Origin of the sequence: Streptomyces albofaciens JCM 4342 (genome assembly GCF_008634025.1) — a bacterium.
GTDB lineage: Bacteria > Actinomycetota > Actinomycetes > Streptomycetales > Streptomycetaceae > Streptomyces > Streptomyces albofaciens.
Genome location: NZ_PDCM01000001.1, coordinates 4,599,534 through 4,657,204, shown reverse-complemented (window position 1 = coordinate 4,657,204; position 57,671 = coordinate 4,599,534). Strand labels below are relative to the sequence as shown.

Here is a 57,671-nt window from a genome sequence, read left to right as displayed (position 1 = left end):
CGGCAGCACCACCAGTGCCATGGTCGGCGGTCTGACGCCGGCCACCGCGTACACCTTCTCCGTGAAGGCGCGCGACGCCGCCGAGAACGCCTCGCCCGCGTCCAATGCCCTGACCGTGACGACGGACGACGTGGCCGGGCCCGGAAAGTACCTGAAAGTGGGCTACTTCGCGCAGTGGGGCATCTACGGCCGCCAGTATTTCGTCAAGAACTTGGACACCTCGGGCGCCGCCGCAAAACTCGATGTCATCAACTACGCCTTCGCCAACATCGACCCCGCCAACCTGACCTGCCTGGCCGGGGTGACCAAGGGCACCTCGGGCAATCCGCAGGACCCGGACGAGGGCACGGGCGCGGGCGACGCGGACGCCGACTACGGGCGCGCCTTCCCCGCCGCGCAGTCGGTGGACGGGGTGGCGGACGACGGCTGGGGCAAGCTGCGCGGCAACTTCAACCAGCTCAAGAAGCTCAAGGCCAAGCACCCGCACCTGAAGGTGGTGATGTCGCTCGGCGGCTGGACGTACTCGAAGTTCTTCTCCGACGCGGCGGCCACCGACGCCTCGCGCAAGAAGTTCGTCGCCTCCTGCATCGATGTGTGGATCAAGGGCAATCTGCCCGTCTACAACGGCGCGGGCGGTCCCGGAACGGGCGCGGGCGTCTTCGACGGGATCGACCTGGACTGGGAGTGGCCGGGTGCCGAGGGGCATCCGGGCAACCACTACAGCCCGAACGACAAGGCCAACCTCGCGCTGCTGATCAAGGAGTTCCGCCGGCAGCTCGACGCGCTGGGCGGCGAGCACAAGCTGCTGACCGCCTTCACCCCGGCCGACCCCGCCAAGATCCAGCAGGGCTGGGACCTGTCCACGATCTTCGAGTCGCTGGACTACGCCAATGTCCAGGGCTACGACTTCCACGGCTCGGGCAGCGACAACTCCTGGGAGCCCAAGCGCACCGGCCACCAGGCCAACCTGTACCGCGACGCCCAGGACCCGTACGACTTCGACTTCAGCGTCGAGCGCGCCGTCAAGACGTATCTGGACGCGAAGGTCAGCCCGCGCAAGCTGACCATCGGCTTCCCGTTCTACGGGCGCGGCTGGAAGTCCGTCGCGGACGGCGGGGTGCACGGCGAGTGGCAGTCGGCGGACGGCGCGGCCCCGGGCCAGTTCCCGGAGGAGGCGGGCATCCGGGGTTACCAGAACCTGTTGGCCAATGTCCCCGACATGACCGTGTACCACGACGAACAGTCCGTCTCGACGTACGGATACACCGGGGCGGGCGGTCAGTGGTGGTCGTTCGACGACACGTGGTCAATCGGAAAGAAGACGGACTGGGTCAAATTCAAGGGGCTTCTGGGCGCCATGGTCTGGGAGATGTCCGGTGACACACCGACGGGCACCTTGATGAAGGCAATCGACAGCGGGCTCCCGTAACCGGAAGGCGTTTCCCGGAGCGCTCCGGGAAACGCTTTACGGGTACAGCCGAAAGCCAGGCTCGCCCTACGGGTTGTGGGCCTGGCTTTCGGTCGGCCTGAACCACCGGTCAGGTGAGTACGACGGCCTGGCCGCGCACGCTCACGCGCAGATCCGACGCGTCGGTGGTGACGGTGAGCAGGCTCGGTCGGCCCATGTCGTAGCCCTGGAGCACCGTGATGGGGGTGCGGACCGCTGCCCGTCCGATCGTGCGCAGGTAGCCGCCGAAAGCGGCGGCCGCCGCGCCGGTCGCCGGGTCCTCGACGACTCCGCCGAGGGGGAAGGGGTCGCGGGCGTGGAAGAGGGTGTCGGTCTGGCGGTGGAAAAGGTGCACGGTGGTCCAGTTCTGGTCGCGGGACAGCGCTTCCAGCGCCTCGAAGTCGTAGTCGAGGTCGGCCAGGCGTTCCCGGGAAGCGGCCGCCAGCATCAGATGGTGGTTGCCGGCGAAAGCCACATGAGCGGGGAAGGCGGGGTCGAGGTCGTCCCTGGACCAGCCCAGCGCTTCGAGCGCGGACGCGAGGTGTTGCGGTGCGACCGGCTCCGAGGACGCGGGAACGCTGGTGAGCGTTGCGCGAAAGCCGCGGCCATCCGGTTCCTTCGTTGCCGCCGGTTCCGTCGTTTCCGCCGATTCCGTCGTTCTCGCCTTTGCCGTCGTTTCCGCCGTTCCCGTCGTTTCCGCCGCCCCGGCCACCTCTGCCGCTTCTATCTCTTCTATCGCTTCCGTCAGCACGTCGACCCGTCCGACGTTGGTCTCGAAGGCCAGCGTGCCGGGTGCGCCACGTTCGGCGAGGGCGACGGCGGTGGCGACGGTGGCGTGACCGCAGAAGTCGACCTCCGCGCGAGGGCTGAAGTAGCGGACGCGGTGAGTGCGGTCGGGAATCGCCGTGGCGGTCACAAAAGCCGTCTCGGAGAACCCCACCTCTTCCGCGATACGCAGCATGTCCGTCTCGTCAAGTCCCTGGGCGTCGAGGACCACCCCCGCGGGGTTGCCCCCGTCGGGCCGGTCGGTGAAGGCGCTGTAGCGCAGAATCTCCATGCCTTCAGAATCCCAACCGCCCGCTATCACGTCCAATGATTGCTCATAAGAGGTCCCATCGGTAGCTTCGATAGGCATCGATAGGCACGTTGAGCTCGACAGGAACCTCCACGAGTGGAGGGGAACGGGACAAACGGGAGGGTCTTTCTTGGACACACGCCTGCTGCGGACGTTCACCACCCTGGCCCGTACCGGAAGCTTCACCGCCGCCGCTGCGGAACTCCACCTGGCCCAGTCGACCGTCACCGTGCACATCCGCGCCCTGGAGAAGGACTTGCGAGTGCGGCTCTTCGACCGCCTGCCCTCCGGAGCCGTTCTCACCGATACGGGAGCCCGTCTCCTGGAGCGGGCACAGCACGTACTGGACGCCGAAGACCGCCTCCACCACGAAGCGCACTCCGCGGCCCCGATCGAGGGCAGCGTCACCATCGGCGCCAGCGAGTCCTTGTGCGCCTACCGCCTGCCGCTCGCCGTGGCCGCGCTGAGCCGGAGCTTGCCCACCGTGGACATCCATATGCGCGCCGTGGGAACCGCGCCGGAAGCCGTGGAACAGCTCAGGTCGGGACGTATCGATGTGTCGTTGCTCCTCGAATCGCGCACCGGCATACCGCATGTGGAAACGGAGGTCATCGGGCACGAGCCGCTGGCACTCCTTGCGGCGCCCGGCCATCCATGGATCGACGCCGAGGCGCCACCGCGCCACCCGCGCCACCCGGGCGAGCCGGGCGAGCCGGGCGAGCCGGGTGAGCTCAACGGACCTGACGAACTAGGCCAACTCGATGAACTTGGCGAACTTGGCGAACTGAACGAGCAGGCCTTCTTCCTTCTCGAAGAGGGTTGTTCCTATAGCGACGATTTCGCCCGACAATTGCTCGCCACGCCCGGTCAACCTCCGCGCATCACGCGCTTCGGCAGTGTCGAGGCCGTGCGTGCCTGTGTGGAGGCGGGCCTCGGTCTCGCGCTGCTGCCGGTGGTCAGCGTGGCCGCCGGCCTGGACTCCGGCCGGCTCCGCACGCTGCGGAATTTCCCCGACGTTCCCATTCTCATGCTGCGGCACCGCAGCCGCTGGACCAGCCCGGCAACGCGGACGGTCATGGCCCGGCTGAGGCGGCTGGCCGCCGAGGGGTGGACGGACGGGTGATGCAGAAGGCGGGCCGCCGCCGCCCCGGGCGCGGTACGCCTACGGAATACGGTCGCGGTCGCGGTCGGTCAACTCGGCGCCGGAGGTGCGGTCCGTCGAGAGGCCCGCCCTCAGCGCGGCTACGGCAGGCGCGGGGTCGTCCGCGTAGAAGCGGAACGTGCGGGCTTCGGCGGGCTTGCCCAGGGCTCGTATGTACCGGACCGGCTCGGTGAGTTCGACGGTGACCGTCGTCTGGCCGGCTACCGCCATGTCGGCGACGCCGTGCTCGTCCACGGCGGCCAGCTTGCCGCTCGGGAACTGCCGGTCCAGGCGTACGGAGGCTATCCGGTCGGCCGGGATGCGGATGTCCAACAGGGCGCCGTAGCGCAGGCGTAGGGAGCCGTCGGGTGCGATCACGTGCGGGCGCACCACGCAGGAGGCGTGCAGGGCGATCACGAAGTAGCAGCCCCAGATGTCGAGGACGAGCGTGACGGTGTGCACCACCGGCCAGGGGATCAGGTAGGCGAGGCCCACGGTCTCGACGATGCAGACGAAGAGGAAGCCGTACGTGACGGCCACCTGGCCCGGGGCGTACGGGACGGGCAGGTCGCCGTCGCGTACGCCGTGCGGGCCGCGGCGGGCCGCCCAGCGCACGAAGCTGGTGGAGAGGAAGAGTTCGTGGGCCGTCAGCTTGCGGACGGCCGCCGGCACGGTGTCGGCGAGCGCGGCGACGAAGGCGGAACGGTGGTCGAGACCGCCCCGGCGGTGCCGGTGGTGATCGAGGGCGAGCAGTACGGTCGCCGCGATTGTGAGTACGAGCACGGCCGACTCCACCGCCGCGCGGACGGCCGGGGGCATCCGTACCCCGCCGGCCACGCACAGGACCAGCACCAGCTCAAGGGGCAGGAGCGCCGCGAAGCCCCAGCGTACGGCCTTGCGCAGCGTCTTCATCTTCATCCGGCACGCTCCCGCAGCAGCTCGATGGCGCGGTGCACGGCCGCGGCCTGGGCGGGGGCGAATTCCGCGAAGAAGGCGTTCGCGAATCCCCCGTGCTCGCCGGCGTCGCCCGGCTCCCGGAGGGTCATCGCCCGTACCGCCTCGTCCGGGACGCTCTCCGCGATGGCCCGGGCGGTCCGGTCCACCCGGGGGTCGTCCTCGGCGGCCTCGGCCAGCTCGTCCAGCTGGGCGTAGACGGCGTAGGCGCGCCGCATGGCCTCCGGGTCGGCGGTGAGGCTGTGCACCATGGCGTCCAGCCAGCCGCGGTCGCCACCGGGTGAACCGGTTTCCAGCAGGGCGAGGAGCTGCCGCTCCTTGGCCGCCATCGCCGGCTCCGGGCCGGGCAGCCCCGCCGAGGCGCGGGCCATGTCGTCGAAGACGGCCGCGAGTTCGGGTGAGACGGGGGCCTCCGCGGGCAGCCGCCCGGACGGCCCGGCCTGCTGGAGCAGCTGTTGCAGGCGGGCGCGGCGCTGCCGGATGGCCTCCTCCTGGCGGGCCAGATCGGCGTCCAGCTCGGCGAGGATCTCGACCAGGTCCTTGCCCGCGTCGTCCGCCAGCGCGTCCTTCACCTCGTCCAGGCTCAGGCCGAGCTCGGTGAGCCGCCGGATGCGGGCCAGCTCCACGGCGTCGCGCAGCGAGTACTCGCGGTATCCGTTGGGCTGCCGCGGCGGCTCGGGCAGCAGCCCGATGCGGTGATAGTGCCGCACGGCGCGGGTGGTGATGCCGGCAGTCCCGGCGAGCTCTCCGATTCGCATGACAGCAGTAGAAACGTTGTCGCTGCGACAAGGTCAAGTGACACGGGTCGGGGGGGCGGGGTGGGCTCGTACGGCGTGCACGGGCTCGTACGGGTACACGGACTCGGACGGCGAAGAGGGCCCGTACGGCGAAGAGGCCCGTACGGCGAAAAGGGCTCGTGCGGGTACATGGACTCGCACGGGTACATGAACTCGCACGGCGTGCGCCACCGCTGGCGGCGGAAAGATCGCGCGGGTGGGAAGGTCGCCCGGCGAGAAGAACGTGCGGGCGGGGAGGCCGCCCGGCGAGAAGATCGCGCGGGCGAGAAGACCGCCCGGCGGAAAGATCGCCCGGCAGCAAAGCGACACCCCGCCGGTCTCAGCCGTCGAGCAGCCGCCATGCCGTGAGGGCGAGTGTGGCCCGTGTCAGTCCGGTCGGGTCGGTGAGGTCGATGCGCAAAGTGCCCGAGATCTGTGCGAGTCGGCGGGAGACGCTGCTGTGGTGGAGGTGGAGGAGGTCGGCGGCCCGGCGCACGGAGCCGGTGGCGCAGTAGGCGTCGAGGGTCGCGAGGTCCTCGGGCCGGGCGGCGAGGCGGGCGATCGCGGCCACGTCGGCGTTGTCGCGTACGGCGTCCTGGTGCACCTCGGCGAGGAGGGCCACGGCGCCGAGGTCGGCGTGGTGGGCCACGGGGCGGCGTGGGGTGGTGAAGCGCAGGGCGGTACGGGCTTGCTGCCAGGAGCGGTGCGGGCTGTCGGCGGCGCCGATGCCCGCGTGGACGCCTGTGGGAAAGCGGTTCCGGTCCACGGTGGTGGCCAGGAGGACGCCCATTTCGGCGAGGGGCGCCGCCTTGACGGGGCGGGCCGGGCAGATCAGCGCGCCGATCCGGTCGAGCGGGAGCTGTGTGCGTACGGCGACGACGTGGAGCGGCCGGCCGGCGGCGAATCCCAGCAGCCGCAGGGCCCTGGCCCGGGCGGCCTCGTCGCTGTCGGAGCTGATGGCCAGTTCGACGAGGGCGGGGTCGGCCATGGTGGTGCGGGCCGGGCCGTACCGTTCGACGGCGGCCGCGGCGGCCAGCGCGAGCCGCTCCAGGAGCACGTCGTCGAGCAGGCCGGGCGGGCCGGGGCGCTCCAGCCACACCGTGCCGATCTCCTCGTCATCGAGGGTGATCGGCACGGTGGTGGAGGCGGGGCGCGGCGGGTCGGCCACCGGCCCGCCGTCGGGCGCGACGCGGATCGCGCGCGCCGTGCCGTGCAGGCATATCGCGGCCACGCACTCGGCCAGGCCTGCCGAGGCCCTGGCCAGCGCGGGAAGATCCACCCGTCGGCGCATCAGCGTGTCGTAGAACGTGATGACGCGGATCGCGCCGTCGACGTAGGGGTCCAGTCCTGACAGCCGTACGGCCAGTGCCTCCATGGCAGCAGCATAGGCAGCGCAGAAAGGGCGGGAGTGCGCCGACTGGTGCGGGTCCGGGGTGGGATGCGCAACGGTTGGCGGACGAGCCCGGGACCGGCAGCCGTCAGGATGAACGGCATGGATCCCGAACTCGAAGCGTTTCTTCCGCTGTTTCCGCCGGCCGACCTGAGCGACCCGGTCGCCGTGCGCGAGGAATTGGCCGCCCTGGCGGCTAAGCTGCCGCCGCCGGACACCACAGGGCTGGTCGTCGAGGACCGTACGGTGCCCGCCGACCCGGATGTACCGATACGGATCTACCGCCCGAACGCAGCGCGGGGTGCCCTCGTGTGGATGCACGGCGGTGGGTTCGTCATGGGCGGCCTGGACACCGAACACCCGTGGGCCGCCCGGCTGGCAAGCCTCTCCGGCGCGGTGGTGGTCTCGGTGGGCTACCGGCTGGCGCCCGAGAACCCGTTCCCGGCCGCCCTGGACGACGCCTACGCCGCACTGGCCTGGACGGCCGGGCACGCCGCCGAGCTGGGTGTCAGCCCGGACCGGATCGCGGTCGGCGGACACAGTGCCGGCGCCGGGCTCGCGGCCGCGCTGGCGCTGCGGGCCCGCGACCGGCAAGGGCCCGCGATCTGCTACCAGTTGCTCAACCAGCCCCAACTCGACGACCGGCAGGAGACCTGGTCGCAGCGCAACTTCACCGACACGCCCTGGATGAACCGCAGCAAGATCACAGCCAGCTGGCGGCACTACCTGGGCTCCGCACCGGCCACACCGTACGCCGCTCCCGCCCGCGCCACCGACCTGGCCGGCCTGCCGTCCGCCTACATCGCCACCGCGGAGCTGTGCCCCAACCGCGACGAGGACATCGCCTACGGGCTGCGCCTGCTCCAGGCCGGGGTCTCGGTCGAACTGCACCAGTGGCCCGGCACCTTCCACGGCTCGCAGGCCATTCTGTCCGCCGAGGTCTCACAGCGACAGCTGGCCGAACTCGGGACGGTTCTGCGCCGCGCCCTGACCGAATGCTGAATTCCTGCTCAAGGCCGATGTGCTGTTGTGCTGATTGCTCAAGTCCGAACCCGATTACTGGGGGTTGTTGACTGAACAGCCGGGTGAGGGCGCGGAGCAGGCCGGTTACGAGGAACGCGGAATGACCGTTCCCGGCTGCTCCGCGGCCGCCCCTCGCCGTCCTTTCCGGAGAATCCCGTAAACGCCTGGCCCACATCGTGCGGGCGGGATGCGGACACTGAGCGAAACGTCCAGGCTGAGCAGCCGCACATCGATGCGGACGGCTTCGGTGTTCTGCCGGTGGTAGCCGTACGCAGCTGCCGGGATGTGCCGCGGGCGGCGCCACCAACGACAGCCAGCGCGAAGAGCTCGACCGCATCCTGGCCGCCTGCCCGACCTCGCCACCGCCTGCGTCCCACCCGCTGGTTCAGCACCATCACCTGCGAACGCCGACGCCAAGACCTAACCCACTGGATGGTGATCAAACGTCGGTCGTACGAGCGGGCGTCCTTCCCTCTCCTGCGAACGCTGGTCCTCGCTCACCCGCCGCGAGCGTCAGAAGGGCAGAACCCACTCGCTATCGTCGGCCACCTCGGATTCCGCCGGCACGGCGGGCGGCCAGGCGCCGGGAATCGCTTCGACTGCACGTCGGACATCAGCCGTCGTCCTGCCGGCGACGACCAGATCCATCCCCTCCAGGCCGGGCTCCAGGCAAAGTAACAGGCCAGAGGCAGAGAACCAACGAACGGGCTGCCCCATCGGCTCGAACCACGCCGGGTAGGGCGGCAAAGCAACTGGAGCGAACTTCTCTTCCAGACAGGCGACCACCTCGGCCGTTGCCTGACAAGTGCGGCCCTCGGTCCGACTGGCCGTGGCGCCTTCGCTCAGGACGGTTTCCACACAGGCCAGCGACAGGCGGTCGAGGAAATGGAGTCGGCTGGAACCCGGCAGCCGATCGCCGAACAGGGCGACCGGCGGGTCCTCACGGGAAAGGTCCGCCAAGGCCACACCCCACCCTGCGCAGCCCTGGTTCTCGCTGCGGAATACCAGCAGTTCACCGGAAGGGTCGAGCAGCAGCTCGTCCGGCTCCAGCAAAGGATTCTGCCGGGCGACCAGGTCACGCCGTCGGCCGAACAACCCGTACGCTTCCCGAAGAGCTACCGGGAGACGGAAACCGAGGCGTTCCTCAGCCCGCTGAACGTCAGCTGATGTGAACCCGTCCGTCGGCATCAGCGGGGTGGACCAGGCAGCAGCAAAGGCCTGAACGAATGCCCATGCATCCGCCCGCGTCGGGCATCCACCAATCAGTGTTTCAGCTACGTCGAACCTGTCGGCCATGCCGATGACCTTACGTGGTTGCCACCGTTGTGCCGGACGGCACGGTGGCCGTCACGAAATGTCCGCCACAGCCGCTTCAGACAGGGATGGTGCCGCCCGGCGAACTGCCGGGGCGTGTGTCGACGTCGGTCCCGGCCTGGTCCGCCTGCCCGTATACGCCCTCAGCTCCCGGCAGAACGACCCGTATGACCAGGCCGCCGCCCTCGCGCGGCTGGGCGGTGACGGTGCCGTCGTGAGTTCGTACCGCCGCGCGCACGATGGTCAGGCCCAGGCCGACGCCCTTGTCGCTGCCGGTGCGCTCCGTGCGCAGGCGGCGGAAGGGCTCGAAGAGGTTCTCCACCTCGTACGCCGGGACCGCCGGACCGGTGTTGGAGACGACCAGCACCGCACAGCCCTGCTGCGGCTCCGTGGTCACCTCCACCCAGCCCGCCCGTCGCCCACCACCGCCCTCCACCGGAAGCGCTTCGCGCTGCCCCTCTTCTGGGATGTTGTAGCGCACCGCGTTCTGTACGAGGTTGAGCGCGATGCGTTCCAGCAGGACGCCGTTGCCCTGGACGAATGCCTGCCGGCGTACGCCGCGGATCTCCACGCCCTTGGCCTGGGCCTCGGCGCGGGCCTGGTCGAGCGCCTGGGAGGCGACCTCGGCCAGGTCGACCGGCTTCTTGTCCACGATCTTGTTCTCGCTGCGGGCGAGCAGCAGCAGGCCCTCGACCAACTGCTCGCTGCGCTCGTTGGTGGCCAGCAGCGTCTTGCCCAGCTGCGCCAGCTCCGGCGAGGCGTCCGGATCGGCGAGCTGGACCTCCAGCAGCGTGCGGTTGATCGCCAGCGGGGTGCGCAGCTCGTGCGAGGCGTTGGCGACGAAGCGGCGCTGGGACTCGAACGCCCGGTCCAGGCGGTCGAGCATCTCGTCGAAGGTGTCGGCCAGCTCCTTGAGCTCGTCGTCCGGGCCGCCCAGCTCGATACGGCGGTGCAGGTCCGAGCCCGCCACCCGCTGCGCGGTACGGGTGATCCGGCCCAGCGGCGACAGGACGCGGCCGGCCATCGCGTACCCGAAGGCGAACGCGACGACGGTCAGGCCCAGCAGCGCCAGCAGGGAACGGTTCAGAAAGGTTTGCAGGACCGCGGCACGCTGATTGCGGAGGCACTTGTCGATCGCCGCGTTGAGGTCGTCCACCGTGCCGACCGACGGCAGGTCGTGGCAATTGGCTTTCCCGAGGGTGATGTCGGTGCCGAATACCTGGATTTCCAGGGTGCCTTCTTTGAGGGTATTGGCCGCGAACAGATAGATGATCGCGAGGAGCACCACCCCGGCCATCAGGAACATGCCGCCGTACAGCAGCGTGAGGCGGATCCGGATGGTCGGCCGGAACCATCTCAGCGGGCCCCCGTCCGGGGTGACGTCGAGGTGGATGCCGGGTTTCGCGTGTGCCGTCGCGGGCAGCGGTGGTTCGGAAGAGCCAGCCATGGCGGTCAGCCTCGGTGGCCCGGCGAAGCGGGTATGGCGGCCGGCGCCGAGGCGGTGAGAATACGCACTGCCGATCCTTCCTCGGGTGCCGCGGCGTGCGCGGCACAGCAGGTGTTGAGTTTCGCCCATCCTGCATGGAGACGTCGTAAGTCGGCGGTAAGGAATTGGCGACAGGGGTGGGGCGATGAGCTTCCCCGGGGAGAGTGGAGGAAGGGGTGGGAGGCCGGGAGCGGAGCGTGGAGTGATGCGGGTTGAGGCTGTGGCGGATTTTGGGTGGTTGAGTAGGCAGTGATACTCAGGAGCGCCCGTTGAGCGGCGATGCGAGCCGGCGATTCCGGGCATCGCTGCGGGGGTGAGACAGGCAGGAACAGGAAGTGGTACGGACGCGGGGCGGAGCGGCCGCCGGTGGCGGGTGATGAAGAGCACCCGGATGGCTCGCGACGTGGGTGGGGGCGGCCGGAACCGCCGGGACGTCCGGTGGGATTGTCCCGGCCGTTCCGGCCGGCAGTATCACCGCTCGTCCACCTGGCTCTGCAGCACGTCGCAGGTGTACTGCAACTCGTCCATCAGCCGGGTGGCCTCCACCACGAGCACCCCGTACGGGTAGGCCGGATCGGTCAGCGGCAGTCCGTCCCGGTCGGCCCGGTCCGTCACCCGGCGGCAGCACCGCTGTGCCTCGTCGGCGAGTTGGCGCAGGTCGCCGGCCTGGTCGGCCAGCGTGTCCTCGTTCACCTCCCCCAGGATCCGGGCAATCCGGGAGACGGATTCGAGGAAGTCGGCATAGCCGCGCAGAAAGCGACGGTCGTTCTCGCTGCCGTCCTGGCGCCACTGGTCGAGGCTGCGGGTGAGCGAGGCCAGCTGGTACATGGTCCGTTTCAGCGCCTCCAGTACCGCGCCGTAACCCTCGAAGCCCGTGCGGCGGTCCCGATGGCGGCCCAGGCGGCTGCGCGGGTTGAAGTAGAGGCTTTCGCGCGCGGTTCGCAGCCCGTTCTCGGCCTGGGTGATCAGCCCCCCGGTCTGCTCGGCGCGGCCGCGCCAGTGGCTGATGCGCTCCTTTTCCAGCTCCCCCTGCCGCATGGCCGGGTACATGTCGCTGACCAGGTCGCACAGTGCGCGGGCGAGGGTGTGGATGCCGTGTTCGGCGCTGCGGTAGCGCAGCGGCGGGACGAGGGTGACGTTGACGATGACGCCGACGCCGCATCCGATGAGGACCAGCAGGATGATCTGCGCGAGGTGGGTGATCTTGCCGAGGCCGGCCGGGGCGGTGACGTACGTGGAGAAGGCGAAGAACGCCGCCGTCGCCACCTGCGAGCCCTGTGAACCGAGGGCGGGCCACCGGCCGATGGTGAGGGCGACCACCGCCACCAGCGCGAAGGTGAGCAGGTCGGGGCCGGCCAGGTACCCCAGGGCCGCCTGCACGGCGACCCCGGTCGCCACGGCACCCACGTACCGCAGCGACTGGAGCAGCGACTGGTACACCGTCACCTGCATGATCAGTACCGCGGAGAACGGCGCGAACGCCGGTGACTCGGCTTCCAGCAGGTTGTACGAGAAGAACCAGGCGATGGTCGCGGCCAGCGTGCTCTTCCCGATCAGCAGCAGCGTATGGCGTTCGTGGCCCGCCGATCCCCAGGCCCGGCTCCACCACTGCCGCGCACGGGCGGTCCGCCCCTGCGCCGCCGGCTCCTCCCGGTTCCCGGACTTGGTCTCGGTCCTGGTCCTGGTCCTGGTCCTGGTACGAGTCCCCTCCGTGGACGCCTCTTCCGCGCGAGCCGCCTCGCCATCGGCGCTCGCCCCACGCCGCTCCGTCCCGCGCCGCTCCGTCCGGCGGTTCCGCTTGTGGGTCTCGGTCTCCTGCTTCCGCGCCTGACCGGCCATGCACGCTCCGTTCCTCATCCGGTCCGCTTCCGGCGGCGGGCCGTACGTTTTCACTCGGTACCCCGTCGGTGCGGCCACGTCCCAGGTCTCATCGATGACACGACCGGTGACACGGTCGGTGACACGGTCGGTGACGCGACCGATGGCACGGTCGGTGACGCGGTCGACGGCGCCATTCCTGTCGGCATGGACGACGCCATCGACGACGCCGTCCACGGCACACCGAACCGAACCGGAGCGGCCCAGACCGAACCGAACCGGAGCGGCCCAGACCGGACCGAACCGGACCGAACCGGACCGGCCCGGACCGGCCCGCTCCGACAGGTTCCGCTTCCGGCTCAGGCCGCCTTGCGGTACTTCCCCGCCGGGGCCCGGGTCGCCTCCGCGCGGACCCGGGCCAGGGCCCGGTTGAGCAGCCGGGACACGTGCATCTGTGAGACGCCCAGCTCGGCGGCGATGGCGCTCTGCGTCATGTCCTGGAAGAACCGCAGGTAGAGGATGCGGCGGTCGCGCTCGGGCAGCCGGGCGAGGACCGGCTTGACCGACTCACGGTCCTCGACGAGCGCGAAGGCGTCTTCGAGTGCTCCGATGACGTGCAAGAGGGTGTGCTGCTCCTCGCCACCGCCGTCACCGTGGTCGAGGGCCGCGTCCAAGGACAGGGACCGGTAGGTCTCCAGCGCCCGCAGCCCCAGGGTGACCTCGTGCTCGGACAGCTGGGTGTACGCGGCGATCTGCTCCGTACCGGGTGTGCGCCCGTCCAGGGTGGTGCTCAGTTCCTTGACCGCGATGCGGACCTTGTTGCGCAGGTCCTGGATACGGCGCGGGACGTGCACGTGCCATGTGTGGTCGCGGAAGTGCCGTTTGAGCTCGCCGGTGATCGTCGGGACGGCGAACTGCTCGAACGCGTCGGCGCGGTCGGGGTCGAACCGGTCGACGGCCTTGACCAGCCCCAGGGCGGCGACCTGCTTCAGGTCGTCGAGGTGTTCACCCCGCTCCCGCAGCCGGTACGCCAGTCGGTGGGCCATCGGCAGCCACGCGGTGATAATGCGCCGACGTATCTGTTCCTTGACCGGCCCGTCCTCCAGCGTTGCCAGCAGACGGAACTCGTCGCTGGTGTCGACGTCGTTGGCACCGCGCTCGCCGGGGCGCGCGGTTACGGGGGTGGCCATCGTCGGCTCTCCTTTGCCGCTCAGAAAGTCGTGTCCGCAGACAGCCGGGAGGCCGGTCCGGAAAACGGCAGACGGGCCCCTCGGCCAGAAAAAGGGAAGGGTGCCTACGGTTCCGAAGCACTGCCGCTCGTGTGTCCCGCCGGTGGCCCCTTACACCCGGTGAAGCGGCGGTATCACTGTGGTGTGGGTCACGAGGCGGGAGCGGGGTGCGAGAGGAGGGGGAGGGCAGGAGGCGGGGATGGGCCGACGACGGCCCGCAGGGAATATTGCAGCAGGCGGCCCAGTGTCCAGCCGGCCGCCTGCTCACGGTCCAGGGCGAGCGCGCCGGTCAGCAGGTCGAAGCGGCGGCGTACGACGCGGTGGGCCTCGCCCGTCGCCGCTGGGTCGGCCAGGGCCGCCACCGTCGCAGGCACCTGCTCCAGCACGTCGGCGGCGATGTCGCCGAGGCCGCGGAGTTCCTTCGGGCGGGGAAGGCGACGAGGCGCGCCGCAGGAGCCCGGCGAAGACGGACATCGCGGTGCCGTCGCACTCGTCACACTCCACGCACTCGACGTATCCCCGCACTCAAGGGGAGTTCCTTCGGCTCGTGTCGTACGGCGATGGCCCGGCAGCGCACCTGACAGTACGTCAGCCGCCCAGGGCCTCCGTCATGCGGTCGAGGTCGGCGAGGAGGGCGGTCAGGCGCTTCGACGGGATCGCTTCGATCATCTGCCGTTCGATGGCGTAGACGGCCTTCCGGGCGGCGTCGAGACGGTCGCGGCCCTCCTCGGTGAGGTGGGCGGGCAGGGCGCGGCCGTGGTCGGTGGTGCTGGGCCGGGTGACCAGGCCGGCTTCCTGGAGGCCGCGGAGAACGACGTTCATGGACTGGCGCGTGACGAACGCACCGCGGGCGAGTTCGGCGTTGGACAGGCCCGGCCGCTGGTCGAGGAGTTCGAGACAGGCGTACTGCGGCACGGTCAGGCCGTGCTCGCGCAGGGCCTTGTCCATGGCGCCGCGCAGCGCGGCGGCGGAGCGCTTGAGGCGGTATCCCACGTGCTCGGTGACGTCGCGGGCGGGGTGGGGAGGCGCTACGGGACTTCGGTCTTCCATGTCAGCATTTTGACATACGGGCCGACGCGGGCGTACGTTACCGAATGTCAAAGTCCTGACATCGGGCCCGGGTGCCGGGCCCTGCCCGCCGGGCTCCGGCATCGGATCTCGCACCCCGGTTGCTTCGACTTCGCGTACCCCCGTTCCTCCCGCTTCGCGTACCACCACCACTACTCCGGCATCGCGTACCAACCGCTACTCGGGCATCGCGTACCTCCGCTACTCCGGCATCACGTACCACCACACAGGAAGAGAGACCCGTCATGACCCACCCCACCTCCACCTCCCTCGACGGCCCCGACTTCATCGCCCTTCAGGTGCGCGATGTCGAGGCGGCGGCCGCCTTCTGCGAGGAGCGGCTCGGGATGCGCAGGGCGCCCGCTTCGCCGCCCGGTGCCGTGGTGTTCGCCACCGAGCCGATCCCGTTCGCCGTCCGCGAGCCGCTCCCGGGCGTCGACCTCGACGCCGTGGCCCGGCCCGGCCTCGGGGTGGCGCTGTGGTTCCGTACCGCCGACGCGCAGGCGCTGCACGACCGGCTCGCCGCCGACGGAGTGACGATCATCAGCCCGCCGCAGTACAGCCCGTTCGGCCGTACGTTCACCTTCGCCGGACCCGAGGGCTACGCCATCACGGCGCACGGAGGCTGATCCTGAGGGCCGTCGTCACCGCCCCGCAGGGATCCTTGTCGCTCGCGGTGCGCTCGCTCCCCCGCATTCCCGGGCTGCCGGACACCGAGGTCATGCGACTGCATGCCCTGGCCGAGGCCGCCGAGGCCTTCCTCATACGGGGAGACCGGGCGCCCGGACGTCTTGTGGCGCGCCGGCTCACGAGTGGGCCGGCGCGTCACGGCGACCGGCCGCCGCGGCGGCGTACCGGCGGGCGAGTTCCCCGCAGGCCGCGGTGAGTTCCGGTGGGCCGATCACTTCGATGTCGCAGGCGAAGGTGCCGATCAGGGCCGCCAGCCCCGGCCAGGACCACGCGCCGAGGCCGAGCCGGCAGCGGCCGGGGGCTACCTCCTCCACCACGGCGCCGCCGGGCGCCCAGCGGGCGACGAGCGGGGCGGGCGCGTCGAGGATCACCTCTCCGTGGCAGGGCCACTGGCCGGGGACGTCGCCGCGGTCGAACTGGGCGAAGACGAACGCCGTGACGTCGGCACCGGGCAGGTCGCGGGGTGTGAAGCGCTGCCCGGTCGGGGCGTACGGCGTGATGCGGTCGACCCGGAAGGTGCGCCACTCGCCACGCTCCGGGTCCCGGGCGACGAGGTACCAGCGGCCGGACCACATCGCGAGGTGGTGGGGTTCCACCCGTATCGACGGGCTTGAGTCGCCCGCGTACCCGAAGGCCAGCACCTCGTGGTTGCGGACGGCCGTGCCGAGGGCCAGCAGCACCTCGGCGTCGACCGGCGGCGCCGCGAGGTCCCAGGCGTTCTCGATCGATGTGACCCGTACGGCGTCGACCCGCTGCCGCAGGCGCGCCGGCATGACCTGGCGGACGGTGGCCAGGGCCCGGGCGGCCGCTTCTCCGAGCCCGGCCACCGTGGCGGGGGCGGTCTGGAGCGCGACGGCCACGGCGATGGCCTGCTCGTCGTCGAACAGCAGGGGCGGGACCTTCGCTCCGGCGTCCAGGCGGTACGCGCCGCCCGGCCCCTTGGTGACGTGTACGGGGTAGCCCAGTCCCCGCAGCCGGTCGATGTCGCGGCGCACGGTGCGCGGGCTCACCTCCAAGCGCTCCGCGAGTACCGCGCCCGGCCACGCGCGTCCGGTCTGGAACAGGGAGAGCAGGAGGAGAAGGCGCGCGGAGGTTTCTGCCATGGGCCTCATCGTGCCAAGAATGGCGGCCGTTATGTGGCCGCTACTCCTGTGAGGCTGGTCGGCATGACCACTCCTTCCCACAGGAGTGGCGGCACGGCTGCCGCCACTCCGGCACACCCTTCGGCGACTTCGGCCACCCCGGCCCCAGGCCCCGTACCGAGGACAGGGCCCGTCCCGGGGCCCGGCACAGGCACCGTCTCCGGCCGCTCGGCCGTGGTCGCGCTCGCTGTCGTGCTCATCGCCTCGTTCATGGAACTGCTCGACACCACGATCATCACGGTCGCGGCCCCCGCGATCGCCGAGGGACTGGGCGCCGGTGAGGCGACGTTGCAGTGGACCGTCGCCGGCTACACCCTGGCCCTCGGCGCCGGTTTGATCACCGGTGGCCGGATCGGTGACCAGTTCGGCCGGCGGCGCAGCTTTCTGGCCGGGCTGGCCGCTTTCGCGATCGCCTCGGCGGCCTGTGCCCTCGCCCCGAACCCGGCGGTGCTGGTCGCGACCCGCGTGGCCCAGGGTCTGGCGGGCGGCCTGATGGTCCCGCAGGTGTTCGGCATCATCCGGTCGTCCTTCGCGCCGGCCGCGCGGGCGAAGGCGTTCGGCGCGTACGGGGCGGTGCTCGGGCTCGCCTCGGTGGCGGGGCCGCTGGCCGGCGGGCTGCTCGTCGAGGCGGACGTGTTCGGGCTGGGCTGGCGGACGATCTTCTGGGTGAACGTGCCCGTCGCGGCCGTCGGGCTCGCGCTCGGCACGCGGTTCCTGCCCGAGTCCGCCGCGGCCGCGCGCACCCGGCTGGACCTGCCCGGTGCGGCGCTCGCCGCGGCGGGCGCGGTGTGCGTGCTGCTGCCCCTGGTACAGGGGCGCGAATGGGACTGGCCCTGGTGGGGCTACGTGATCCTGTTCCTGTCGGTTCCGCTCACGGCCCTCTTCCTCCGGCGCGGACGCCGTCTGGCCGCCCGCGGCGACCGGCCCGTTCTCGATCCGGGGCTGCTGCGGGTACGGGCCTTCGGCAGCGGGCTGGCCGCCTCCGCGCTGTTCTTCGGCGCTCTCGGCTCGTTCTTCCTGCTGCTGTCCCTCTACCTCCAGTCCGGCACCGGCCGCTCGGCCCTGGAGACCGGCCTGATCATCCTTCCGTACGCGGTCGGCTCGACCCTCACCTCCGGTATCGGCGTCCAACTCGCCGCCCGCGCCGGCCGTCTGCTGCTCGTCACGGGTTCGCTGGTGCTCGCCGTCTCGCAGTTCCTCCTGCTGCTCGTCGTACGGGACGGGACCGCGCCCTCGTACGGGGCGCTGGCGCTGCCGCTGTTCGTGGGCGGCCTGGGGCTGGGGCTGACCTCGCCCTCCCTGGTCAATGTCGTCCTCGCCGGGGTGCCCGCGCGGGACGCCGGCGCCGCGGGCGGGGTGCTCACCACGGTGGGTCAGATCGGGAGCGCGGTCGGGGTCGCCGTGCTGGGCGTCCGGTTCTTCGCCGAACTCGACACGTCGGCCTCGGCGGGAACCGCCCCGCTCACGGCGTACGGCGACGCGTTCGCCTCGGTGCTCCCCTGGCAGATGGCGTTCTATGTCGCGGCGGCAGCGCTCATGCTGCTGCTTCCGAAGCACACGGACGCGCTCGGCGGTGGCCGGGCCACGACCGCCGTAGGTGTACCGGAAAAGTGAAGCCCGACGACTGACCGGAGAAGTGAAGCCCGACGGCTGAAGCGGCCGGGCAACGCGCCCCGGATCCCGGAGCCCGGGCCCTGAATCGCCCCGGACCCCTGATCCCGGGCCCTGGATCGCCCCGTGTCCCGGACTCCGGATCGGAGTCCGGGACACGGGGCGCCGGGCTCCGGGCTCGGGGCTCCGGCCGCGGCGACAGGGTCCGACCAGCGGCTTCGAAGGGTGGGGGCGTCAGACAGGGCGCGCTCCGATGGTGTCTGCGCCCCCTGGGAGCCACCCACGCTCCGGTACAAGCACCGTGCGCCGGTGTCGCGCGTCCATGGCCTTCGCGTAACCGTTCCCAGGGGGTTTTGTGATGTTTTTGTAGGCACACTCTCTCGTTGGGGAAGTCGCGGACTTCGGAGGCGCGGGGGAGGGCATCATGAGTTGCAGCCGATGTGGCGCCGAGGTCATCCAAGGGCCCGACGGCAGGTGGTCATGCAATTGCGGAGCGTCCGGATGACGGAAAAGCACAAGGTCCCAGCGGAGGAGAGCACGGGCGGCGTGGGTGAACCACGCCCGCCGTACTTCACCTCCGCCACATGCCCCGAGTGCCAGAGCGCCAACGACGGCCTCAACGGCCGTTTCGCGTGCGGCGCGTGCGGCACTACGTACGCCTTGGAGCCACCGGTCCTCTGACGCGCCGCAGAGCGCGCCGGAGTCCCCGTGCACGCCGCCCCCCGGCGCGCACCGCACTCCCCCACTCCCCCGCACGGCGTGCCGGGACCGCCCCGTCACCCTTCCGCCCGCTCCTGCGTGATGCTCCAGGCGTACTGCAGCCAGTCGGAGAGCGTGACGGCGCTCAGGCCGGTGGCGGCGAGCCGGGTGGCGCGTGGAGCCACCGCGTAACCGCAGACCAATGAGGTGCCGACCCAGGCGGCCAGGCAGAAGGGGCAGGCGAGCAGTTCGCCGACGGCCAGCCGCAGGCCGTGGCCGCGGGGCTCGTCCATGACCTCGCTGGCGCTGATGGCCTCCTTACGCCGGGTGAAGGGCGCCCGGACGAGGGCGGTGATCTTGTCCTTCGCGAGCAGCCGCGACGCCTTGTACGTCGCGGCGCTCAGGAGCAGCAGGTCCCACGGCGGGATGCGGGAGGGCAGCGTGCGTCCGGACTTCCGGAAGCCCAGCGCGAACAGGGCCGTGGCTCCGGCGTAGCTCCCCGCCAGCACGGCGTAGCCCCGCAAGGGAATCCCCTCCCCGGGCGCGTACGCCGCACCCGCGTGGCCCGACCCGCACCGCCGGTGGCCGTCGTCCGTTGCCGAGCCGGCGCGGTCCGCCGTTCCACCGGGTTCGCCCTCTTGCGGGAGCGGATTGAATGCCATGTTTTCTCTGCTTCCTACGACGACGTCACGTTGCAGGAAGGACCGGTACCCCCGCCGCCGCCGAGTGCACGCCCGGGAACCGATATGCGGCCGAACGCGTCGCCGAAAGAGGGACGTACGGCGCAGGGCGGCGCCACTCCGCAGACGCCCCGACCGCTTCCGCGCCGGCCTGGAGGCCTGCCTGCGTCATGCGTACGGCGGTACCGGGATCCCCCTCCGCCCGGTGCGGTGACTCCGCCCGGTGCAGTGGCTGCGCCCGGCGCCCGCACCACCGCGCCATGCTTCGCCGACGGTGGGGCGACGGCGTCGGGCCGGGCGTACTGTCGGCGCCATGCACGCTCCGCGCCGTCTCGCCCCCGCGTTCGCCTTGTTCGTGCTGGCCCCGTTCGTCGGGGAGTTCCTGCTCGGCAACCTCACCCTCGCCGAGCTGCCCCTGGGACTCGTGCTGGCGCCGATGTACGGCTGCGGCGCCCTGCTCGTACGGGAGGTGGGCCGGCGCAGTGGTGGCGGGTGGCCGACCATGGTGCTGCTGGCGGCGGCGTACGCGCTGATCGAGGAAGGGCCGGTCGACCAGCTGCTGTGGAACGACTCGTACGCGGGGGCCGACCTGCTGCACGGCCCCTCCTACATCCCGGCGCTGGGGATGAGCGTTGAGCTGACGCAAACGGTACTGGCGCTGCACACGGTGTGGAGCGTGTGCGTACCGATCGCGCTGGTCGAGACGCTGACCCGGTCGCGGCGCGGCGAACCGTGGCTGGGCCGGGTGGGGCTCGCGGTGGTGGCCGTCGTGTTCGTGGCGGGCGGGGTGCTGGTCTTTCTGGGGAATTACGGCGAGGAGCGTTTCGTCGCCTCGCCCTGGCAGCTCGCCGGTGTCTGTCTGGCCGTCGTCCTGCTGGTTGCCGCGGCCTTCGCCGTACGGGCGCGGCGGCTGCCACCGCTGCCGGGTCGGGCGCCCGCTCCGTGGCGGGCGGGCCTGGCGGCACTGGTCGTGACGAGTGCGTATTGGGGGCCGGCCAATCTGATCACCGACGACCGGTACGAGTGGGTCGGGGTGGGCGTGTGGTGTGCGGGGACGGTGCTGGGGGTGTGGTGGGTGAGCCGCTGGTCGCGCCGGGAGGGCTGGGGCGTCCGCCACCGGTTCACGCTCGCCGCCGGTGCCCTCCTTACGTACGTGTGGGTGTCGTTCCCCGTCCGGCCGGAGTCCGGCGGCTCCGTCCGCGCGGACCTGGTGGGCAACGCCGTATGCGGGACGCTCGCCTGTCTGCTGCTGGTCTGGTGCGCCCGGCGAACACGCGTACGCCCGCAGGAAAGGAACTTACATTCGCATACGTCGGTGGAGGCGTAACCCGGACGTGGCGGAGAACCCGGAAAGTCCAGGCGATCGCGTGCACAGCTTTCCGGGAAAGGTGTCTGACCATGTCCTCGTCCGCCGCGGGTTCCCGCTATCACCTGCTCGCCCTCACGGGGCACGCGCCGACCGCCGCCACCCGCCTGGCCAGAGCCGTCCGGCTCGGGGCGACGGCCCCGGTGGTCCTGGTGGACGTGACCGCGGCCGACGACCTGGACGTCGAGGCGCTGGGCACCCTGGCGCGCCTGTCGATGGTGCTGCGCGCGACCGGCGGCGGGGTGGTGCTGGTCGGCGCCGACGCCGCGGCACGCCAGCTGGCCGCCCGTACCGGCACCGCCTGGCTGCTGCCCGCCCACCAGGACGTCGAGGCGGCGGTGGCCGGCCTGCCCGCGTGCGGCCGTCCGTGGGCGATGACCGAACTCGCTTCGGACAACGGCGGTTTATCCCGTACGGCGGAGGGTGGCTGAGGGGCGGCGTGCGCGGCGGGGCGGGCCCCGGCGACGGCACCGGCCGGAGCCGACGGCCGGGCGGCCCCGCGCCCCGGTGACGGGCGCGGGTGAGACGAGATTGAGCGCTCCGGTGGCGTGCTGCTCCGTGATCAGCGGTAGACCGTCGCTTCCTTGGCGGTCTGCTTGATGCCGTCGGCACCGTTGAACAAACGCTGTCCCCATGCGGTCAGCGACTTGGCGTCGAAGTGGTTGCTGAGGTCGAGGTGGCTGTCCTCGCCGCTGTTGCCGCTCCAGGACCAGCCGAGATAGCCGATGCTCGCGGCTTTGGTCCGGGCCATGATGGCGTCCTCGTCCGTGTCCCCACTCGGGTGGTAGTAACCGAACTCGCCTACGACAAAGGGCAGCTTGGCCCGGGTGAAGGTGTCGAGGTAATTCCTGACCTTGTCGGCGGAGTTGTAGACCCCGTACATGTGGACGGAGAAGACGGTGTTGCGGTCCGGGTCGGCGTCGAAGACCGAACGGGCCTGGCGCTGCATGGTTCCCGACCAGTCCTGGCCCCAGTTGGGTCCGTCGGCCATCAGGGCGTGATGCAGGCCGGCCGCACGCAGCCGGGCGACGGCGGCTTTGGTGTCCGCGGCCCACCGGTCGGTGTTGTTGTTGCCGTAGGGCTCATTGCCGATATTCACGACGACATGGCTTTCCTGACCGCGCAGGGCGCTGCGGACGCCGATCCAGTAGTCGGCGGCGCGGGAGAGGGAAACGGCCCCCGCCTGTTCTCCGTATCCCGTGGTGTCATGGACTTCCAGTACGCAGATCAGCCGGTTCGCCTTGCAACGGGATATGACCGCGCGGACGTCGGCGGTGTCGTTCTTCGTCCAGCGGTCGCCGCTGCTCAGTACGACGCGGACGCTGTTGGCCCCGAGACGTTTGATGTCGGACAGGGCCCGGGCGGTCCGGTCCGGGTGCCAGGCGTGGGAGTGGTTGACACCGCGGAAGACGAAGTCGGCGCCGTTCCTCTCGACGAGCCGGCCGTTCTTCACGTGCAGGCCGGTGGCGGCGTTCGCGTGAGCTTCGGTGTTCGTGGCGGCGTACGGAGTCGGGGACGGGGCCAGGAGCAGGATGCTCACCGTCGCGGCGAGCGTGGACAGACGGGTTTGCACGGCAACGCTTCCCTCATGTCGGTGGGTGGTGGTGAGAGGCATTCGATCCGACCCACTGGGGAGCGGCCGCCGGATTCCGCCAAGTCCGGACGGCGCGGCAACCTTTTCCGTGGTCGGTGGCCGGACGGCGGATACGCTGAGCCGGCGATGCGGAGGGCAGGTCTCTCGCGGTCAGGTCAACCGGCGCCGAAACGGGCACCGGCTCTCTTTCCGGCCGAATGCCGGGGCGCCGAGTGGGCGCGATATCAGGGGTGCGGAAACGGGCCGGCTTTCGCAAAGCCGCCCAAGCGGACCAGCGCGGCATCGTCGCGGTCGGGCGGTCGGGCGGTCGGGGCGAGCAGCAGGGGGCGGGGGCGCGGGTCCCTTCCTCGCCCGCGAAACCGATGGTGGTCCGCCGGGTGCCGTCGAGTCCGGGGCCGAGCGGCTGCCGCCCGGTGCGCATAAGCGCGAGCGCATGTGGGCACGCCCCTCCCGGCCCCCGCGGATCACGCCGGGACCCTTCGGTCGTGCGGTCGGCCGGCCGCCGCGGTCTCGGCTTCGAGCACCAGGTCGTGCTCGCGCGTCAGCCGAGGACGGAACAGGAGTCCGCCGTCGGGTCCCGCGTATCCGGCCGCCGGGAACTGGCGGAGGTGCCGGTGGTCCACGAGGTCGCCCGTCACCATGCCCAGCCGGATCTCCGGCCCGCCGCCGTACGCGCTCAGCAACAGTTCCCAGACCGCTTCCCTCCCGGGATGGTGCCCGGCGACCGGGGAGAGGGGAACGTCGACGGTGAAATGGCCGTCCTGGTCCACCTGGCAGGAGGTTTCGACGACCCGCTCGGGCGCGCCGCGCAGCCGGGCCCGGAACCGGTAGTGGTGAGCGCGTGCTCTCCAGCCGAGGAGCTGCCCCGTCAGCCGGAGCGCCTCGTCCTCGACGTCGCAGGTCACGACCTCCGCGTGGGCGGGTCTGTGCCAGGCGCGCAGCGCGAGCGTCCCGCTCGGCGTCGGGTACGGGAGCCAGGTCTTGACGCCCTCGCGCCACCAGGAGAGCCGTTGCGCCGGTTCCAGGAGGTGCGCGGTTTCGATCAGTCCCGCCCGGGCGGGACGTGAAGTGCTGCCGCCGCACCGGGCCAGCAGTACGTCCCAGTCGCCCTCGGCGAGTTCGCACACGCGCTTGTCGAGGGTGAGGTGCAGATGCCGGGCGCCGTCTGCCGTATCGCGTTCGACCGGGAGCTGGACGGGCTCGGCACGCTCGGGGTCGCGCGGCCGCAGGGCGAGGTTCCAGGCTCCCGGCCCGAGGTGCCGTGCGGGCAGCGTGAAGACGAGTGAGCCGTCCGCCGTCACCCGGCAGGCCACGGTGGGCAACGACGGGGTGGGCTGCGTGCGGCCGGGGCGTCGGACGAGCAGCCGTACCCGACGCCGCCACCGCGCGCCGTCACCGGCGTTCCGGGAGGAGCGGTTCCCGGCCGCGGCGAGTGCGGGAGCCTGGTCGGTGAACAGTGCCTCGTACTGTGCGGCGATGCGCTCGGGCCGGAAGCGCTCGGCGGTGCGCCGGGCTGTCCCGGCCATCCGCCGGCGTGCGGCTTCGTTCTCGATCAGATGGCGGAGCGCTTCGGCCAGCGTGTCCTGGCGGGGACCGTGGTCCGGGACGAGGAACCCGTTCTCGCCGGGCACGATGATGTCGCGGGAGGCCTGGCCGCTGTCGGTGCTCACCACTGGCAGCCCCCGGCTCATGGCGTCCACGAGGGACATGCCGGACGGTTCGGCGCCACTGCCGGACACCACGGCGACGGCGCCCTTGGCCCACTCCGCGTCCGTGGGGACGGATGTCCCCATGACCAGGACGTGGTCGTGCAGGCCGAGTTCCGCGACGCGGCGTCGCAGCCGCTGTTGTTGGCCGCCGGGGCCGTGAATGCGCAGGCTCCATTCGGGGTGCGCTTTCGCGACCTTGGCGAAGGCCTCCAGAAGCCGGTCGTAGCGCTCCGTCGGTAGCGGCCGGCCGGCCGCCAAAACGATTTTCGAGTTGCCGGTGGAGGGTTCGGCACCGGGTTCGGGAGAGCACACCGGGATGCTGGTCAGACGCACCGGAGCGTGGGGCAACGCGGCGCGGTGCGCGCGTGCGGCGGCCCGGGAGAAGGACACGTAGGCGTCGAGACGGGCGATGGCCGCCTCCAGTTCGCGGCGCGGCGGGGCGTTGTGGGACGCGTGGGCCCGGTACTCCTGGCCGATGCGGAGGTGATCGGCGCGGCCGTGTTCGGCGAGGAGACGGACCAGGTGGGGCTGGGTCGCCACGATCACGTCGGCGTCGGTTCCGCGCAGGTGGGCGGCGAGCCGGCCCTCGCCCAGCCTGCTGGGCGGTGTCGGGCCGCTGTAGGCCGTGTCGTACGGGCGCACGGCGCCGGGCGGCCACGGGTCGACGATGGCACCCGCGTGGTGCGGGGAGGCGGGACGCAGGTCGACCAGCGCCCGCACCGTCACCTCTTCGGCCACCGCGAACGGCATCCGGTCGGCGGTCCGGTGGAGGGAGACGATCTCCACCTCGTGGCGTGCGGCGAGGGCGGTGGCGAGGCCGGCCGTGCCCCGGACCGCGACGCCGGCCGCGTAGGCGTCGTGCAGCAGAAAGGTGATCTTCATATTCCGTCGCCCGCTCAGCCGACCAGCCGGGCGCGCAGCGCAACGGCGCGCTCGACCAGGCCGGAGAACAGATCAGGACGCAGGACCAGCAGGATCCCGGCCGCCGCGACGCAGGCGAGGACGGCGGCTTCCCGGCCACCCCAGGTGCGCCCGTGCGGCAGGGGCCGGTCCGTCGCGCGCCGCGTGCGAACGGCTGTGCCGGGAGCGGGCGAGACAGGCGCGTGCCCCTGTGGGCCGTGTCGGTTGTCGTCCATGCGTCCAGGCTGGTCGGCGGAGGGGCCTTCGCGTATCCGGCAGTCATCCGGATCACGTCCGCCGGTCGGCTGGTCCGGGTCCCCCAAGTGGCTGGGCCGCGTCCGCGGTGACGGCGCCGCGCCCGGCCCCGGGGCGCCGGCGTGGGTCCTGCGGGCCCGCCCGGTGCCGGTGGCCCGCGACCGCGACGCTGATGCAGTGACCCACGACCGCGACGCCGATGTCGGCGGCCCGCGACCGCGACGCCGATGGTCGTGTTACGGGAGCGGCCCCAGCCGGTAATCGGCGGAAAGCCACCGGACATGTCACCTTTGTACCGATTTCACCGGTTGAGCGTGGCGTACACGACCCCCCGGTGCGCGTCCGCGCATCCGTCGACGGGCCGGGGTGTTCCCCCCGAACGGCTGGTATCGGCCCGCCGGGTGTCCGGAGTCCTCGGCGGCCGCGCCACCGCGCCTCCTGCGAGACTTACCGTCGACAACGGGCGATCACCGTACAAGAGCCGCGTCCCCGGCGGGCAGCGTACGGGCCGCCCGAAACCGACGCAGGCAGGCGACAGTAAGGCGGACCGGGTGTGATCCGGGTAGTGGTGGTGGACGACGAGGCGCTGGTGCGGTCCGGTTTCGAGTTGATCCTGAACGCGTCCGACGACATCCAGGTCGTGGCGACCGCGCACGGGGCGAGCGCGGCCGAGGTGATCCGGCGCGAGGCCCCGGACGTCGTGCTCCTCGACATCCGGATGCCGGACGTGGACGGCCTGACCGTCCTGCGGGAGGTGCGGGCGCTGCCCGGGCCGCCGCACGTGGCCATGCTGACCACCTTCGACACCGACGAGTACATCCTGACGGCGCTGCGCTCCGGGGCCGCCGGCTTCCTGCTCAAGGACACCGAGCCCGAGCAGCTCGCCCACCTGGTCCGCACGCTGGCCGCGGGCGGAGTGGTGATGTCCCCGAAAGCCTCGCGCGCCCTGCTGCGCAGCCACCCCGGGGCCGGCGCGCCGCAGGACGCGGACGTGGCGCGGGTGGCCCTGCTCAGCGACCGGGAACGCGATGTGCTCGTCCTGGTCGCGGAGGGGCTGTCCAACGCCGACATCGGCACCCGCATCCACCTCAGCGCGGGCACCGTCAAGGACCACGTCAGCTCGATCCTGACCAAGCTCCGGGTGTCCAGCCGCGTCCAGGCGGCACTGCTCGCCGAGCGGGCCGGGCTGCTCGGCGGCAACACGGCACAGGGCAACGGGTGGTGAGCGTGGACCAGCCGCTGTGGCGGCGCGTACCGCCGTGGGCCGTCGACACCTGCCTTGTGGCCTTCGCCGCCCTCGACGCCTGGATCAGTCTCCTCGACGAGGAACACCCCTCCGTGCTGGCCTGCGCCGCCGTCGGCTGCGCCGGACTGTTCCTGCGCAGGCGCTTCCCGCTGACCGTCTTCCTGCTGACGCTGCCCATGACGTTCTTCCTGGACGTCGCGTTCGCACCGATCACCGCCCTTTACACACTGGCCGCGCACACCCGCAGCCGCTCGCTGCTGGCCGGCTGCGCCCTGCTCAACGCGGCGATCAGCGCCCTTGACCAGCCGCTGTCCGACACCTTCTCCGGCGACCACGCCTGGACGCTCGTCCAGGTCGTCTACACGCTGGCCACGGCCTTCGCCCCGGTCCTGTTCGGCCAGCTCGTACAGGCCCGGCACGACATGGCCCGTCAGCTCCAGGAGGTCGAGGAGGCCCGCGAGCACGAACGCGCCCTGTACGCGCAGACCGTGCTCGCCCGCGAGCGGGCCCAGCTGGCCCGCGAGATGCACGACGTCGTCTCGCACCAGGTCAGCCTCATCGCCGTACGGGCCGGAGCGCTGCAGGTCGCCGCCAAGGACACCGACACCCGCGAGGCAGCCCGCACCATCCGCTCCCTGAGCGCGAACACCCTCGACGAACTCCGCCACATGGTCACCCTGCTGCGCGCCTCCGGCGGCAGGACGACCGAACTCACCCCCCAGCCCACCCTGGCCGACCTGCACCACCTGGTCGCCACCAGCGGCATCGAGACGACCCTGACCGGCGATCTCCCGCCCGACATCAGCACCACCGCCCAGCGCACCGTCTACCGCACGGTCCAGGAAGCCCTCACCAACGTCCGCAAACACGCGCCCGGAGCCCGCGCCGAGGTACGTCTGTGGCACGACGCGGCCCGCTTCGGCGTCACCGTCACCAACACGGCACCCACCCGCCCGTCGGTCGCCCTCCCCAGCTCCCGGCAGGGCCTGATCGGCCTGCGGGAACGCGCCGACCTGCTCGACGGCACCTTCACCACCGGCCCGACCCCTCAGGGCGGTTTCCAGGTCGAACTGCAAGCCCCCGTACGGGCCGGCTGAGACCGTACGAGCCGACTGAGACCGTACGGGCCGGCTGCCCCCGTGCGGGCGCCCACCGGCAGCCCGGCAGCGCGCCGCGTGGCGCGCGCAACCACGGTGGGTTCCGCGCGCCACTCGGTCACCGCCGCGTCCGGTGAGGGGACGCGCTCACGGTGATGTCCGAGCTTCCGCTGCTGCGGTAGCCCTCCGTCGCCATGATCATGTAGCGGAAGGTGCCGAGGCGCATGCCGTGGCGCGCCCAGGCGTCGAAGTGGTTGCCGGTGGTGATGGTGCCGCCCGTACGCTTCGTCCGCCGGACGCTCCAGTACTGGTCGAAGGTCTTGTTCGGTCCCTCGATGGAGGGGGCGTTGTGCCGGGTCGTCCGGTAGATGTCGTAGGTGCCGCCGTCGCTGGTCACCGTGCCCTGGAAGGCACCTGTGGGCCGGTAGGTGCCCCAGTTGTCGACGATGTAGTACTCGACGAGGGGATTGGTGCTCCACCCGTAGAGGGCCAGGTAGGCGTTGCCGGAAGGGCGGAAACTGCCGGAATAGGTGACGCTCTTCCTGCCTCCGACCTCCCAGCCCTTGCCCGCGACGAAGTTACCGGTGTTGCGCCACGACGTCCTGTAACTGCCGCCGGACGCCAGGTCCATGGACACCGTCCGGGGACTGTCGGTCCAGAACGAATAGTAGTAACCCTCGTGGATGCCGGTCTTGTTCGACGTGATGATCGGGCCGGCGCCGGCCGTGCCGGGCAACAACAGGGACGCCAAGGCCGCCAGTGCCAGCGCACAGATGCCTTTCGCCAGAAGGCCGAAACGGCGGCTTTCACGTTTTCGGGAGAGGGTGTTCGGCTTCACGCCCGGGGCTCCTCCTCTTCGGTGATGACGCGGAAATGATCTGGGACAGGCCGGGTCAGCAGGGGGAATTGGTCTGGGTGAGCAGCCCCATGCGATAGGGCAGCTGCGCGTACTCGCCGTCGGAGCGCGGGTCACGTCCCTGGTAGACGTATTGCAGATGGCAGGGGTCGATGGTCAAGTTCTGGTCGTTGCCGGAGCGGACCAGCTCACCGTGGCTGATGTCGTCGGTCCAGGCGGGACCGTTGAAGGAGACGTTGGCCCTGCCCGCGAACGGGGCGCCTTCGGTGGACGCGAGCGGGGTCCAGGTCCCGGTCAGACCGGTGGACGTCCAGGAGCGGAAATACCGGCCGCCCGCTCCCATGGCCTCGACCAGCAGCAGGTACCGGTTGGTGCCGGACACCTTGTAGATGTTCGACGCCTCGAAGAGCTTGGGCCGGGAGTCGGACAGCACGATGGTGGTGTCACCGAATCCGTTGGGGAAGTTCGCGAGCGTGGTCCGGGCGCGGTAGAGGTGCCCGTTGTCGTCGCTGAAGAACAGGTGGCAGTTCGCGGTGTCGCAGATGGTCCAGAAGTCGATCCACTGCCCCTTGCCCTTGTTCCGCGTCACCACGTCGGGTTCCGAGGCGATGAGTGGTTCGGGTGCGGACCAGGAGGAGGGGTTGGCGGGGTCGGTCGTCGTGGAATAGGTGGGCGGACCGGTCTGGTAGACCATGTACCAGAGCTTCTGCGGGGCGAAGTAGAAGACCTGGGGCGCGGCCGCGTAACGGGTGCCGATGGCCGAGGAGTCCAGGTAGTGCTGGGTGGCGGAGCCGGCATTCGCCCACTTGTCGAAGCTGAAGTACGCCAGGCTCCACTTCCCGGACGTGTTCGCCGTGGTGGCGTAGACGTGGTACTTCCCCTTGTACCGGATGACCGAGAAGTCCTTGATCGACACGAGCCGGTGCGACGCGTTCGACCGCGGACCCGCCAGCACACCGGTCGACACCCAGGAGAAGGACGAGGGCAGGGAGTTCGCGATGGTGCCGGCCTTCACCAGCTGCCACTGCTGGCCGGGACCGTCCCGGTCGGCCGACTGGTCGATGGCCGCCGCATCGGACGTGGAGGCGCCCGCGACCTGGACGGCCTTTCCGCTGTTCCGGTTGATCAGACGCAGGTACCCGCCTGCGGAGCTCGCCAGGCCGAACCGCTGGCTGGACGCCTTCGTGTCGTCCCACTGCTGTATCCGGGCACCGTCGGCCGTCGACCGGCCGGACACGTCGAGGACCTTGCCGCTGAAGCGGGATCGCAGCCGGTAGGAGCCGTCGCCGGAGTCGACGAAACGCCACTGCTGCCAGGCCCCGTCGTTGCGCCGGTACTGCTGGAGCCCGACTCCGTTGTCGGTGTCCCGGTTGGTGACGTCCAGTGCCTTGCCGCTGTTGCGGTTGACCAGGACGTACCAGGCGCCGGTGTCCACCGAGGCGGCCGATGCCGGTGTCGTGACCAGGGCGACGCACAGTCCGGCGAGCAGCGCCACCACCGCGGTTCCGGCCGTACCTCGTCGCCGGCGCCACAGTGGGCGCCGGCGTGCTGTGTGGCCTGCAGCCATATCCTCTCCCAGCTCTTTCCCCCGAGTTGACGAATATCGGCGAAAGGCATTCGACAGCACCGCCGGCGGTCTGCCGCCGAATTCCGCCAAGTTCGGAATCGCGGCAACCTTTCGGCCGTCGGCGGCCGAACGGCAGGCCGTCTGCCGTCGGGCACTCCGGGGTGCGGCAAGAAAGCACACCGCAGCCGGGCCGACGGGCTCCGCATCGGGTATCGGGAAGCTTCCGGCCGCTCGGCAGAACCATGAATGGGCGCGAAATCGGGGGTGCGGAAAGCGCATCAGCGTCAGGGTGCGCGGATCTCCGCCGGAGAAACCGCCGGCGCCGGCCGGTCAGCGGTGGGCCGGTGGACGGTGGTCGCGCCGAGCAGGGCTCCGTTCTGTCCCCGCTGCGTGGCGATCACCTGGCGGCTGATCCGGGCCTCGGCGATGCGCCGGCGGTCCCGTGGGTCGACCGTGAAGGCCCGGTGATCGGCGTACTGCGGGTGGGCCGCCCGTTGCGCGCCGGTCAGCCGGGTGGGGATCAGGCGCAGCCACCGGCCCTCGTCCGAGAGTGCCCCGTGCCGGAGGGTGATGCCGCCGTTCGGCGCGTACACCAGCTGCTGACCGGCGACCCCGGCGCCGGTCCCCCGCCACACGACGGTGGTGTCGTCCAGCCAGGTCGCCGCCGACGTGGCGAGGTCCAGGCCGAACGCCCCGCCCAGAGTCGGAGCGAGGTAGGCGGGGTCTCCGGCCACGCGCCAGACTTCGTGCCCGTAAAGAGAGAAGTCGAGCGTCTCGTCGACCGGGACGTCCTTCTCCTCTTTCTTGTGCAGGATGTAGCTGAGCGATTCCGCGTGGCTGTTCAGCGGGACCTCGAAGACCAGGCCGAAGGAGTCCCGGCCCGCCGGCCGCACCGGGTCGTTCCACTCCGGGGGGCTCGCCGCTCCCGTCCAGGGGTGCAGGCCCCAGCCGTCGTAGTCGCCGTCGGCCCGGTGGTAGTGGATGACCGCCTTCGTGGGGTCCTGTTCCGGGTACGCGCCCGGGGGCCGCGTCGTCGTCACCGCGTCGCTCCCCCGTTCCGTCCACACTTCCGCTGCGGAGGTGAGACGCAGGGTGCGTGGCGGGCCGTCGGGTACGCCGTCCTTCTCCACGGTGAAGGAGATCGCGTCGGCGCCTTCGGCCGGGGTGAGCCAGGCGAAGGCTCCGTACGCGTCCCGGCCGGTGAAGTCGGCGGTCCGGCCGTCGGCGGTCCGCAGACGCAGGCCCGTGTGGTCACCGTCGGTACGCCGGTAGTGGACGACGGCCCAGTGGCGGGCTGCCGTCGGCTTCTGCGCCACCGGTGGCCGGCCGGCGGTGGTCACGGCGCTGTCGCTCGCGGTCCGGCCGGCGCTGTCGACGACGACCGCCTTGTACCGCAGCGGCGTTCCGGCCGCGAGGTCCGCGGTGATGTTCTGGGTGATCCGGTAGGGGGCGTGGTCGGCCGTACCGAGCGTCCTCCAGGGACCGTTGCCGGCCTGGGCCGCGAAGACGACCCGGTGGTGTCCACCGCCGCGGACGTCGGCGGAGATCTCCGCGCTGCCGCTGACGCCCGCGGCCGGGGCCCGGAGCGTGAGGGAGGGGGCGGCCGTCGGCGGGCTCGGGTGCCGTGTGGCTCGGTACACGATGGCCGACAGGGCCGGCACGGTCACGGTGATCTTTCCGGCCCCGTCGCTGCGTACCCTGCCCTTGGTGCCGTAGAGCGCCTGGTAGGGCATGTGGGCAGCGCCGGTCGGCAGGGTGACGGTCCGGTCTTCGCCCGCGTTGTTGACCGCTACCAGGTAGTCGCGGCCCCGGCGTACGTCGGTGCGGGAGAAGGCGTACACGGAGCCCTGGGCCAGGCGCTCGGTCTGGACACCGTCGCGCAGGGCGGGGTGTTCCCGGGTCAGCCGGGAGAGGGCGGCGACGGCGCGGTAGAGGGGGTGGGTGGTGTCGTACGCGTCGGAGGCCGCGGTGCGGTCGGTGCCGATCCGGTGGTCGTCCAGGTAGTCGGGGACTTTCGAGGCGAACATGGTCTGGCGGGCGTCCGCGTCGCCGCCGGAGCCCGTGAAGCCCTGTTCGTCGCCGGAATAGACGACCGGGTTGCCCCTCGAAAAGAACATCAGCTCGTGGGCCAGGCGGTCCCGTCGCAGCAGTTCGGCGTCGTCGGCGCCCGGGTTGTCCTGGCCGACGAAGCTGCCGATGCGCCCCATGTCGTGGCTGCCGAGGAACGTGACCTGGCTGTAGGCGTTGGTCTGGTCCGTGCCGTACCGGTAGTCCTGCGCGAAGACGCGGGCGAGGTCGGCGGCGGGGCCGCCCCGGGAGGCGAAGTTGCGGGCGGCGGCCTGGAACGGGAAGTCCAGCGTCGCGTCGAGCCGGCCCTGGGTGACGTAGGGGGCGGTGATGGACGCGTCCGCCGAGAACGCCTCGGCGAAGAGGAAGAAGTTCGGGCGGCCGTGCCGCGCGGCGTAGCGGTCGAGTGCGGTGGCCCACTGGGTCCAGAAGGCCATGTCGACGTTTTTGGCCGTGTCGACCCGGAAGCCGTCCACGTCGAAGTCGTGGACCCACTTCTGATAGATCCGCTCCATGCCGCGTACGACCTCGGGCCGCTCGGTCCACAGGTCGTCCATGCCCTTGAAGTCGCCGTACAGGGCGCTCTCTCCGGCGAAGGTGGAGTTACCGCGGTTGTGGTACATGGCCGGGTCGTTGAGCCATGCGGGCACCTTGCGGTCCTGCGGGTCGGTGGAGAGCCGCGGGGTGTAGGGGGAACCGGCCGGGTCCGGGCGGTGGGTGCCGGTGCTGTCGTCGAAGGGGCGGCCGTGCGCGTCCAGGTAGGGGAAGGCGCCCTTGCCGCGGTATCCGTACCGTTTCTCGGCGTAGTCGACGGTGTCCGCGGTGTGGTTGGTGATGACGTCGAAGAAGACCTTCATGCCTTTGGCGTGGGCCTTGTCGATGAGTTCCGACAGGTCGGCCTCGGTGCCGAAGTGGGGGTCGACCCGGGTGAAGTCGGTGATGGCGTAGCCGTGGTAGTTGCCGCTCGCCCTGCCGTCGCGGACCGTGACGGGCTTGTTCTTGAACACGGGGCCGAGCCAGATGGCGGTGGTGCCGAGACCTCGGATGTAGTCGAGGTGGTCGATGGCGCCCCGCAGGTCGCCGCCCTGGAAGAAGTCCTTGTCGGTGGGGTCGTATCCGGTGGTCGTCCGGCCGCCGGTCAGTCCGCCCCGGTTGTTCGACGGGGAACCGTCGGCGAACCGGTCGGGCAGGAGCAGGTAGAACTGTTCCCTGCTGACGGCCGGGCGGTCCGGTTCCCGGGCGAGCCGGGCGTCCGGCGGCGGTGGGGGCGGCCCGCCGGCCGCCGCCCGGGTCGCCGAAGGCGGCAGGGCCGCGGACAGCAGCGCGAGAGCCAGCGCGGTCACGAGATGTCTCGGTCCGGTCATGTGACGCCTTTCCCGGTGTCATGGTGACGGACGCGGACGGGCCGCCGCCCTGCCGTGTGACGCGGGGGCCGCCCGGCACCGGGGAGGTGGGCCGGGCGGCCGTTCTCGGTGGCCGCCGCCTGTCGGCGGCCGGCGCGCGTCGCGCGGGGCGGCTGTCAGTTGCGCCAGGTGTCGTTCAGCTTGATCCCGGCGCCGGAGGGGACGGTCGTCCTGCGGTTGGCTCCGCCCTCCCAGGTGACGTGGCCCGCCGCGTCCTTGCGGAGGTACTTGTACGCGATCGACGTGCCCGCGGGCAGCTTCACGTCGAGCTTCCAGGTGGGGTAGCCCGCGGGGTCCAGCTTGAGGGCCTTGGAGGTGTTCCAGTCACCGAGGGCGGCGTTGTCGCCGACGACGTAGATGTTCTGCCCCCACTGGGTGTCGGCCTTGACGTTGAAGGAAGCTCCGGCGGCCGGCGGGGGGTCGGTCGGGGTGGCGCTGTCGCACTTCCTGGCCCCCACGTGCAGGGCGAGGGCCGTGTTGGCGCCCAGGGTCGCGGTGAACCGGCCGGAGGAGTCGACGGTGACGCCCTTTCCGGTCTGCACGTCGCAATAGCCGCCGGCGGGCAGGGAGGTCTGGAAGGTGCGGGTGAGCGGGGCGCCTTCGTGGTTGATGGCGACGTACGCCTTGTCGCCGCGGCCGAAGGCGATCTGGTTGCCGCCGTTGTCCCACCAGTGGGTCACCGGTGCCCCGGCGGAGGTGTTGCGGAACTTGACCATGCTCGCGATCTCGCGCCAGGCGTGCTGGCACTTCCAGCCGTCCTTGTAACACGCTTCGGCCCTGCCGTTGTTCGGGCCGCCGGCGTCGTGGTCGGTGAACTCGTAACCGGAGTGGACGTCGGGGGAACCGTACGGCCAGGCCAGCATGAAGACATGGGCGAGGGTGTAGTCGGCGCCGTCCTTGTAGCTGAGGGAGCCGCCGTTGCGCTCGGTGTCGTGGTTGGTGACGAACACGGACGCCTTGTCGCTGCGGAGGTAGTTCCAGCCCTCGCCGAAGTTCTTCAGCACCGCGAGTTTCTCGCTGCCGAAGACCCGCTTGAGGTCGTAGGCGTAGGTGAACTCCTGGACGTCTCCGGTGGTGTAGTACTCGGACGGCTGGACGTCCTCGCCGGGGGCCCCGATGGTCTCCTGCTTCCAGTAGACGCCGGGGTCGGTGAGCCGGGACTTGATGTTGACGAGGTCGGCCTCGGGGATGTGCTTGGCCGCGTCGACGCGGAAGCCGTCGATGCCCAGGGAGAGCAGGTCGTTCAGGTAGCCCGCGATCGTCTTGCGGACGTGTTCCTCACCGGTGTCCAGGTCGGGCAGGTCGCCCATCTCGCAGTTCTGGGCCTCCCAGCGGTCCCGGTAGTTGACGATCTTCTTCCGGCAGGTGTCCAGGTCGGCGCCGGAGTAGGTGCCCGGGTAGTCGTACTTGCTGAAGGGCGAGCCCGCGGAGCCGGTGCCGGAGGCGTTCGCCATGTGGTTGATGACCGTGTCCGCGACGACCTTGACGCCCGCGGCGTGACACGTGTCGATCATGCTCTTGAGGTCCGAGCGGTCGCCCAGCTTGGTGCCGATCTTGTAGCTGACGGGCTGGTACGCCGTGTACCAGGGGCTTCCCGCGAGGTGCTCGTTGGGCGGGGAGATCTGGACGTACCCGTATCCGTCGGGGCCCAGCTCCTCCGTGCACGCTTTCGCCACGGAGGAGAAGCTCCTTTCGAACATCACCGCCGTGACGTCCTTGCCGCCGGGCGCACCGGCGGCGTGCGCCGGCGCCGGTGCCGGCGCCGTGATGGCCACAGCGGCTCCTGCCACTAGGGCGAGTGCAGCGGCCACGGTCTTGTTGGCCATGGTGTGCTCCAGTCTGAGGGGGTGTGGGGGAGCCTCGATGGGCAACGCGCCATGCCGGACAAGGCGGTACTGGTTTTTGCAGCAAGTTTTTGCGGTCGAGACCGTACGGCTCCGCTTACCGCTGGTCAACCCTTCGCCACAGAAGTCCAGTTCACCGAGGTCGAAGGTCAACCCAGGAAGCGCAAACTCTTTCGCAAGTGTTTCAACGGTGTTACCTTCAACGCACTCCGGCCCGCGGCCGTGGGGTATGCAGCAGGTATGTCCCCAACGCGCCCGGCCGACCGGGCCGGAGTGTCCGACGCTCCCCTCCCCTGCCGCCCCGCCCCGTCGGTCCGCCCCCTCAGACGGACGTGAACAAGGGCTCCCACCAGGGCCGGTGGGTGCGGTACCAGTCCACCGTGGCGGTCAGCGCCTGCGCGAAGTCGGCCCGCGGCCGGTATCCGAGTTCCGCGGTGATCTTGCTGTGGTCCACCGCGTAACGGCGGTCGTGGCCCTTGCGGTCCGTGACGTGGGTGATGCGGTCGGGGCCCGCGCCGCACCGCGTCAGCAGGTGTTGCGCGAGGCCGAGGTTGCTCAGGGAGGTGCCGCCCCCGATGTTGTACGTCTCTCCGGCCCGCCCGGCCGTGCGTACCAGTTCGACCGCCCGGACGTGGTCGTCCACGTGCAGCCAGTCGCGGACCTGCCGGCCGTCTCCGTACAGCGGGAGGCTGCCGCCGGTCAGCACCGCGGCCAGGAAGCGCGGAACGGCCTTCTCCGGGTGCTGGTACGGGCCGAAGTTGTTGGAACAGCGGGTCACCCGGACGTCCAGCCCGTACGTGCGGTGGTGGGCAAGCGCGACGAGGTCCGCCGCGGCCTTGGACGCCGCGTACGGCGAGCTGGGCCTGAGCGGGTCCTCCTCCCGTGCGGCGCCCTCGGGGACCGAGCCGTAGACCTCGTCGGTGGAGATGTGCACGAAGGTGCGCACCCCGTTGCGCAGCGCCGCGTCCAGCAGGGTCTGGGTGCCCATCACGTTGGTGCGGGTGAAGCACGAGCCGTCCTCGATGGAGCGGTCCACGTGCGACTCCGCCGCGAAGTGGACGATTTCGTCGTGCCCGGCCGTCAGGCGCCGCACCGTCGCGGCGTCACAGACGTCCCCGCGCACGAAGGTCAGGTCCGGGTGAGCGCGTACCGGGTCGAGCCGGGCGAGGCTGCCCGCGTAGGTGAGCTTGTCCAGCACGGTGACGGTGACGCCGGGTGGTCCCGACGGGCCGAGGAGCGCGCGGACGTAGGCGGATCCGATGAACCCGGCGCCGCCGGTGACGAGGATGCGTGACGTCATGAGGTGAGCTGCACCTTACTGTGGTCGCCGATGACGAGGCGGTGGGCCGGGTGCGGGCGGGGCGCCGCGGCCACGACCGCTTCGCTGCCGATCAGCGACCGCTCGATGCCCCAGGCGCCTTCCAGGCACGCGCCCCGCAGCAGCACGGAGGAGTCGACCGCGCTGTCCTCGATGCGGCAGTCCTCCGCCACGGAGGTGTACGGGCCGACGGTGGAGTTGCTGATCACGGCGCCCGCGCCGACCACCACGGGCCCGACGATCCGGGACCGCGTGACCACGGCCCCCTCGGCGATACGGACCCGGCCCACCAGGACGCTGTCCGGATCGACCTTGCCTTCGACGCTCCCCGTCATCCGGTCCAGGACGTGCCGGTTCGCCTCCAGCAGGTCGTCCACGCTGCCGGTGTCGCGCCACGGCCGGGTGGTCGTCTCCGCGCGCACGCCGAGGCCCTGCTCGATCATCCACTGCACCGCGTGGGTGATCTCCAGCTCGCCGCGGCCGGAGGGGCGGATGGCGCGCACCGCGTCGTGCACCGCGGGGGTGAAGGCGTAGACGCCGACCATGGCGAGATCGCTGCGGGGGTGCTCCGGCTTCTCCTCCAGCCGGCGCACGAGCCCCGTGTCGTCGGTCTCGGCCACGCCGAAGGCGGTGGGGTCGGGCACCGGGGTGAGGAGCAGCCGGGCGGCGTCCCGGCCGGCTTCGGCGCGCCGCACGAAGCCCGCCACCCCCTCCTCCAGGTAGTTGTCTCCCAGATACAGCAGGAAGTCGTCATCCGCCAGGAAGTCGCGCGCGATGGCCACCGCGTGGGCCAGGCCGAGGGATGCGCGCTGCCGGAGGTAGGTGATGCGCAGCCCGAAGGCAGTCCCGTCCCCCACCGCGCGGCGGATGGCGTCGCCGTGGTCGCCGACCACCACGCCCACGTGCTCGATGCCGGCTTCCGCTATCGCCTGCAAGGCGTAGTGCAGGACCGGTCTGTTGGCGAGGGGGAGGAGCTGCTTGGCGCGGGTGTGCGTGAACGGCCGTAGCCGGCTGCCGGTGCCTCCCGCCAGGACGAGGGCTTTCACGTCGGCCACCGATGTCGCGGAAGGGACTGGATCTGTTGTCTCACGGATCTCTCCTCGAACGAAGGTCGCGGTGTCACCGGTGAAGTGACTTGTGACTCAAGCAGAAGCTGCATGAGACACGCAAGGCCACTCAGAAAGTTGCAGAAATTTCTTGCAGCGCTGGGTGATTGATGTTTGACTCACCTCCGACGCCGCTCAACGGCGCCGCATGGCACAGCAGTTCGCCCAGGAGGGTGGGAGCGGCAGTGACAGGTCAGCACCAGCTGGAGCATCTGGAGCGAGAGGCCGGACATCTGGCCCCGGGCGCTTCGGACGAGGCGGCCGTCGGGCGCCGGGTCTTCGCCGAGGGGCACGGCCCGGTCCTCACGGATCTCGACGGCAACCAGTACCTGGACTTCGCGGCAGGCACGCTGACCCAGTCGCTGGGGCACGGACACCCCGAGGTCGTGGAGGCGCTCACCACGCAGGCCCGGCGCCTGTGGAACGTGCACGACTCAGCGACGCCCGACCGTGCCGCGCTCCTGGAGCTGCTGGCCAGGTTGCTGCCCGAACGGCTGAACACCTACGCCCTGCTCTCCACCGGGGCGGAGGTGGTCGAGGCGGCGTTACGGGTGGTGCAGGCGACCGCCGAGCCCGGCCGCAACCGGATCGGAGCCCTGCGCGGAGGCTTCCACGGCAAGACGATGGGCGCGCGGATGCTGGTGCACTGGGACGTCGGCCACCAGGCGTTCGCCGGCAACTCCGTCCTCGGCTACGCGGCCTACTGCTACCGCTGCCCGCTGGAACTGAGCCACCCGTCGTGCGGACTGCGCTGCGCCTCCCTCGTACGCAAGCACATCGCCGACAAGCCGAACGTCTCGGCGCTGGTCTTCGAACCCGTCCTCGGCGCGGCCGGAGTCGTCGTGCCGCCGCCGGGCTACTGGTCACAGATCACCGAATCCTGCCGGGCCAACGGGGTGCTCCTCGTCGCCGACGAGGTGATGACCGGCGGCGGCCGCACCGGCACCTTCCTGGCGAGCGAGCAGTTCGGCATCGAGCCGGACCTGGTCACCCTGTCGAAGGGCCTGGCCAGCGGGTTCCCGTTCGCGGTCCTGGCGGGTCGCGCGGAGCTGCTGCACCACCCGGCGGCCGCGGTGCCCGGCGCCTACTCGGCGACGTACGGCGGCAACCCGCTCGGGATCGCCGCGGCACGCGCCACTCTGGAGGTCGTCGAACGCGACCGTCTGGTCGAGCGCGTCCGGATCCTGGGCGACCTGCTGCACGAGCGGCTGTCCGCTTGGCCCTCCCGCTTCGAGAACCTCGGCGACGTACGCGGCCTGGGCCTGCTGTACGGGCTGGAGTTCGTCACGGACCGGGAGAGCCGCAGGCCCGCACCGCACATCGCGCGGGCCGTGTACGCACACGCACTCGACCTGGGCCTCCGAGTGGCCCTCGGCGGACACATCCTGCGCCTGGCGCCCCCGTTCACCATCGACGAGCCGCTCCTCGACGAGGGCGTCACACTCCTCGAACGGGCCCTGGAACGGGTGCTGTCGTGATCGTCGCGGAGAATCTCGTCAAGGAGTTCCGGCTCGCCGAGCGCAAACCGGGCCTGGCCGGCAGTCTGGCCACGCTCTTCACCCGCGAGCACCGGATCGTCCGGGCGGTCGACGGGGTGTCCTTCACGATCCCGGCCGGCTCCAAGACGGCGTACATCGGCGCCAACGGGGCGGGCAAGTCCACCACCATCAAGATGCTGACCGGCATCATGACGCCCACCAGCGGGCGCTGCCTGGTGCGCGGCATCGAGCCGTACCGGCAGCGGAAGGACAACGCCCGTGGCATCGGCGTCGTCTTCGGCCAGCGCAGTCAGCTGTGGTGGGACCTGTCCGTCCCGGACTCCTTCCGCATCCTGCACCGCATCTACGAGATCCCCGATCCGGTGTACCGCCGCAACCTCGCCCTGTACCGGGACCTGCTGGACATCGACGCCCTCGGCACCACCCCCGTACGCCAGCTCAGCCTGGGCCAGCGGATGCGGGCGGAGATCGCGGCGAGCCTGCTGCACGACCCGCCCGTCGTCTTCTGGGACGAGCCGACCATCGGCCTCGACATGGTGCTCAAGGACGCGGTACGGCAGCTGGTCAACCACGTGCACCGGGAACTGGGCACGACCGTCGTCCTCACCAGCCACGACATCACCGACATCGCCGCGATCTGCGACAGCGCGCTGGTCGTGGACCGGGGGCGGGTGGTGCACCAGGGCAGCATCCGGGACCTGCTGCGGACCGCCGACCGGCGGTCCGTGCTGTTCGACCACCGGAACGCGACGGCTCCCGACCGGGCCTGCGCGGACATCGAGCAGGGACTGCCCGGGGTGAGCGCCTCATCGGCCGAGGACGGCCGCATCAAGGTCGACTATCCGGTGGACCGGTTCACCTCCCGCCAGGTGCTGGCCTTCCTGCTCGAACGCTTCGACCTGGTGGACTGCTACGCGCCGGAACCGGACCTGGAGGACGTACTACGGCGGATCTACGGCGGCGGGCGCTCCGGACCGGTCCCGGCCGAGATCCCGTGCGGGCCCGCGGCAGGTGGGGCATGAGCGGCTCTCCCGTACCGGAGGCGAGGGGCGGCCCGCCGGTCCGCCGCGCCGCGCGCGTCCGGCACTACCTGCCCTTCGCCACCGGAGGGCTCCAGTCCCTGCTGCAGTACCGCTCGTCGTTCGTGACGACCGGCGTCACCGCGGCGGCCGGCGCCGCGGTCTCCGTCTTCCTGTGGCGGGCCGTGTACGCGGGCTCGCCGCCCGGCGGCGGCCCGGGCGGCTTCACCGCCGAGACCATCACCACCTACCTGCTGATGGCCCAGATCCTGCAGATCCTGCACGCCAACCGGGTGGACGACGAGGTCGCCGCCGACGTCTACCGCGGTGACGTGGCCGTCATGCTGGTCCGGCCGGTCAGCTACCCGGTCGTCCGGTTCTTCGCGTGCCTGCCGGTCGTCGCGGCCAACGCCGTCCTGGTCGGGGTGCCCGTGCTCGGCCTGTTCGCCCTGCTCATGCCGCTCACCGTGCCCCGGCCGGCCGACGTCCTGCTGTTCCTGGTGTCCGCCGCGCTGTCCGTCCTGCTCGCCTTCCTCGTGAACCTGCTGACCGGGATGACGGGGTTCGTGACCACCAACACCTGGGGCGTGCGGATGGTGAAGCAGAGCGTCGTCGCCTTCTTCGCCGGGCAGCTGGTGCCCCTCGCGCTGATGCCCGGCCCGCTGCGGGCACTGGCGTCCGCGCTGCCCTTCCAGGGCATGGTCGACGCGCCGCTCGCCCTGCTGCTCGGCCGCTACGACGGAGTGGCCGACGCCGTCGGCGTCCTCGCCCGGCAGGCCGGCTGGGTGGCCGGTCTGACCTTGCTCGGTGCCGTCCTCTGGCGGGCCGCGCTCAGCCGTCTGGAGGTGCTCGGCGGATGACCCGGACCTGGTGGCGCCATGTGCGGCTGGCCTTCTTCCTCGGCGGGGTCGGGCTGCACCGGCTGAGTACGTACCGCATGGACTTCCTTCTCGGGGCCGGGGCCTTCCTGATCCGCGTGGGCCTGCAGACGGCGGTGGTGGGCCTGGTCTTCCGGCAGGTTCCCGTGCTGGGCGGCTGGAGCTACCACGAGGTGCTGTTCCTGCTGGGTTTCTCGCTGCTGCCGCGCGGCCTGGACCACCTCTTCACCGACCAGCTGTGGGAGCTGGGCCGCAAACTGGTCCAGCGCGGCGAGTTCCACCGCTATCTGATCCGCCCGGTGAACCCGCTGTTCTCCCTGCTCTCGGAGCGCTTCTTCCACCCCGACGCGCTCGGCGAACTCGTCGTCGGCGCCTTCCTGGTGGTCTGGTCCGGCAGCGCCATCGGCCTCGACCTCACCCCGCTGCAGTGGGCCGTCGCCCCCTTGCTGGTGCTGTGCGGCGCCCTGATCCACACGTCCGTCAAGCTGCTGTTCGCCTCGCTGTCCTTCTGGACGGTGACCAGCCTGCCGTCGATGTACGCGGCGAACCAGGTGTCCGAGTTCGCCGCGTACCCGCTGGACATCTACCACTCCTCGCTGCGCGCCCTGCTGACCTGGGTGCTTCCCTTCGCCTTCACCTCGTACGTGCCGTGCGTCTACCTGCTGACGGGCTCCGCGGGGCTGGTGGTCTGGCTGCCCGTGGTGACGGCCGGCGCCCTGGCCCTGGCCCTGACCGTATGGCGGCGTGGCGTCAACGCCTACGAAATGACCGGGAGTTGATTACCACGTGATCCCCGACGAACATCTCGCCCCCTTGCTGCGCACCGCGTCCTGGATGCCGCGCGACCTCCGCGCCGCCCACCGCTACGAGACGGTCGACCACGCCGCGCCGGCACCGGACGAAGTGCTGCTGGTCGTGCGGGCGGTCGGCGGCCCCGCCTCCGGCGAGCGGATCTTCGTCCCCGTGCGCCGGGAACCGTCCGGCGCCGTGGCCGCGGTGCGCGGCGACGGGCCCCCGGGGCTCGCGACCGTACGCCGGGTGCTGACCGGCGCGCGGCTGCGCACGGCGCGCGGCGGGTACGTGGACTTCCGCCGCGCGCCCTCCGCGCCGGCCGGCGAGGCGCGGTGGCTGCCGTTCGACCAGGGCTGGTCCTCCAACGCCCTCTCCCTGGTCGAGATAGGCGGTACCCCTTACGTCCACAAGACCTACCGGCGTCCGGACGAGGTGATCCACGAACCCGAGGTGCTGCGGCTCATGAGCGGCACCGGGCGGACGCCCGAGTGGGCCGGGGACTACACCTACACCGATCCCGTCGGCGGGACCCGGCATCCGGTGGGCGTCCTGTACCGCCATGTACCCGGGCAGGGCATCGACGCGCCGCTGCGGGCGGACCTGCGCTCGCTGTGGCCGCGCCTGACGAACCGCGTCCCTCCGGAACGGCTCGTACACGCGCATCTGCGTCCGCTCGAAGCGGCGTTGCGTACGGCCGGGCGTTTCCTGCACGCCTTCCACCACGACCTGTCGGTACGCCTGGGCGAGCCGGTCACCGGCTACCCGGTGGCCGACGTGCTGTCCAGGACGGCGGCACAGTTCGACCGGTCGGCCCTCGCGGACCTCCCCCTTCCGCCGGCCGCCCGGAGCGCCGCCTTCGATGCCCTGCGGGCCGAGCTGGACCAGCTGCGTCACATACTGGGCGACCGGGTCACGGCCGCCGGAGCCGGTCCCTGCCACGGCGACCTGCACCTGTCGCACCTGCTGTGTGCCGAAGGACCGGACGGCAGCTGGCGGATGGGCGTCATCGACCTGTCCACGCCCGCCCTCCCGTCGGACGGTTCCGGCTACGCCGCCCAGTCCCCCCTCCAAGACCTCGTCGCCGTCCAGCGCGCGCTGGAGTACTTCACGGCCGACGAGGCGGCCTTCGAGAGCGCCCGCCGGCTCGGCGTGGACGCGGACACCACCATGAACGGCTCCCTGGACGGCGCGCCCGGCCTGCCGGACGCCCAGCGGGAGGTGCTGCACACCGTCTTCCGCACCGCCGACACCTGGCGTGAGCGCGTGCTGCGCCTGCTGCTCGGGCCGGCGTCCGGCAGTCCGCTGCGGCGGCTGCTGTACCTGCGCCGCCTCCTGCACGAGCTGGGCTACAACCACGACCACGCCCGGCCCTACCACGCCGCGATCGACCTGCGTCACGCGCTCGCGCTGCCCTCCTCCGCCCCGACCCTCCACGCAAGGACGTGACCGCCGTGAACGCGCCCAGGATGCACATCATCGAGAACTACTTCGAGTGCTGCGGCTTCGACCACACCTTCCTGCAGGGCGGCACGTCCGTATACCTGTGGAACCTCTCCAAGACCTTCGCCGCCCGCGGCCACCGGGTCTCCATCGTCACCCCCGCGCACGGCCGGCTCGACGACCTGCGGCAGCGCTACGAGGTGGAAGACCTGCCCTACGAGGACGCCTACACGCTGCCGGTGGTCCTCGACACCCGGGTCTGGCAGGGCTTCCCCGAACAGGCCGACCTGGCGCTGCGCACCACCGCGCACCGCATCCGCCTGGAGGGCGTGGACCTGTACTTCCTCGCCAACGACTACCTGAACCGGCTGCCGGACACCTTCTACCCGCCGTACTCCGCGAAGGGCCGGGACCTGGTGTTCTTCAAGCCGCTGGTCTTCCAGGCGGACAGCGTCCGGTTCCTGCGCGGCTGGTTCGGCGACGAGAAGGCCGTCGTCCACACCCACGAGCCGTACTACCACTACCTGCTGCCGGCCGCCCTGCGCGCGGACCCGACGAAGCTGGTCGTCAGCAACGTCCAGAGCAACATGCCGATCGCCAAGAAGGTGTACGGGCCCGAGGTGGCGCGCCTCTTCGAACTGCTCGGCGTGGACGTCGAGCTGCCCGCGCCCGAGCCCGAGCCCGACGTGCCCGCGGCGCTCGTCCAGTACCAGCAGCTCACCCACCTGCACTACACCTACCCGCCGGACCATGTGGCGCTCTACGAGCTGACCGCCGAGCACGCCGATCTGATCGACTTCCTGTCGCCCGGGCAGCTGGACTTCTACGCGGGCTTCCGGGACACCCCGTTCGAGCCGCTCTTCCGGCGGCTGCCCATCGCCGACGTGGTGCGCCGCAACGCCCACAAGATGTTCGTCGGCGGCTGCGCCATCTCCGACCAGTGGCTGGCCTGGGACCCCGCCCGGGTGGACCGGACGGAGGTGCTCGGCGGCCTGGGCCTCGACCCCGCGCTGCCGACGTTCTTCCACAACGCCCGCTATGCCGTCCACCACAAGGGCCAGGTCGAGCTGATACGGGCCGTGGACCGGGTGCTGGGCGAGGGCCTGAAGGCCAACTTCGTCATCCGCTGCATCTCCGGCAACGGCATCGACGACCCGCTCTTCCACGAGGTCGCCGCCCGGCACCCCGACCGTCTGCACTTCGAGTGGGAGCGCGTCGAGGAGGCCCGCGTCTTCGCCTGCGCGGCCGCGTCGGACTTCGCCCTGTTCCCCTCCAAGTTCGAGATGGACACCTTCCTGATCGCCCAGGGCGAGGCCATGGCCGTGGGCACGGTGCCCATCGCCACCGACCAGCGCGGCATGGAGCACTTCCGGCACGCCGACGGCCCGGAGACGACCACCGGTTTCGCGGTCAACCGCTCCTTCGCGGAGGACGACGCCCTGCTCACCGACGCGCTCGCGGCCCGCATCCGGCAGGCGGCGGCCCTGTGGTCCGACGATCCCGGCCGCTACCGCGAGCTGTCCGACCGCGCCTCGGCCGTCGCCCGCGCCTTCACCTGGGACCACTGCGCCGACCTGCACCTGGCGGCGTTCACCCGGCTGTGGGAGGGCCGGCCGCCCGTCCTGTCCACCGAACTGGCGCTCCGGCACGGCTGGTTCGACCTGCTCACCGACGACCAGGTCAGCACGGCGGCCGCCGTCGAGCACGGCGATATCGCGGCGTACGAGCGCCGCGCCCCGCTCGACGCGGAAGCGGCGGCGCGCCTCTTCCGCGCCGCCTGGCGACGGGCCGACTTCGCCGCCTGCGAACGGGTCCTCGGCCGGCTTCCCGGGGCGGTGCCCGCGGAGGAGGCCGCGCTGCTGCGCACCCGCGCCCGCGTCCTGGCCGACGGGCGTCTGGAGTACCGGCTGCCGCACGCCGAACGGGTGCAGGTCGTGGAGGCGCGGCGGGGCTCGGCCAGGACCCTGCCGACCGTACGCACCCTTGACCGCACCGGCCCGGGTGTCTTCGTGGGCGAGGCGCCGGGCGCCGACGGGCTGCTGCTGCTCACCTTGTCCAGCGGCCGGGTGGCCTGGGACGAGGTGCGGCATGGCTGACCCGCGTGCCGTACGCGCGGTGCTGCTCGCGGGCGGCGAGGGGCAGCGGATGGGCCCGCTCGGCGCGGGGCGGCTCAAGCCGCTGGTCCCCTACGGCGGCGCCTGCCGGCTCATCGACTTCAGCCTGGCCAACGCCCGGGCCTCCGGGCTTTCGGAAGTGCTGCTGCTGTCCCAGTACGAGGAGCGGCTGCTGATGGACGACCTCCACCGCGTATGGAACGCGGAACCGGGGTTCCGGGTGCACTTCGGCCCGTACGACAGCGCCTACCGCGGCCGGGAGCTGCCCGCGGAGCTGCCGCGGCGCACCTGGCCGCTGGAACGCGGCACCGCCGACGCCCTGATCCGCAAGGCCGAGTTCATCTTCACCGACGGCGTCGAGGACGTCCTCGTCCTGCATGCCGACCATGTCTACCGGTACGACTACGGCCCCCTCGTCGCGGCGCACCGGGCCTCGGGCGCGGCGCTGACCGTCGCCTACCAGCGGATCGACAGGCGCTGGGTGCACCTGTTCGGCATGGTCCGCTTCGACGCCGGGGGCCGGCTGACGGAGTTCGCGGAGAAGCCCGAGAACCCCACCTCCGACCTGGTCTTCGCGGCCTTCTGCGTCTTCGACGCCGCCGTACTCCACCGGTACCTGACCCTGCTGGACGGTACCGACTGGCAGCACGACATCAGCCGTGACGTGATCCCGGCGATGCTCGCGGCCGGGGAGCACATCCGCGGACACGAGGTGCACGGCCACTGGGAGGACATCGGCACCGTCGAGCGCTACCACCGGGCGCATCTGGCGCTCGCCGCGGGCCCGCCGGCACCGCTGCCCGTCGAGCGGATGCCGTGGACGGTACGGCCGGGCGTCGGACGGCGCCGGGTCGCGGACGCTCCCGGAGTGCGCGGGTCGGTGATCCCCGCGGACCTCGTCAACGCCGGACAGGTGGCGGACAGCGTGCTCTTCCCCGGGGTACGGATCGGCGCGGGGGCACGGGTGCGGCGCAGCGTGGTGCTGCCCGGCGCGGTGATACCGCCGGACGCCGACATCGACGGGGCGGTCGTCCTGGAGGACGGACACATTCAGCACGTTGCCGAAGGAGTGAGCGCATGACCACAGACCAGCACCACAGCGGAGCACAGGGTCCGGACGGCTACGACGTCCTGGTGGTGGGCGGGACCGGGGTGGACACCATCGTGCGCGTGGACGAGTTGCGGGTGCCGCCCGGCGACTCGGTCTTCGTCGAACCGCTGCGGGACTACGTCGGGCACACCGGCAACGGGGTGGCGCTCGGCTGGCACGCCCTCGGCCTGCGGACGAAGTTCATCGACTTCCTCGGCGACGACCCGCAGGGCCGCATGGTCCTGGAGCACTACGCCCGCCAGGGCCTCGACTTCGCCCACCTGGTCTCGCCGCACGGCACTCCGCGCGCGGTGAACCTGGTGGACGCCAAGGGCCGCCGCTTCTCCTTCTACGACGGCCGGCACCCCGAGGACCTCCGGCTTCCCCGCGACTTCTACCTGCCCCACCTGGAGCGGTCGGCCCACGTCCACCTGTCGATCATCGGCCACAACCAGGACATGTACGACGACATCCACCGGCTGGGCGTGACCAGTTCGACCGATCTGCACGACTGGGACGGGCACAACCCCCATCACCGCCACTACGCCCTGCGCTCCGACTACGTCTTCCTGAGCGCGGCGGCGGTCCACGACCGGCTGGAGACCGTGCTGCGGTCGATCGTCGGCGAGGGCCGGGCGCGGTTCGTGGTCGCGACCGACGGGGCCAACGGCTGCTACCTGCTGGAGCGCGGTGCCGACACCGTCCGGCACTTCCCCGCCGTCCGTCCGGAGCGTCCGGTCGTGGACAGCAACGGTGCCGGCGACGCGTTCGTCACCGCCTTCCTGCACGCGTACTTCGAGCGGCGCCCGTTCGAGGACTGCGTGCTGGCCGGCTCGGTGGCCGGGGCGTTCGTGTGCGGCAGCGTGGGCACCCACACCGAGTTCATCGGCCTGCCGGAACTGCGCGCGGCCAGTGCCCGCGCGGCCGCGAGCCGGTAGGAGCCGGGACATGCACGTGATCCACTTCGCCTTCGAGTGCGGCGGGTTCGACAACCGCCTCATGCGCGGCGGGCTGTCCCCGCTGGTGTGGAACCTGTCGCGCGAGTACGCCGCCCGGGGGCACCGGGTGTCCCTGGTCACCCCGGCGCACGGACTCATCGGCACGCTGCGGCGGGAGCACGCCGTGACGGAACTCCCCTACGTCCACGAGCACCGCGTGCCGCTGGTCCTGGACCCCAAGGTGTGGCCGGACCACCCGTCCGACATCACCCTGGAGCTGACCACCCGGGCGTACCGCCTGCGGATCGACGGCGTGGACGTCTACTTCCTCTCCGACGCCTTCCTCGATCTGCTGCCCGACCGGCTGTACCCGCCGCCGGGCACCGAGGGCACGGACCTCGTCCACTTCAAGCCGCTGGTGTTCCAGGTGGCGGGCGCCCACTTCATCCGGCGGTACCTCGGCGGGGAGGAGGCGGTGGTCCACGGCTTCGAGCCGTACTACCACTACCTCCTGCCGCCCCTGTTCGCCGGCGACCCGTCCCTGCGCACCGTGAGCACGGTCGCGGCCAACGCCCCCGTCACGCAGAAGGTCTACCGCCCGCAGGTCGAGCGGCTGCTCGGCCTGTTCGGGGTGCGGGCCGACCTCGACGCGCTGGAGGACGGGCTGCCCGCCGAGGACAGCCCGCAGGCGGCCATGGCGCGGGTCCTGGCAGGCACCCGGATGCACGTGGAGTACGGACCGGACCATGTCGCCGTTCTGCCGCTGGTCCTGGCACACGCCGACCTGCTGGACTTCGTCTCGCCCGGCCAGCGGGACTACTACAGCACCTTCCGCGACACCCCGTTCGAGAGCCTGTTCCACACCCTGCCGGTCTCCCGCATGGTGCGCGCCCAGGCGCACCAGCTGCTCATGGGCGGCTGCGGGATATCCGACGGCTGGCTGGCGCGCGATCCCGGAGCCGTGGACCGTGAGGCGGTCCTGCGCTCGCTGGGTCTCGATCCCTCCCTGCCGGTCTTCTACCACGCCGCCCGGTACGCGGTGCACCACAAGGGCCAGCTCGAACTGATCCGCGCCGTCGAGGAGGTGCTGGACAGCGGCACCGAAGCGGCCTTCGTGCTGCGCCTGGCCACCAGCGGGGGCGGTGGGCAGCCGGCCCCCGTCGGCAACGCGTACTTCCGGAGCGTCGCCGACCGCCATCCGGGCCGGGTGCATCTGGACTGGCGCCTGGCCGACGAGGACACCCTGTTCGAGCAGGCCGCGTGCGCGGACTTCTGCGTCTTCCCGTCGAAGTTCGAGCTCGACGGGTTCCTCATCGCCCAGGCCGAGGCCATGGCGTGCGGCGCGGTGCCGATCGCGACCGCGCAGAGCGTCACGGCCCACTTCGGCCACGCCCTGCCCCCGGACGATCCCCGGGCCACCGGGTTGTCGCTGCCCGGATCGTTCCGTGACGACGACCCGGCCCTCACCCGCGCGCTCGTCGACCGCATACGCCAGGCCGCGGAGCTACGGCGCGCCGCCCCCGACGCCTACGCCCGGCTGTCGGCCAACGCGCGCGCCACGGCCCGCCGGTTCACCTGGGCGCGGAGCGCCGACCGGCGCCTGTCGGCCTTCGAGGGCCTGCTGCGCGGCCGGCCCCGGGCCTTTCCGACCGAGGACGCGATCCGGTACGGCTGGTTCGACGCCCTGCCCGACGCCGCATGGGACCGGTACCGGACGCTCATCGCGCGGTCGGCCGCGGCCCTGGGCGACGTGGCGGCCTACGGGCGTGCCGCACCGCTCGACGAGGCGGCCTACGAGCGCCTCTTCGAGGCCGCCCACGCCCGGGCCGACTTCGCCGCTTGCGCCCGTATTGCGCGTGCGGCCGGCCGGGAGGACTGGGCGGCACGCGTCCGCGGGCGGTACACGGCACGCATCGATGCGGCGGGCCGCCCGCACGTGACGTACCGGCACCCGGAGGCGCGGCACGTGGAAGTGGCCGTAGCCGGAACCGGGATGTCCGCGTCGGACCTGGAGTCCCACGCCGAGGCCCTCGCCTCCGACGAACCGGTGCCGGCGGGCAGCGGTGCCGTCCTGGTGCCCCTGGTGGCGGCACGGGACGGCGTCTTCGAGGGCGTCCTGCCCGGTCCGCCCGTCGGACGCCACCTGCTCGTCATGCTGACCCTGGCCTCGGGGCGCGTCACTTGGGACACCCTGGCGTTCGAGCCGTCGGACACGGCCGCGCGGCCGTCGGCCGTTCCGTACGGGCCCGCGGGCGGCCCGCCGCCCTTCCGGCTCGTGGCGACGGACCTCGACGGCACCCTCCTGCGCAGTGACCAGTCCGTCTCCGAGCGCACCCTGCGCGCCCTCGCCCGGGCCGCCGAGGCGGGCGCCTCCCACCTCGTGGTCACCGGACGGCCCGCCACGGCCTGCAAGCAGTATCTGACCGCGCTCGGCTACCGCGGGCTCGCGGTGTGCGGACAGGGCGCCCAGCTCTACGACGCCGGCGCCGACCGGCTGCTCAGCTCGGCCTCGCTCGACCTGGACCTCGCCCGCAGCGTGGTCGAACGCGTCGAAGCCGCGCTGGGGCCGCTGGAACTGGGGGTCGTGACGGCGCCGCCGGAGAGCCGGTTCAAGGTCACGCCCCGCTTCGGCGAGCGCGTCCGGCACGGCTGGGACGTCACGACCGACCGCCGGCTGCTGTGGTCGCACCCGATCGACAAGCTGGTCCTGCACCACCCGGGCCTGCCGGAGGACGAGGTCGAAGCCGTGGCACAGCGGTTGTGCGGTGACGAGGTCACCGTGGTGCATTCGGTACGGGGGATGGTGGAGGTGCTGCCGGCCGGCACCACCAAGGCGGCCGGAGTGGAACGGGCGGCGCGGCTCCTCGGCCACGAAGCGGCCGGGACCGTCGCGTTCGGTGACATGCCGAACGACATCCCGCTCCTCGCCTGGGCCGGGCACGGGGTGGCCGTGGGCAACGCCCATCCGGCGCTGCGGGCGATGGCCGACGAGATCGCGCCCGCGAACGACGACGACGGCGTCGCCGCCGTCCTGGAACGCCTCTTCGGCAGCTCGGAGCGGATGTCATGAGCGGGGCTCTGCGCGAACTGGCCCGCGCCCATGGTGTGTCCACCGCCTACATCACCGACCGGGGGCAGCGGGTGACGGTGGCCCCGGACACCCTCGTGGCCGTGCTGGCCGCGTGCGGGATCGACGCGGCCACCGACGCGTCGGCCCGGGCCGCTCTGCGGGCCCACCGGGAGCGCACGGCGGCCCGGTTGCTGCCCCCGTGTGTCGTCGTGCGGGGAGCTGCCGTACCGCGGCTGGATCTGCCTCCGAACGCGACGGTGGAAGTGGAGCTGGAGGGAGGCGGCACGGCGGACCTGTCCGGCTCCCTCCCGGTCGGCATGCACACCGTGCACGCCGTCGCACCGGGAAGAAGCGATTCCGCACCGCTGCTGGCCGTACCCGCACGGCTGCCGGTGCCGGCCGGGCGGCACTGGGGATTCCTCGTCCAGCTGTATTCCGTGCTCTCACGCCGCTCCTGGGGCATGGGCGACCTCGGTGACCTGGCGGAGCTGGCGTCCTGGTCGGGACGCGCGCTCGGGGCGGACTTCGTCCAGCTCGGCCCGCTGCACGCCGTCGAACCCGGACCGCTGCCGGACCCGTCGCCGTACCGGCCCAGCTCCCGCCGGTACCCCGACCCCATGCATCTGCGCGTGGAGGCGATCCCCGAGTACGCGTACCTCCAGGGCGAGGGGCGGCGTACCGCCGACCGGTGTGCCGCCCAGGCCGGGATCCTCAACGAGGGCATGCTGCGCGGCGGCCTGCTCATCGACCGGGAGACGGTGCGCTCCCTCAAGCACGAGGCACTGCGGGCGGTCCACCAGGTGCCGCTGTCGCCCGGGCGCGCCGCCGCCCTCGCCCACTTCACCGCACGCGAAGGACAGGACCTGACGGACTTCGCCACCTGGTGCGCGCTGGCCGGTGTGCACGGCAGGGCCTGGCGGTCCTGGCCGGCCGCGCTGCGCGACCCGCGCTCCCCGGCCGTGGCCCGCGCCCGCCGGGAGCTGGCCGCCGAGGTCGACTACCACCGCTGGCTGGCCTGGGTCACCGACGGGCAACTGGCCGCCGCCCAGGCCGCGGCCGCCGGCGCCGGCATGAAGATCGGCCTGATCCACGACCTGGCGGTCGGTGTCGCCCCGGAGGGTGCCGACAGCTGGGCCCTCCAGGACTGCCTGGCCGCCGGCATGAGTGTCGGCGCTCCGCCGGACGACTTCAACCCGCACGGCCAGGACTGGGGCCAGCCGCCGTGGCGCCCCGACGGGCTCGCCGCCGCCGGCTACGCACCCCTGGCGGGGCTGCTGCGGGCCGGGCTGCGGCACGCGGGTGCCCTGCGCATCGACCATGTCATGGGCCTGTTCCGGCTGTGGTGGGTGCCCGAGGGGCGGCCGCCGTCCGAGGGTACGTACGTCCGGTACGACGCCGACGCGATGCTGGGCGTGCTGACGCTGGAGGCGCACCGCGCCGGAGCCGGTGTGATCGGTGAGGACCTCGGCACGGTCGAGGCCGGTGTCCGTACGGCGCTCGCCGAGCGGGGGATCCTCGGCACCTCCGTCCAGCGGTTCGAGTACCTCGGGGGCTCCGAGGGCCGGCACGGCCCGCTGCCGCCCGACCGCTGGCGGCGCGACTGCCTGGCCACGCTCACCACCCACGACCTGCCGACGACCGCGGCCTGGCTCAGCGGCGAGCACGTCGACCTCCGGGCCCGGCTGGGCCTGCTCACCCGCCCGGAAGCGGAGGAGAAGGCCGAGGCCGCCGCCGAGCGCGACGGGTGGCTGGCCGAACTGGAGCGGCACGGGCTGCTGCCCGACCCGGACGGCGACCTCGTCGCGCTGCACCGCTTCCTGTGCCGCACCCCGGCCCGCCTGCTCGGCGTCTGGCTGCCGGACGCGACCGGCGACCGCAGGCCCCAGAACCTTCCCGGCACGTCCACGGCGCACCCCAACTGGCGGCTGCCCGTGAGCGATGCCCAGGGCCGCCCCGTACCGCTGGAGGACCTTCCGGACCAGCCTCTTGTGGCCGCCCTCACCAGGGTGTTCGAGGACCTTCGCACCCATGCGAGACCACGTAAGGAGAAAGATGTCAGGCCAGATTCTTGACCGGGTCGGCCCCTCCCCGGCGGAGGGCGGCGACGATCCCGGCGATGTCGTCCTGGGCCCACCGACGGGGGTGCGTGAGGATGGCGACGGTTTCGCGCTGAGAGCACCGGACGGCATCCGGTACCGGGTCGACCTCGCCTCCGGGGTGCTCGACCCGGGCAACCCCCTGCTCGGCGGCTATCTGGAGGGCCGCCGCGTCGTGGCCTTCGTCGGCCCGACCGTGGACCGGCTGTACGGCGACCGGATCCGGGCCTACCTGGACGCCCACGCCCTGCCGGGCCAGTGGACCCTGCACGTCATGGCCACCGGCGAACACCACAAGACGCTGGCGGCGGTGGAGAACGTCTGCGCCCTGGCCAAGGCGGACGGGCTGGACCGCCATGGCCTGATGCTCGCCGTCGGCGGCGGCATCGTCGCCGACGTGGTCGGCTTCGCCGCGTCCATCTACGCGCGGGGCATCCGGTACATCAAGGTCAACACCACGCTCGTCGGCCAGGTGGACGTCGGTGTGGGCGTCAAGACGGGCGTCAACGCCCTGCGGACGAAGAACATGTACGGCGCCTACCACCCGGCACACGCCTCCCTCAACGACCCCGCCTTCCTGGCGACGCTGCCGCACCGGGAGATCCGCTGCGGACTCGCCGAGATCGTGAAGATGGCCGTGATCCTGGACGACGAGCTCTTCCGGACGCTGGAGCGCCACCCGGACGCGTTCCGCCGCCCCGCCGCCACCGTCCTCGACGACGGGGCTCTGGAGGCCTACGTCCTGCGCACCTCGATGCGTCTGATGATGGAGGAACTGTGCCCCAACCTCCACGAACACAACCTGGCCCGGCTCGTCGACTTCGGCCACACCTTCAGCCCGCTCATCGAGACGGCCGGCGGACACCGGCTGGAGCACGGTGAGGCGGTCGCCGTCGACATGGCGCTGTCCGCACATCTCGCACGCCTGCTCGGCCTGGCGGACGAGGAGACCTGCTTCCGCGTCGTCCGGCTGCTACGGCGGATCGGGCTGCCGGTGTTCGACCCGGTCACCTGCACACCGGAGCTGATGACGCAGGCGCTGCGTGCGTCATGGCAGCGGCGGGGCCGCAAACTGCACCTCGTCGTGCCGACCGGCATCGGCAAGGCGGCCTTCGTGGAGGAGTTGGCGGACCTGCCGGGCGACATCCTGGAGGACGCGCTGAAGGCGCTGGCCGCGGACGGGGAGCGGCACGATGCCTGAGCCCGTGACCAATCTGCGGAACCTGCTGACCGGCAAGGAGCGGGACCACGGGGGTTCCGGCACGATCCTCGCGCACCGCGTCTTCGCGCGCCGGGCCGGCGCCCCGGGCGCGGAATTCATCGATCTGGCCGTCCTGCCGCCGGGGACCTCGATCGGACGGCACCGGCACGGCGCCGACCGCGAGACCTACATCGTGCTTGACGGCACCGGTCTGATGTTCCGGGACGGCGAGGAGTTCCGGGTGGGCCCCGGCGACATCGTCGTCAACGCGCCCCACGGGGAGCACGGCCTGGTCAACGACTCGGAGCGGGACCTGCGGCTGCTCGTCTTCGAGGAAGCAGCGGAGGAGGGGGAGGGTGAGCGGCGTGCCGGGTGACGACGTGTTCACCGTCCTCGACGTGGGCGGCACGACCTTGCGCATCGGCACCTACGATCCCGCGGCGGGCGCCCTTTCGGACGTGCGGCGGATGCCGGTCGACGGCAAGCACCGCGACCCCGGTGCACCGGTGCCGGCCCTGCAACAGCGGGTGGTGGAACAGATCGTGCGCGAGGTCGCCGCGCATACGGGCGGGCGGCCGCCACGCGCGCTGGGCGTGGCGTTCGCCGGCCCGATCACGGCCGCGGGCCTCGTCATGGCGGCGCCCACCGTGTGGGGACGGCGCGGAGACCCGCTGCCGCTCGGTGAACTGCTGTCCGAGCGGACCGGCGCGCCGGCCGTCGTGGTGAACGACCTGACGGCTGCCGCTTGGCGCTACGCCGCCACCGAACCCGGCGACTTCTGCCTGCTGACCATCAGCTCCGGCATCGGCAACAAGGTCTTCCGCGGCGGCGAGGTCCTCGTCGACCCCGACGGCCACGGCGGTGAGCTGGGCCACTGGGTCTGCGACCGCTCCCCCGACGCGCCGCTGTGCGACTGCGGAGGCCGCGGCCATCTCGGCGCCATCGCCTCCGGCCGTGGCGTGCTGGCGGCGGCACGGCGGGCCGCGCACAGCCATCAGGCCGCCTTCCGCGGCTCCCGGCTCGCCGCGCTGTGCGAGGGCCGCGCGGAGCACATCGGCAACCGGGCCATCGCCCAGGCGGTCCGCGCGGGCGACCCCTTCACCACCGAGGTGCTGCGCGGCACGCTGGCCCCGCTCGCCCAGGCGATCACCGGGGTGTTCGCGTCGATCGGGGTGTGCCGCCACATCCTGATGGGCGGCTTCGCCCTGGCGGTCGGCGAACCGTACCGGCGCCTGCTGGTGGCCGAGATCCGGCGGCTGGGCTGCTTCGGCCTCGGCCCGGAGCAGATCGACGCCATGGTGTCGCTCGGGGCCGCCGACGACGACCACGGGCTGCTCGGAGTGGGCCGCCTGCTGGCCGCGCGGACGCCGGTGCCCTCCTCCCAGGGGGCGCCGTGACCGGCGGCAGCACCCTGATCGTGGGCAGTGGACTGATCGGCACGGCGACCGCCCGGTGCCTGGCGCGGGCGGACAGGCGCGTGACCCTCGTTTCACGCCGCCCGCCCGCCGTGTCGCCCGGCAGTTACGGCGCCCGCTGGGCCGCCCTGGACGCCACCGACGTCCGCGACTGCCGCCGTCTGCTCGACCGGCTGCGCCCGGAGCGCGTCGTCCTGGTGCACGGTCCGTCCGACGTCACCTGGTGCGAGGCCAACCCGGACGAGGCGCGGGCCGCGCATGTCGCCGTGGCGGACACCTTCGCCACCCTCGCACCGGACTCGCGGATCATCATGATCTCCACCGACAACGTCTTCGACGGCAGTTCGGCGCACAACACCGAGAGCGCTTCCCCGGCACCGGCGAACGCCTACGGCCGGGCGAAGCTGGCGGCCGAGCAGGCACTGCTCGCCAAGGCGCCCCGGTCCGTGATCCTGCGGGTCAGTCTCGTCTACGGCCACGAGCCCGCGGACGCGGACGCGGACAAGTGGCTGAACTTCTTCGCCGCCTGTGCCCATCGGCTGCGGCGGGGAGAGCCGGTCGAAGCCCCCGACGACCACTGGACGACGCCGGTGCTCCTGGACGACGTGGCGGAGGTGACGGCCGCGCTGCTGCGTTGCGGGCACCCGCTGCCCCCGGTGCTGCACCTGGGCGGCCCGGACCGCGTCACGCGCGCCGAGTGGGCCACCGCCGTCGCACGGGCGCTGGGCGCTCCCGCGGAACTGGTGAAGCCCGTACCGCGCGCCCGCACGCGCTACGCCTCCCGTCCGGCGAACGCCTGCCTGGCCAGTGAGGTGCTGCCGGCCCTGCCCGGCGTCGGGGACATCACCGTCCGGGGTGTGCGCGAGGGAGCGCGCCTGCTGGCCGCCCGATTCACCGGGCCCGAACCGTCCGCCTGAATCCGCCACGGCGCCCGAATCCGCGCCCGCACGAGGAGCCCCCATGCCCACCGCCCCCACCCGCCACGACTCGACGGAACGCCCATGACGAACCCACCCGCCCTGCCCGGCTTCGACACCGTCGTCCTCGGCGGCGGAGTGGCCGGCTGCGTGCTGGCGGCCCGCCTCTCCGAGAACCCCGACCGTTCCGTGTGCCTGGTGGAAGCGGGACCCGATCACGGACCGCGGCAGGAGAGCTGGCCGCAGAAGGTACTGAACGCCCGTGCCCTGCCACGCGACGACGTATGGGAGCGGCACGGCGCCTTCCACCGCGTCCGGGCCCGGATCCTGGGCGGCTCCTCGTGCATCAAGGGCGCCTGGAACACCTGGGGTTCGCACGCCGACCACGCCGAGTGGACACGGGCGGGCGGCGACCGGTGGTCGGCCACGGCGCTGGAACCGTACCGGCTCCGGGCCGTGGAGCGCATGGCGCTGCGGACCGTCCCGGACCGCGAACTCTCCCTGTGGGCCTCGTCCGCCCTCCTGGCGGCCCGGGACCTCGGCCACGAGGAAGTGGACATGGCGGCCCCCGGCCGGCCCGGCTACGGCCGTCCGCTGCTCAACGCCGTCGACGGCCTGCGCTTCAACGCCGCCTTCGCCTACCTGGACCCGGCGGTCCGGTCCCGGCCGAACCTGACGATCCTCAGTGATGTCCTGGTGGACCGGCTCGACGTACGGGCGGGCCGGGTGCGCGGCGCGCGCGCCGTCCTGGACGGCCGTCCCGTGACGCTGACGGCCGATACGTACGTGCTGACGTGCGGCACCTTCGGCTCCCCCACCGTGTTGCTGCGCAGCGGCGTCGGACCGGCCGCGCACCTGGCGGAGCACGGCATCCGGTGCGCGGCGGACCTGCCGGGTGTCGGCGGCAACCTGTCCGACCAGCCCGGCGTCTTCGTCCCGCTGTCCCCCACGCGGGAACTGAACGCGGCGCTGGCGGCGAAGGAAGCGGAGGGGCGGCTGTACGTCAGCCGGATGCTGATCCGGGCTGCCAGCGAGTACTGTCCGGACGGGGCCTGGGACCTGCATCTCCTGCCCACGGCCGGCCCGCCGCTGGTCGGCGCGCTGCCGCCCGGACAGTACGAGGCCGGTGTCTCCGCCTTCCTGATGAAACCGGCCTCGCGCGGGCAGGTCCGGCTCCGCTCGGCCGACCCGGAGGCGCCTCCCGAGATCACCCCCGCCTTCCTGACCGACCCCGGCGGCCGTGACCTCGCGGTCGTCCGGTCGGGACTGGAGAAGGTGCGGGAGCTGGCCTCAGCCCTGAAGTCCCTGGCGGTTCCAGGGGACGGAGCGCC

General features: G+C 71.8%; 42 protein-coding genes and 3 pseudogenes (2 of these 45 cut by a window edge). 24 read left to right on the top strand and 21 right to left on the bottom strand.

Translation table 11 applies throughout. The features are described from left to right. Window positions 1-1,429 carry the 3' portion of a glycosyl hydrolase family 18 protein gene (locus tag CP973_RS20485; protein WP_150243820.1) on the top strand. The gene continues 860 nt to the left of window position 1, outside the view, so 1,429 of the gene's 2,289 nt are visible here — the last part of the coding sequence; its start codon lies beyond the left edge, outside the window; the stop codon is at window positions 1,427-1,429. Window positions 1,430-1,538: 109 nt separating this feature from the next. Here the strand turns inward: CP973_RS20485 and CP973_RS20480 are convergent, their stop codons facing one another. After that, window positions 1,539-2,504: a PhzF family phenazine biosynthesis protein gene (locus CP973_RS20480; RefSeq protein WP_150242771.1), complete on the bottom strand. Its 966-nt coding sequence runs from the start codon at window positions 2,502-2,504 to the stop codon at window positions 1,539-1,541. A gap of 148 nt (window positions 2,505-2,652) precedes the next feature. Between CP973_RS20480 and CP973_RS20475 the strand changes: the two genes are divergently transcribed. Next, window positions 2,653-3,645 carry a LysR family transcriptional regulator gene (locus CP973_RS20475; RefSeq protein ID WP_150242769.1) on the top strand — a complete coding sequence of 331 codons (993 nt, stop codon included), beginning with the start codon at window positions 2,653-2,655 and terminating at the stop codon, window positions 3,643-3,645. A gap of 39 nt (window positions 3,646-3,684) precedes the next feature. Here the strand turns inward: CP973_RS20475 and CP973_RS20470 are convergent, their stop codons facing one another. The 3 genes from CP973_RS20470 to CP973_RS20460 form a co-directional block, all read right to left on the bottom strand. Further along, window positions 3,685-4,581, bottom strand: coding sequence for a hypothetical protein (locus CP973_RS20470; RefSeq protein ID WP_341874832.1), 897 nt, complete (start codon window positions 4,579-4,581; stop codon window positions 3,685-3,687). Next, window positions 4,578-5,375: a MerR family transcriptional regulator gene (locus tag CP973_RS20465; RefSeq protein WP_150242767.1), complete on the bottom strand. Its 798-nt coding sequence runs from the start codon at window positions 5,373-5,375 to the stop codon at window positions 4,578-4,580. The genes CP973_RS20470 and CP973_RS20465 overlap by 4 nt, the downstream gene beginning before the upstream one ends. A gap of 358 nt (window positions 5,376-5,733) precedes the next feature. Further along, window positions 5,734-6,768 carry a PucR family transcriptional regulator gene (locus CP973_RS20460; protein WP_150242766.1) on the bottom strand — a complete coding sequence of 345 codons (1,035 nt, stop codon included), beginning with the start codon at window positions 6,766-6,768 and terminating at the stop codon, window positions 5,734-5,736. A 117-nt stretch (window positions 6,769-6,885) separates the two neighbouring features. Between CP973_RS20460 and CP973_RS20455 the strand changes: the two genes are divergently transcribed. Beyond that, window positions 6,886-7,785: an alpha/beta hydrolase gene (locus tag CP973_RS20455; RefSeq protein WP_150242764.1), complete on the top strand. Its 900-nt coding sequence runs from the start codon at window positions 6,886-6,888 to the stop codon at window positions 7,783-7,785. Between the two features lie 534 nt (window positions 7,786-8,319). On the opposite strand, the gene CP973_RS40915 is transcribed toward CP973_RS20455, so the two are convergent. From CP973_RS40915 to CP973_RS20420, 6 genes and pseudogenes are all read right to left on the bottom strand, one after another. Further along, on the bottom strand, window positions 8,320-9,102 hold the full coding sequence (locus CP973_RS40915; protein WP_244409627.1) for an SMI1/KNR4 family protein: 783 nt from the start codon (window positions 9,100-9,102) through the stop codon (window positions 8,320-8,322). 76 nt (window positions 9,103-9,178) lie between these two features. Further along, window positions 9,179-10,567 (bottom strand): sensor histidine kinase, encoded by a 1,389-nt coding sequence (locus CP973_RS20440; RefSeq protein ID WP_244409626.1) that lies wholly within the window; start codon window positions 10,565-10,567, stop codon window positions 9,179-9,181. A gap of 510 nt (window positions 10,568-11,077) precedes the next feature. Continuing rightward, window positions 11,078-12,445 carry an FUSC family protein gene (locus CP973_RS20435; protein WP_150242762.1) on the bottom strand — a complete coding sequence of 456 codons (1,368 nt, stop codon included), beginning with the start codon at window positions 12,443-12,445 and terminating at the stop codon, window positions 11,078-11,080. 338 nt (window positions 12,446-12,783) lie between these two features. Further along, complete coding sequence (locus CP973_RS20430) at window positions 12,784-13,614, bottom strand: SigB/SigF/SigG family RNA polymerase sigma factor (protein ID WP_150242760.1); 831 nt, start codon at window positions 13,612-13,614, stop codon at window positions 12,784-12,786. A 257-nt stretch (window positions 13,615-13,871) separates the two neighbouring features. Then, window positions 13,872-14,145: pseudogene (locus CP973_RS20425) on the bottom strand (hydroxyurea phosphotransferase); the annotation flags it as partial. A 96-nt stretch (window positions 14,146-14,241) separates the two neighbouring features. Further along, window positions 14,242-14,703: a MarR family winged helix-turn-helix transcriptional regulator gene (locus CP973_RS20420; RefSeq protein WP_150242758.1), complete on the bottom strand. Its 462-nt coding sequence runs from the start codon at window positions 14,701-14,703 to the stop codon at window positions 14,242-14,244. Window positions 14,704-14,966: 263 nt separating this feature from the next. On the opposite strand from CP973_RS20420, the gene CP973_RS20415 reads away from it, so the two are divergent. Next, on the top strand, window positions 14,967-15,350 hold the full coding sequence (locus tag CP973_RS20415) for a VOC family protein (RefSeq protein WP_150242756.1): 384 nt from the start codon (window positions 14,967-14,969) through the stop codon (window positions 15,348-15,350). Window positions 15,351-15,527: 177 nt separating this feature from the next. Here CP973_RS20415 and CP973_RS20410 read toward each other — a convergent pair whose 3' ends face one another. Further along, a complete protein-coding gene (locus tag CP973_RS20410; RefSeq protein ID WP_150242754.1) occupies window positions 15,528-16,514 on the bottom strand; it encodes a helix-turn-helix transcriptional regulator in 987 nt (328 codons plus the stop codon). A 213-nt stretch (window positions 16,515-16,727) separates the two neighbouring features. Here CP973_RS20410 and CP973_RS20405 point away from each other — a divergent pair, with 213 nt between their 5' ends. Further along, window positions 16,728-18,167, top strand: coding sequence for an MFS transporter (locus CP973_RS20405; protein WP_150242752.1), 1,440 nt, complete (start codon window positions 16,728-16,730; stop codon window positions 18,165-18,167). 773 nt (window positions 18,168-18,940) lie between these two features. Here the strand turns inward: CP973_RS20405 and CP973_RS20400 are convergent. Next, on the bottom strand, window positions 18,941-19,387 hold the full coding sequence (locus CP973_RS20400; RefSeq protein ID WP_341874831.1) for a DUF1360 domain-containing protein: 447 nt from the start codon (window positions 19,385-19,387) through the stop codon (window positions 18,941-18,943). Window positions 19,388-19,856: 469 nt separating this feature from the next. Between CP973_RS20400 and CP973_RS20395 the strand changes: the two genes are divergently transcribed. Beyond that, window positions 19,857-20,870, top strand: a complete 1,014-nt coding sequence (locus CP973_RS20395; protein WP_150242748.1) for a DUF998 domain-containing protein — start codon at window positions 19,857-19,859, stop codon at window positions 20,868-20,870. Window positions 20,871-20,941: 71 nt separating this feature from the next. Continuing rightward, complete coding sequence (locus CP973_RS20390; RefSeq protein ID WP_150242746.1) at window positions 20,942-21,340, top strand: STAS domain-containing protein; 399 nt, start codon at window positions 20,942-20,944, stop codon at window positions 21,338-21,340. 131 nt (window positions 21,341-21,471) lie between these two features. Here the strand turns inward: CP973_RS20390 and CP973_RS20385 are convergent, their stop codons facing one another. From CP973_RS20385 to CP973_RS20375, 3 genes are all read right to left on the bottom strand, one after another. Beyond that, on the bottom strand, window positions 21,472-22,482 hold the full coding sequence (locus tag CP973_RS20385; RefSeq protein WP_244409625.1) for a glycoside hydrolase family 5 protein: 1,011 nt from the start codon (window positions 22,480-22,482) through the stop codon (window positions 21,472-21,474). Between the two features lie 485 nt (window positions 22,483-22,967). Continuing rightward, on the bottom strand, window positions 22,968-25,094 hold the full coding sequence (locus tag CP973_RS20380; protein ID WP_150242742.1) for a glycosyltransferase: 2,127 nt from the start codon (window positions 25,092-25,094) through the stop codon (window positions 22,968-22,970). Between the two features lie 14 nt (window positions 25,095-25,108). Beyond that, window positions 25,109-25,348 (bottom strand): hypothetical protein, encoded by a 240-nt coding sequence (locus CP973_RS20375; protein WP_150242740.1) that lies wholly within the window; start codon window positions 25,346-25,348, stop codon window positions 25,109-25,111. A gap of 584 nt (window positions 25,349-25,932) precedes the next feature. Between CP973_RS20375 and CP973_RS20370 the strand changes: the two genes are divergently transcribed. Next, window positions 25,933-26,592, top strand: coding sequence for a response regulator (locus CP973_RS20370; RefSeq protein WP_208853263.1), 660 nt, complete (start codon window positions 25,933-25,935; stop codon window positions 26,590-26,592). Beyond that, window positions 26,586-27,710: a sensor histidine kinase gene (locus tag CP973_RS20365; protein WP_150242736.1), complete on the top strand. Its 1,125-nt coding sequence runs from the start codon at window positions 26,586-26,588 to the stop codon at window positions 27,708-27,710. The genes CP973_RS20370 and CP973_RS20365 overlap by 7 nt, the downstream gene beginning before the upstream one ends. Before the next feature lie 139 nt (window positions 27,711-27,849). Here CP973_RS20365 and CP973_RS20360 read toward each other — a convergent pair. From CP973_RS20360 to CP973_RS20335, 6 genes and pseudogenes are all read right to left on the bottom strand, one after another. Then, window positions 27,850-28,497 (bottom strand): annotated as a pseudogene (locus CP973_RS20360) (glycoside hydrolase family 11 protein); the annotation flags it as partial. 106 nt (window positions 28,498-28,603) lie between these two features. Continuing rightward, window positions 28,604-30,064 carry a non-reducing end alpha-L-arabinofuranosidase family hydrolase gene (locus CP973_RS20355; RefSeq protein WP_244409623.1) on the bottom strand — a complete coding sequence of 487 codons (1,461 nt, stop codon included), beginning with the start codon at window positions 30,062-30,064 and terminating at the stop codon, window positions 28,604-28,606. A gap of 416 nt (window positions 30,065-30,480) precedes the next feature. Continuing rightward, window positions 30,481-33,564 (bottom strand): annotated as a pseudogene (locus CP973_RS20350) (alpha-amylase family glycosyl hydrolase); the annotation flags it as partial. 155 nt (window positions 33,565-33,719) lie between these two features. Continuing rightward, window positions 33,720-35,429, bottom strand: a complete 1,710-nt coding sequence (locus CP973_RS20345) for a carbohydrate-binding module family 20 domain-containing protein (RefSeq protein ID WP_150242730.1) — start codon at window positions 35,427-35,429, stop codon at window positions 33,720-33,722. Window positions 35,430-35,769: 340 nt separating this feature from the next. Beyond that, window positions 35,770-36,747: a dTDP-glucose 4,6-dehydratase gene (gene rfbB, locus CP973_RS20340; RefSeq protein WP_150242728.1), complete on the bottom strand. Its 978-nt coding sequence runs from the start codon at window positions 36,745-36,747 to the stop codon at window positions 35,770-35,772. Continuing rightward, complete coding sequence (locus CP973_RS20335; RefSeq protein WP_150243814.1) at window positions 36,744-37,811, bottom strand: glucose-1-phosphate thymidylyltransferase; 1,068 nt, start codon at window positions 37,809-37,811, stop codon at window positions 36,744-36,746. Before CP973_RS20335 ends, rfbB begins: the two co-directional genes overlap by 4 nt. A gap of 245 nt (window positions 37,812-38,056) precedes the next feature. Between CP973_RS20335 and CP973_RS20330 the strand changes: the two genes are divergently transcribed. The 15 genes from CP973_RS20330 to CP973_RS20260 all read left to right on the top strand — a co-directional run. Continuing rightward, window positions 38,057-39,349, top strand: a complete 1,293-nt coding sequence (locus CP973_RS20330) for an aspartate aminotransferase family protein (RefSeq protein WP_244409622.1) — start codon at window positions 38,057-38,059, stop codon at window positions 39,347-39,349. Next, window positions 39,346-40,392 carry an ABC transporter ATP-binding protein gene (locus CP973_RS20325; RefSeq protein ID WP_150242724.1) on the top strand — a complete coding sequence of 349 codons (1,047 nt, stop codon included), beginning with the start codon at window positions 39,346-39,348 and terminating at the stop codon, window positions 40,390-40,392. Before CP973_RS20330 ends, CP973_RS20325 begins: the two co-directional genes overlap by 4 nt. Next, window positions 40,389-41,249, top strand: coding sequence for an ABC transporter permease (locus tag CP973_RS20320; RefSeq protein WP_150242721.1), 861 nt, complete (start codon window positions 40,389-40,391; stop codon window positions 41,247-41,249). Before CP973_RS20325 ends, CP973_RS20320 begins: the two co-directional genes overlap by 4 nt. After that, window positions 41,246-42,046 (top strand): ABC transporter permease, encoded by an 801-nt coding sequence (locus CP973_RS20315; protein WP_150242720.1) that lies wholly within the window; start codon window positions 41,246-41,248, stop codon window positions 42,044-42,046. The genes CP973_RS20320 and CP973_RS20315 overlap by 4 nt, the downstream gene beginning before the upstream one ends. Before the next feature lie 7 nt (window positions 42,047-42,053). After that, complete coding sequence (locus tag CP973_RS20310) at window positions 42,054-43,505, top strand: hypothetical protein (RefSeq protein WP_150242718.1); 1,452 nt, start codon at window positions 42,054-42,056, stop codon at window positions 43,503-43,505. A 5-nt stretch (window positions 43,506-43,510) separates the two neighbouring features. After that, window positions 43,511-45,595: a glycosyltransferase gene (locus CP973_RS20305; protein ID WP_244409621.1), complete on the top strand. Its 2,085-nt coding sequence runs from the start codon at window positions 43,511-43,513 to the stop codon at window positions 45,593-45,595. After that, a complete protein-coding gene (locus tag CP973_RS20300; RefSeq protein WP_150242716.1) occupies window positions 45,588-46,694 on the top strand; it encodes a sugar phosphate nucleotidyltransferase in 1,107 nt (368 codons plus the stop codon). The genes CP973_RS20305 and CP973_RS20300 overlap by 8 nt, the downstream gene beginning before the upstream one ends. Further along, window positions 46,691-47,641, top strand: coding sequence for a carbohydrate kinase family protein (locus tag CP973_RS20295; protein ID WP_150242714.1), 951 nt, complete (start codon window positions 46,691-46,693; stop codon window positions 47,639-47,641). The genes CP973_RS20300 and CP973_RS20295 overlap by 4 nt, the downstream gene beginning before the upstream one ends. 10 nt (window positions 47,642-47,651) lie before the next feature. Beyond that, a complete protein-coding gene (locus tag CP973_RS41615; protein ID WP_341874830.1) occupies window positions 47,652-50,711 on the top strand; it encodes an HAD hydrolase family protein in 3,060 nt (1,019 codons plus the stop codon). Beyond that, window positions 50,708-52,783, top strand: a complete 2,076-nt coding sequence (malQ, locus tag CP973_RS20285; RefSeq protein ID WP_150242712.1) for a 4-alpha-glucanotransferase — start codon at window positions 50,708-50,710, stop codon at window positions 52,781-52,783. The genes CP973_RS41615 and malQ overlap by 4 nt, the downstream gene beginning before the upstream one ends. Then, window positions 52,764-54,008, top strand: a complete 1,245-nt coding sequence (locus CP973_RS20280) for a sedoheptulose 7-phosphate cyclase (RefSeq protein WP_150242710.1) — start codon at window positions 52,764-52,766, stop codon at window positions 54,006-54,008. The genes malQ and CP973_RS20280 overlap by 20 nt, the downstream gene beginning before the upstream one ends. After that, window positions 54,001-54,384, top strand: coding sequence for a cupin domain-containing protein (locus tag CP973_RS20275; protein WP_150242708.1), 384 nt, complete (start codon window positions 54,001-54,003; stop codon window positions 54,382-54,384). The genes CP973_RS20280 and CP973_RS20275 overlap by 8 nt, the downstream gene beginning before the upstream one ends. Beyond that, on the top strand, window positions 54,365-55,405 hold the full coding sequence (locus CP973_RS20270; RefSeq protein ID WP_150242706.1) for an ROK family protein: 1,041 nt from the start codon (window positions 54,365-54,367) through the stop codon (window positions 55,403-55,405). Before CP973_RS20275 ends, CP973_RS20270 begins: the two co-directional genes overlap by 20 nt. Continuing rightward, the gene (locus CP973_RS20265) at window positions 55,402-56,340 is read left to right on the top strand and encodes an SDR family oxidoreductase (protein WP_167538393.1); all 939 of its coding nucleotides are present in this window, start codon (window positions 55,402-55,404) and stop codon (window positions 56,338-56,340) included. Before CP973_RS20270 ends, CP973_RS20265 begins: the two co-directional genes overlap by 4 nt. 84 nt (window positions 56,341-56,424) lie before the next feature. Further along, window positions 56,425-57,671, top strand: partial view of a GMC family oxidoreductase gene (locus tag CP973_RS20260; RefSeq protein ID WP_150242702.1) — the 5' portion only. It continues 244 nt past the right edge of the window; the window shows 1,247 of its 1,491 coding nt (coding positions 1-1,247); the start codon lies at window positions 56,425-56,427; its stop codon lies off the right edge, out of view.

Coding starts and splice junctions, on each gene's coding strand:
- CP973_RS20410 (WP_150242754.1), bottom strand. CDS start 16,514: ATGGCAGAAACCTCCGCGCGCCTTCTCCTCCTGCTCTCCCTGTTCCAG.
- CP973_RS20480 (WP_150242771.1), bottom strand. CDS start 2,504: ATGGAGATTCTGCGCTACAGCGCCTTCACCGACCGGCCCGACGGGGGC.
- CP973_RS20430 (WP_150242760.1), bottom strand. CDS start 13,614: ATGGCCACCCCCGTAACCGCGCGCCCCGGCGAGCGCGGTGCCAACGAC.
- CP973_RS20440 (WP_244409626.1), bottom strand. CDS start 10,567: ATGGCTGGCTCTTCCGAACCACCGCTGCCCGCGACGGCACACGCGAAA.
- malQ (WP_150242712.1), top strand. CDS start 50,708: ATGAGCGGGGCTCTGCGCGAACTGGCCCGCGCCCATGGTGTGTCCACC.
- CP973_RS20470 (WP_341874832.1), bottom strand. CDS start 4,581: ATGAAGATGAAGACGCTGCGCAAGGCCGTACGCTGGGGCTTCGCGGCG.
- CP973_RS20315 (WP_150242720.1), top strand. CDS start 41,246: ATGACCCGGACCTGGTGGCGCCATGTGCGGCTGGCCTTCTTCCTCGGC.
- CP973_RS20395 (WP_150242748.1), top strand. CDS start 19,857: ATGCACGCTCCGCGCCGTCTCGCCCCCGCGTTCGCCTTGTTCGTGCTG.
- CP973_RS20300 (WP_150242716.1), top strand. CDS start 45,588: ATGGCTGACCCGCGTGCCGTACGCGCGGTGCTGCTCGCGGGCGGCGAG.
- CP973_RS40915 (WP_244409627.1), bottom strand. CDS start 9,102: ATGGCCGACAGGTTCGACGTAGCTGAAACACTGATTGGTGGATGCCCG.
- CP973_RS20280 (WP_150242710.1), top strand. CDS start 52,764: ATGTCAGGCCAGATTCTTGACCGGGTCGGCCCCTCCCCGGCGGAGGGC.
- CP973_RS20275 (WP_150242708.1), top strand. CDS start 54,001: ATGCCTGAGCCCGTGACCAATCTGCGGAACCTGCTGACCGGCAAGGAG.
- CP973_RS20420 (WP_150242758.1), bottom strand. CDS start 14,703: ATGGAAGACCGAAGTCCCGTAGCGCCTCCCCACCCCGCCCGCGACGTC.
- CP973_RS20415 (WP_150242756.1), top strand. CDS start 14,967: ATGACCCACCCCACCTCCACCTCCCTCGACGGCCCCGACTTCATCGCC.
- CP973_RS20390 (WP_150242746.1), top strand. CDS start 20,942: ATGTCCTCGTCCGCCGCGGGTTCCCGCTATCACCTGCTCGCCCTCACG.
- CP973_RS20380 (WP_150242742.1), bottom strand. CDS start 25,094: ATGAAGATCACCTTTCTGCTGCACGACGCCTACGCGGCCGGCGTCGCG.
- rfbB (WP_150242728.1), bottom strand. CDS start 36,747: ATGACGTCACGCATCCTCGTCACCGGCGGCGCCGGGTTCATCGGATCC.
- CP973_RS20460 (WP_150242766.1), bottom strand. CDS start 6,768: ATGGAGGCACTGGCCGTACGGCTGTCAGGACTGGACCCCTACGTCGAC.
- CP973_RS20455 (WP_150242764.1), top strand. CDS start 6,886: ATGGATCCCGAACTCGAAGCGTTTCTTCCGCTGTTTCCGCCGGCCGAC.
- CP973_RS20465 (WP_150242767.1), bottom strand. CDS start 5,375: ATGCGAATCGGAGAGCTCGCCGGGACTGCCGGCATCACCACCCGCGCC.
- CP973_RS20295 (WP_150242714.1), top strand. CDS start 46,691: ATGACCACAGACCAGCACCACAGCGGAGCACAGGGTCCGGACGGCTAC.
- CP973_RS20345 (WP_150242730.1), bottom strand. CDS start 35,429: ATGGCCAACAAGACCGTGGCCGCTGCACTCGCCCTAGTGGCAGGAGCC.
- CP973_RS20320 (WP_150242721.1), top strand. CDS start 40,389: ATGAGCGGCTCTCCCGTACCGGAGGCGAGGGGCGGCCCGCCGGTCCGC.
- CP973_RS20375 (WP_150242740.1), bottom strand. CDS start 25,348: ATGGACGACAACCGACACGGCCCACAGGGGCACGCGCCTGTCTCGCCC.
- CP973_RS20435 (WP_150242762.1), bottom strand. CDS start 12,445: ATGGCCGGTCAGGCGCGGAAGCAGGAGACCGAGACCCACAAGCGGAAC.
- CP973_RS41615 (WP_341874830.1), top strand. CDS start 47,652: ATGCACGTGATCCACTTCGCCTTCGAGTGCGGCGGGTTCGACAACCGC.